Source organism: Streptomyces sp. (assembly GCF_019510245.1).
Lineage (GTDB): Bacteria > Actinomycetota > Actinomycetes > Streptomycetales > Streptomycetaceae > Streptomyces.
Map to the genome: position 1 here is coordinate 1 of NZ_JAEKKT010000120.1, position 57,671 is coordinate 57,671.

Annotated in this window: 45 protein-coding genes, 1 tRNA gene and 2 pseudogenes; 20 read left to right on the forward strand and 28 right to left on the reverse strand. The window is 70.6% G+C overall.

Going from position 1 to position 57,671, the window contains the following annotated elements; translation table 11 throughout:
- Positions 1-235: 235 nt before the first annotated feature.
- Genes JF597_RS10745 through JF597_RS10755 form a run of 3 tightly spaced genes read right to left on the reverse strand, consistent with a single transcriptional unit; the run spans position 236 to position 3,854 of the window.
- Positions 236-2,554 (reverse strand): FtsX-like permease family protein, encoded by a 2,319-nt coding sequence (locus JF597_RS10745; protein WP_293992266.1) that lies wholly within the window; start codon positions 2,552-2,554, stop codon positions 236-238.
- Positions 2,555-2,592: 38 nt separating this feature from the next.
- Positions 2,593-3,342, reverse strand: a complete 750-nt coding sequence (locus JF597_RS10750) for an ABC transporter ATP-binding protein (RefSeq protein ID WP_293992268.1) — start codon at positions 3,340-3,342, stop codon at positions 2,593-2,595.
- Positions 3,339-3,854, reverse strand: a complete 516-nt coding sequence (locus JF597_RS10755; protein WP_293992270.1) for a PadR family transcriptional regulator — start codon at positions 3,852-3,854, stop codon at positions 3,339-3,341. The genes JF597_RS10750 and JF597_RS10755 overlap by 4 nt, the downstream gene beginning before the upstream one ends.
- 127 nt (positions 3,855-3,981) lie before the next feature.
- Between JF597_RS10755 and JF597_RS10760 the strand changes: the two genes are divergently transcribed.
- From JF597_RS10760 to JF597_RS10785, 6 genes are all read left to right on the forward strand, one after another.
- On the forward strand, positions 3,982-5,247 hold the full coding sequence (locus JF597_RS10760; protein WP_293992272.1) for an ABC transporter substrate-binding protein: 1,266 nt from the start codon (positions 3,982-3,984) through the stop codon (positions 5,245-5,247).
- 175 nt (positions 5,248-5,422) lie between these two features.
- Positions 5,423-7,039, forward strand: a complete 1,617-nt coding sequence (locus tag JF597_RS10765; RefSeq protein WP_293992274.1) for a glycoside hydrolase family 13 protein — start codon at positions 5,423-5,425, stop codon at positions 7,037-7,039.
- Positions 7,040-7,078: 39 nt separating this feature from the next.
- Positions 7,079-8,407: an ABC transporter substrate-binding protein gene (locus JF597_RS10770; RefSeq protein WP_293992277.1), complete on the forward strand. Its 1,329-nt coding sequence runs from the start codon at positions 7,079-7,081 to the stop codon at positions 8,405-8,407.
- A gap of 6 nt (positions 8,408-8,413) precedes the next feature.
- Entirely contained in the window at positions 8,414-9,778 is a 1,365-nt protein-coding gene (locus tag JF597_RS10775) for an ABC transporter permease subunit (RefSeq protein ID WP_293992279.1), read from the forward strand.
- Entirely contained in the window at positions 9,775-10,614 is an 840-nt protein-coding gene (locus JF597_RS10780; protein ID WP_293992282.1) for a carbohydrate ABC transporter permease, read from the forward strand. The genes JF597_RS10775 and JF597_RS10780 overlap by 4 nt, the downstream gene beginning before the upstream one ends.
- Before the next feature lie 316 nt (positions 10,615-10,930).
- A complete protein-coding gene (locus tag JF597_RS10785) occupies positions 10,931-12,145 on the forward strand; it encodes a hypothetical protein (protein ID WP_293992284.1) in 1,215 nt (404 codons plus the stop codon).
- 22 nt (positions 12,146-12,167) lie between these two features.
- Here the strand turns inward: JF597_RS10785 and JF597_RS10790 are convergent, their stop codons facing one another.
- A complete protein-coding gene (locus tag JF597_RS10790) occupies positions 12,168-12,710 on the reverse strand; it encodes an RNA polymerase sigma factor (protein WP_293992286.1) in 543 nt (180 codons plus the stop codon).
- A 445-nt stretch (positions 12,711-13,155) separates the two neighbouring features.
- Here JF597_RS10790 and JF597_RS10795 point away from each other — a divergent pair, with 445 nt between their 5' ends.
- On the forward strand, positions 13,156-14,619 hold the full coding sequence (locus JF597_RS10795; protein ID WP_293992289.1) for a protein kinase: 1,464 nt from the start codon (positions 13,156-13,158) through the stop codon (positions 14,617-14,619).
- A gap of 12 nt (positions 14,620-14,631) precedes the next feature.
- On the opposite strand, the gene JF597_RS10800 is transcribed toward JF597_RS10795, so the two are convergent.
- Positions 14,632-15,474: a type VII secretion system-associated protein gene (locus tag JF597_RS10800; RefSeq protein ID WP_293992292.1), complete on the reverse strand. Its 843-nt coding sequence runs from the start codon at positions 15,472-15,474 to the stop codon at positions 14,632-14,634.
- Positions 15,475-16,629: 1,155 nt separating this feature from the next.
- Positions 16,630-16,702: transfer RNA gene (locus JF597_RS10805), tRNA-Arg, on the reverse strand.
- Between the two features lie 321 nt (positions 16,703-17,023).
- On the opposite strand from JF597_RS10805, the gene JF597_RS10810 reads away from it, so the two are divergent.
- The 5 genes from JF597_RS10810 to JF597_RS10830 all read left to right on the forward strand — a co-directional run bounded on the left by JF597_RS10810 (position 17,024) and on the right by JF597_RS10830 (position 23,962).
- The gene (locus tag JF597_RS10810) at positions 17,024-18,631 is read left to right on the forward strand and encodes a dynamin family protein (RefSeq protein ID WP_293992294.1); all 1,608 of its coding nucleotides are present in this window, start codon (positions 17,024-17,026) and stop codon (positions 18,629-18,631) included.
- A 48-nt stretch (positions 18,632-18,679) separates the two neighbouring features.
- A complete protein-coding gene (locus JF597_RS10815; protein WP_293992297.1) occupies positions 18,680-20,830 on the forward strand; it encodes a GTPase in 2,151 nt (716 codons plus the stop codon).
- Between the two features lie 337 nt (positions 20,831-21,167).
- Positions 21,168-21,650 carry a single-stranded DNA-binding protein gene (locus JF597_RS10820; protein WP_293992299.1) on the forward strand — a complete coding sequence of 161 codons (483 nt, stop codon included), beginning with the start codon at positions 21,168-21,170 and terminating at the stop codon, positions 21,648-21,650.
- Positions 21,651-22,186: 536 nt separating this feature from the next.
- Complete coding sequence (locus tag JF597_RS10825; RefSeq protein WP_293992553.1) at positions 22,187-23,584, forward strand: Cys-Gln thioester bond-forming surface protein; 1,398 nt, start codon at positions 22,187-22,189, stop codon at positions 23,582-23,584.
- 24 nt (positions 23,585-23,608) lie between these two features.
- Positions 23,609-23,962: a hypothetical protein gene (locus JF597_RS10830; RefSeq protein ID WP_293992301.1), complete on the forward strand. Its 354-nt coding sequence runs from the start codon at positions 23,609-23,611 to the stop codon at positions 23,960-23,962.
- On the opposite strand, the gene JF597_RS10835 is transcribed toward JF597_RS10830, so the two are convergent.
- A complete protein-coding gene (locus JF597_RS10835) occupies positions 23,959-25,017 on the reverse strand; it encodes a zinc-dependent alcohol dehydrogenase family protein (RefSeq protein WP_293992303.1) in 1,059 nt (352 codons plus the stop codon). The two genes, JF597_RS10830 and JF597_RS10835, sit on opposite strands and share 4 nt — an antisense overlap.
- A 122-nt stretch (positions 25,018-25,139) precedes the next feature.
- Positions 25,140-26,804, reverse strand: coding sequence for a murein biosynthesis integral membrane protein MurJ (murJ, locus tag JF597_RS10840; RefSeq protein WP_293992305.1), 1,665 nt, complete (start codon positions 26,802-26,804; stop codon positions 25,140-25,142).
- Positions 26,805-26,946: 142 nt separating this feature from the next.
- Between murJ and JF597_RS10845 the strand changes: the two genes are divergently transcribed.
- On the forward strand, positions 26,947-27,150 hold the full coding sequence (locus JF597_RS10845) for a hypothetical protein (RefSeq protein ID WP_293992307.1): 204 nt from the start codon (positions 26,947-26,949) through the stop codon (positions 27,148-27,150).
- A gap of 426 nt (positions 27,151-27,576) precedes the next feature.
- Here the strand turns inward: JF597_RS10845 and JF597_RS10850 are convergent, their stop codons facing one another.
- A complete protein-coding gene (locus JF597_RS10850) occupies positions 27,577-27,786 on the reverse strand; it encodes a hypothetical protein (RefSeq protein WP_293992310.1) in 210 nt (69 codons plus the stop codon).
- 26 nt (positions 27,787-27,812) lie between these two features.
- The gene (locus JF597_RS10855; RefSeq protein WP_293992313.1) at positions 27,813-28,088 is read right to left on the reverse strand and encodes a hypothetical protein; all 276 of its coding nucleotides are present in this window, start codon (positions 28,086-28,088) and stop codon (positions 27,813-27,815) included.
- 994 nt (positions 28,089-29,082) lie between these two features.
- Here JF597_RS10855 and JF597_RS10860 point away from each other — a divergent pair.
- Positions 29,083-29,856, forward strand: a complete 774-nt coding sequence (locus JF597_RS10860) for a DUF5707 domain-containing protein (RefSeq protein ID WP_293992315.1) — start codon at positions 29,083-29,085, stop codon at positions 29,854-29,856.
- A gap of 127 nt (positions 29,857-29,983) precedes the next feature.
- Here the strand turns inward: JF597_RS10860 and JF597_RS10865 are convergent.
- Positions 29,984-31,082 (reverse strand): annotated as a pseudogene (locus JF597_RS10865) (barstar family protein).
- Positions 31,083-31,444: 362 nt separating this feature from the next.
- On the opposite strand from JF597_RS10865, the pseudogene JF597_RS55510 reads away from it, so the two are divergent.
- A pseudogene (locus tag JF597_RS55510) lies at positions 31,445-31,684 on the forward strand (Pycsar system effector family protein); the annotation flags it as partial.
- A 201-nt stretch (positions 31,685-31,885) separates the two neighbouring features.
- Here the strand turns inward: JF597_RS55510 and JF597_RS10870 are convergent.
- Positions 31,886-32,404, reverse strand: a complete 519-nt coding sequence (locus tag JF597_RS10870) for an HAD domain-containing protein (RefSeq protein ID WP_293992318.1) — start codon at positions 32,402-32,404, stop codon at positions 31,886-31,888.
- A 239-nt stretch (positions 32,405-32,643) separates the two neighbouring features.
- Here JF597_RS10870 and ettA point away from each other — a divergent pair, with 239 nt between their 5' ends.
- From ettA to JF597_RS10885, 3 genes are read left to right on the forward strand one after another with little or no spacing between them, the layout of a single operon-like run.
- Complete coding sequence (gene ettA, locus JF597_RS10875) at positions 32,644-34,308, forward strand: energy-dependent translational throttle protein EttA (RefSeq protein ID WP_293992320.1); 1,665 nt, start codon at positions 32,644-32,646, stop codon at positions 34,306-34,308.
- Between the two features lie 6 nt (positions 34,309-34,314).
- Positions 34,315-34,725, forward strand: coding sequence for a thioesterase family protein (locus JF597_RS10880; protein ID WP_293992323.1), 411 nt, complete (start codon positions 34,315-34,317; stop codon positions 34,723-34,725).
- On the forward strand, positions 34,722-35,390 hold the full coding sequence (locus JF597_RS10885) for a hypothetical protein (protein ID WP_293992325.1): 669 nt from the start codon (positions 34,722-34,724) through the stop codon (positions 35,388-35,390). Before JF597_RS10880 ends, JF597_RS10885 begins: the two co-directional genes overlap by 4 nt.
- A 12-nt stretch (positions 35,391-35,402) precedes the next feature.
- On the opposite strand, the gene JF597_RS10890 is transcribed toward JF597_RS10885, so the two are convergent.
- Positions 35,403-35,807, reverse strand: coding sequence for a globin (locus tag JF597_RS10890; RefSeq protein WP_293992327.1), 405 nt, complete (start codon positions 35,805-35,807; stop codon positions 35,403-35,405).
- A 94-nt stretch (positions 35,808-35,901) separates the two neighbouring features.
- Here JF597_RS10890 and JF597_RS10895 point away from each other — a divergent pair, with 94 nt between their 5' ends.
- Complete coding sequence (locus JF597_RS10895) at positions 35,902-36,876, forward strand: methyltransferase domain-containing protein (protein ID WP_293992328.1); 975 nt, start codon at positions 35,902-35,904, stop codon at positions 36,874-36,876.
- 21 nt (positions 36,877-36,897) lie between these two features.
- On the opposite strand, the gene JF597_RS10900 is transcribed toward JF597_RS10895, so the two are convergent.
- From JF597_RS10900 to JF597_RS10965, 14 genes are all read right to left on the reverse strand, one after another.
- Positions 36,898-38,589, reverse strand: a complete 1,692-nt coding sequence (locus tag JF597_RS10900; RefSeq protein WP_293992330.1) for an FHA domain-containing protein — start codon at positions 38,587-38,589, stop codon at positions 36,898-36,900.
- Between the two features lie 68 nt (positions 38,590-38,657).
- Entirely contained in the window at positions 38,658-40,034 is a 1,377-nt protein-coding gene (locus JF597_RS10905) for a VWA domain-containing protein (RefSeq protein ID WP_293992331.1), read from the reverse strand.
- Positions 40,035-40,188: 154 nt separating this feature from the next.
- Positions 40,189-41,595: a PP2C family serine/threonine-protein phosphatase gene (locus JF597_RS10910; protein ID WP_293992332.1), complete on the reverse strand. Its 1,407-nt coding sequence runs from the start codon at positions 41,593-41,595 to the stop codon at positions 40,189-40,191.
- 3 nt (positions 41,596-41,598) lie between these two features.
- Positions 41,599-44,115 (reverse strand): serine/threonine-protein kinase, encoded by a 2,517-nt coding sequence (locus JF597_RS10915; RefSeq protein WP_293992334.1) that lies wholly within the window; start codon positions 44,113-44,115, stop codon positions 41,599-41,601.
- A 2-nt stretch (positions 44,116-44,117) separates the two neighbouring features.
- Complete coding sequence (locus JF597_RS10920; protein ID WP_293992336.1) at positions 44,118-45,443, reverse strand: hypothetical protein; 1,326 nt, start codon at positions 45,441-45,443, stop codon at positions 44,118-44,120.
- 47 nt (positions 45,444-45,490) lie between these two features.
- A complete protein-coding gene (locus tag JF597_RS10925; RefSeq protein WP_293992339.1) occupies positions 45,491-46,531 on the reverse strand; it encodes a glutamate ABC transporter substrate-binding protein in 1,041 nt (346 codons plus the stop codon).
- 14 nt (positions 46,532-46,545) lie between these two features.
- Positions 46,546-47,901, reverse strand: coding sequence for a hypothetical protein (locus JF597_RS10930; RefSeq protein WP_293992555.1), 1,356 nt, complete (start codon positions 47,899-47,901; stop codon positions 46,546-46,548).
- A gap of 406 nt (positions 47,902-48,307) precedes the next feature.
- On the reverse strand, positions 48,308-49,279 hold the full coding sequence (locus JF597_RS10935; RefSeq protein ID WP_293992341.1) for a BadF/BadG/BcrA/BcrD ATPase family protein: 972 nt from the start codon (positions 49,277-49,279) through the stop codon (positions 48,308-48,310).
- Positions 49,270-50,538 (reverse strand): 6-phospho-beta-glucosidase, encoded by a 1,269-nt coding sequence (locus JF597_RS10940; RefSeq protein ID WP_293992344.1) that lies wholly within the window; start codon positions 50,536-50,538, stop codon positions 49,270-49,272. The genes JF597_RS10935 and JF597_RS10940 overlap by 10 nt, the downstream gene beginning before the upstream one ends.
- Before the next feature lie 6 nt (positions 50,539-50,544).
- Positions 50,545-51,438 (reverse strand): carbohydrate ABC transporter permease, encoded by an 894-nt coding sequence (locus JF597_RS10945; RefSeq protein WP_293992346.1) that lies wholly within the window; start codon positions 51,436-51,438, stop codon positions 50,545-50,547.
- 2 nt (positions 51,439-51,440) lie between these two features.
- The gene (locus tag JF597_RS10950) at positions 51,441-52,382 is read right to left on the reverse strand and encodes a carbohydrate ABC transporter permease (RefSeq protein ID WP_293992349.1); all 942 of its coding nucleotides are present in this window, start codon (positions 52,380-52,382) and stop codon (positions 51,441-51,443) included.
- A gap of 2 nt (positions 52,383-52,384) precedes the next feature.
- A complete protein-coding gene (locus JF597_RS10955; RefSeq protein WP_293992351.1) occupies positions 52,385-53,728 on the reverse strand; it encodes an ABC transporter substrate-binding protein in 1,344 nt (447 codons plus the stop codon).
- A gap of 65 nt (positions 53,729-53,793) precedes the next feature.
- Positions 53,794-55,005 (reverse strand): ROK family transcriptional regulator, encoded by a 1,212-nt coding sequence (locus JF597_RS10960; protein WP_293992354.1) that lies wholly within the window; start codon positions 55,003-55,005, stop codon positions 53,794-53,796.
- Positions 55,006-55,328: 323 nt separating this feature from the next.
- The gene (locus tag JF597_RS10965) at positions 55,329-56,156 is read right to left on the reverse strand and encodes a hypothetical protein (protein WP_293992356.1); all 828 of its coding nucleotides are present in this window, start codon (positions 56,154-56,156) and stop codon (positions 55,329-55,331) included.
- A gap of 258 nt (positions 56,157-56,414) precedes the next feature.
- On the opposite strand from JF597_RS10965, the gene JF597_RS10970 reads away from it, so the two are divergent.
- A complete protein-coding gene (locus tag JF597_RS10970; RefSeq protein WP_293992359.1) occupies positions 56,415-56,945 on the forward strand; it encodes a hypothetical protein in 531 nt (176 codons plus the stop codon).
- A 12-nt stretch (positions 56,946-56,957) separates the two neighbouring features.
- Here the strand turns inward: JF597_RS10970 and JF597_RS10975 are convergent, their stop codons facing one another.
- On the reverse strand, positions 56,958-57,578 hold the full coding sequence (locus tag JF597_RS10975) for a Uma2 family endonuclease (RefSeq protein WP_293992361.1): 621 nt from the start codon (positions 57,576-57,578) through the stop codon (positions 56,958-56,960).
- Positions 57,579-57,671: the final 93 nt, after the last annotated feature.

Consider the following 57,671-nt stretch of genomic DNA (forward strand, 5'->3'; position numbering starts at 1 on the left):
TCGGCGGTCCGGTACATCCGAACCGCACGCTCACGCAACTCCAGCGGGTACTTCCTCGGGGCAGGCATCGTCTGGGCTCCTCTCGTGAGACCCATCTGACCCCCTGTCACCCATCCCCGCATCTCGGGGGAACCTCACTGGGCGAGTCCGGGTAAATCCTGCGCCGGACGGAGAGCGGGAGTCGCCCGACCGCCGAGGGGACTGCGGACCGGGCAGCGGCCGGCGCCCGCCGCTCTCAGGCCACCGCCGACAGTGTGTCGGCCAGTCGGCGCCGGGCCGCACGTGACGCCGGCAGCGCCGCGAGGCCTACCGCGCCCAGCATGGTGGCCGCCCCGAAGAGTGCCAGGAGCACCACCGGTGGGTCCTGCGCGATGCCCGCCCCGATACCGCTGGACCGGCCCTGCGCGTCGATCAGCCAGTGCGCGAGAGGAGCGCCGAGCGTCGTGGCGGCGACGAAGGCGGCCAGGGCGGTGCAGCCCATGGCCGTCATGGTTACCGCGGTGATCTGGCGCGGAGACAGGCCGATGGCCTTCCACGCCAAGAGATCGCGTTCGCTCTCACGAACGATGCCGCCGATCGCCGTGAGCACTTCGACGAGTCCGATGAGGGCCAGTACGAGGATGAGGCCCGCCACGACGCCGCGCAGCGGGGAGAGTTCGTCGGCGGGGTTGGTCGCCGCTTGCACGTCCAGTCGGTCGTGTCCGGCGATGACCAGCCTACGGGCGACCGTGCCCGGGTCGGCGCCGGGGCGCAGGCGGACCTCGTACAGGGTCGGCGTGAGACGCGGGTCGTTCTCACGGAGTGTGTCGAGCGAGGTGGAGATGACGCGGCCGGCATTCTCCGGTTCGATGCTGCGCCCCACGATGTGCAGGAGCTGCGGCTGGTCGCCGACGGTCATGCGGACCCAGTCGCCGACGCGCACGTGCAGCAGGTCCAGGAGGCCCTGGCCGGCGACGGCTTCGTCGCTCTGGCGCACTGTACGGCCCTCGGCGAGAGTGTAGGGGTAGGGGGAGTGGCGGGTGCCCAGGCCCCGGAGGGCGATCGTGGCCGTCTGCCCCGGGACGAGTGCGGCCATTTCGACGCCCGGGTAGGCGGCGGCCACCTGCGGATCGTGCTCCAGTAAGGCGCGGACATCCTGGTAGCCGAGTTCGCTGCGGGTATGGACGGTCAGAGCGGTCGGTACACCGATCCGCTCGGGGTGGTTGTGGAAGCTGTCGAGGGTCGTCCAGGCGCTCATGGCCACGACGATCAGTACCAACGGCAGTGTGAGACGGACGACGGTGGCCAGGGAACGCGCCGGGCGGGTGAGGGTGGCGTGCAGACCCAGCACCAAGGGGGCCGGCACTCTGATCTCGAGGGCTCGCCGCATCGGTGCCGGGAGACGTCTTCCCGGTTGGACGCGGGCCGCTCGCGGTTCGTGCACGGCGTGTGTGAAGGCCGGCCGTGCGCCGGGTGCGGGGGGGACGCGACCCGCACGCCAGGCCGCGAGCCCTGTGGTCGCGGCGATGAACAGCACCGCGCCTGCCGGGATGACGAATTGCGTCACCGTGTGGCCGGGCAGCACCCGCCACAGGCGGACGGCGTCTCCCAGCCGGCCCGGGACCTGGTCGCCCAGCGCATCTGTCACCGAGACCGCCGCCGCGGCGCCGAAAAGGGCGTACGCGATGTGCTGCGAGAGGAAGACGCGTACGACCTGGCTGGGAGTGAAACCGACGGCCTTCAGGACGGATATGTCACGCAGGTGACCGCGGATCCGGGTGGTGATCGCCCCGTGCACGGCGAACCCGGCGGCGATGAGCGCGCCGAAGCCGAACAGGCCCAGCACCTGGCCCAAAAGCCGGTTGTCGTCCTGGGCCTCGGCGCGCGCCTGCTGCCAGGTGGAGACTTCACCGATGGCGCCGGCGCCCAGAGCGGTGACGGCTCGCTGGACGGCGTAGTCCGTATCGGCGGGGTCGAGCAGGCGCAGACCGATGACCTGGCCGGTGGGATGGTGTACGGCGGAGGGGAGGGCCCAGACGAGACCTGGCTGCTCCCCCGGGCGGTAGCCGGCTTCGGCGGTGTCGGCCACGCCCACGACCGTGACCTTTCCGGTGCCGTCCGGCAGAGAGAGGGTGTCGCCGGGACCGGCGAGCAGAGCGCGGGCGAGGCTGCTCTCCAGGACCACACCGTCGGGCGCCGTGGGGTCCAGCCAGTGACCGGCGGTGAGGAGGGGGCGGCCCACGGAGGGCAGCGAGGGGGTGGCTCGCAGTTCCACGCCGGCGTGGGTTCCGCGTGAGGTGAGAGTGGTGGCAGACGTTGCGTAGGGGCCGGCGACGGCTTCGATCCCGGTTACGGCTGTGAGCTTCCCGAGGTCGGTGGAAGTGCCGGTGTGGATCCAGACGTGCGCGCCGTGGGTCTGGGAAAAGGTGCGCTGCCAGGGGTTGGTGGCGTAGCCGAACAGCCCGGCGGCCAGCAGCAGCGACATGACGATACCGGCGGTGGCGAGCACGAGGAAGAGTGCCTCTCCGCGGTGCGTGCGCAGGTCGGATTGTGCCCAGCGCAAGGTGGCACGCATGAGATCCAGCCCCTTCGGGGTCGTCGTACGTCCGCGGGTCAGTCCTTGAGCCTCAGCACTTCGGATGCCCCCGGCCGGCGCGATGGAGTGGTGTCGAGTTCCGCGTCGTCGGCGATCCGGCCGTCGAAAAAGCTGATCACCCTGTCCGCGGCACTCGCCAGCCGAGCGTCATGGGTGACCAGCACGATCGTTTGTCCCCGCTGATGGAACCGGGCCAGCAGGCGCATGACCTCACGGGTGCCTTTGCTGTCCAGGCTGCCGGCCGGTTCGTCGGCCAGCAGCAGGCGCGGATGGTTGACCAGTGCCCGGGCGAGGGCCACCCGCTGCTGCTCGCCGCCGGACAGCTCGCCCGGCATGCCGCGTTCCTTGCCTGTCATGCCGAGCTCGGCCAGGAGGACCTCGCGCTCGGCACGGGCCCGCTTGGGCGGGACACCGGCGAGGAGGGCCGGCAGTTCCACGTTGTCGGCGACCGACAGGTTGGAGACGAGGTTGAAGAACTGGAAGACGATGCCGATCCGTCTGCGGCGCTCCACCGCCCAGCGGGCCTCCCGCCATGTGTCCGTGCATTCCCCGTCCAGCCAGATGCTGCCGCTGTTCGGCTGCTGCAGTCCGCTGAGCAGATGCAGCAGAGTGGATTTACCCGCCCCGGAGGGGCCGGTTATGGCCACGAACTCGCCCCGTCGGACGCACAGATCGACCCCGCGGACGGCGTGCGCCGGCCCGCTCTCACCGTGGTATGTCCTGATCAGGCCCTCGGCGCGCAACACCGGAGCGGGGCCATCGCTCACTCCAGTTCCTCCAGTTCTTCCTGGCACCGTTCCAGCCAGTCGAGGTCGGCCTGGAGGTGCAGCATCGCACCCTCGATCAGGAGGTGTGCGATTCGGTTGTCCCGGTCTTCCGCGGCAGCCAGCTTCGACAGGTTACGCATGGAGTTGAGGTACTGGCGTCGCTGCCTGTTGATCAGGGCGATCTGATCGGTGATGCCGGTCTGCGGGGCGAGGGCCAGCTTCATGAAGAAGTCGTCCCGCACCCGCGGTTCGTCCTCAGGTCTGTCGAACCATGCGCGGAGCTCTGCCTGGCCGGACGCGGTCAGGTGGTAGACCTTCTTGTTGGGCCGGCTGGACTGTTCGATGTCCTCGCCCTCGATGAGTCCCTGCTTCTCGAGGCGGCCGAGGGTCACGTAGATTTGGCCGACGTTCGGCTGAGGGTACGCGGAGCCCAGCAGTTGCTCAAGGCCTTGTTTGAGCTCATAGCCGTGTGCGGGTCCCTGGGCCAGGAGCGCCAGGAGGGGCAGGCGCACTACCGTGGTCCTCCTGTCCTCACCATGTGCTTCGTGGCTCTAGTATCGCCCATACCTAACGGGTATACATGGCCTCGAGTGGCCGTGGCGACGATGCCGGTGGTCATCGGTCTGCAGGGAGGAACCTATGCGGTGGATCAAAGCCGCGGGTAGGTTCCTTTTCGTTCTCGGACTCGTACTGACCGGGTGCGTCTCGTCGACCGGCCCGGTCGACGAGGACGGCGGCGGCCGGGGGCCGCTCACGCTGGCCACCGCCGGAGATCTCACCGGATATCTGGGCACCGTGCTGGCTGGGTGGAACCGCACACATCCGGGAGAGCGGGTGACTCTTGTGCAGCTGCCCGACTCCGCCGACGAGACGCACGCGCAGATGGTCACGGACCTGCGCGGAGGAGACCGCAGCCGGTTCGATGTCCTCAACATCGACGTCACCTGGACCGCGGAGTTCGCGGCCGCGGGATGGATACGACCGCTCGATTGCAGCCGCTTCCCGCTCCGGTCCTTCCTGCGGCCGGTCGTCGACACCGCGACCTATGACGGACGGTTGTACGCCGTCCCGTACGTGACCAACGCCGGACTGCTGCTGTATCGCAAGGACATCCTCGACAAGGAGGGCGTCTCGCCGCCGCGGACCTGGGCGGAGCTGGAACGAGATGCGAAGACCATCGCGCCGAAGTACGGATTGGAGGGCTACGCGGGTCAGTTCCTTCCCTATGAGGGCCTGACGGTGAACGCCGCCGAGGCGGTCTACTCGGCGGGCGGCACCATCCTCGGGGACGAGGGTGACCGGGTCACGGTGAACTCTGCCGCGGCCCGCGAGGGGATCGGCTTCCTCGCGCGGGGTGTCCGGGAGGGCTGGATCCCGAAGTCGGCCTTGTCGTACAAGGAGGAGGAGTCCAAGCAGGCGTTCCAGGACGGCCGGCTGCTCTTCCTGCGCAACTGGTCGTACGCGTACGCCGTGGCGTCGGCTCCGGGCTCCCCGGTCGCCGGGAAGATCGGTGCCGTGCGGCTGCCGGGGCCCGACGGGCCGGGCACCAGCGTGCTCGGGGGTTCCGACCTGGCTGTCAACACACATGCTCGGCACCCTGATTCGGCTGCTCGACTCATCGCGTACCTGACCAGTGAGGCGGTTCAGCGGCAGGTGCTCACCCTGGGCGCGCTGCCGCCCGTGCGGGCGGATCTGTACGAGGATCCGGACTTGGTGAGGAAGTTCCCCTACCTGCCCACGCTGCGCGCCAGCGTCCTCACTGCCGTGCCGCGACCGAAAAGCCCGCGCTACGACCAGGTCAGTCTGGTGGTACAGGCACTGGTACATGACGCGATGACCGGGAACGTGACGCCCGAGGCGGCGGTCGGGCGGCTGGCGCGGGAGCTTGCCGCAATCTCTCATTGATAGTTACCCGTTAGGTAAAACCAGGTCCTGCGCCCTGCCCTTTTTGGGGAACTTATCATCATATAAGGTGCACCTCTCCAGATGCTCTTGCTATTTTCGTTGACACCTCTACGACACTTCTACCTAACATGCATGTATAACTCCCGAGCACTCAAAGACGGGCGGTGGGTTGAACATGCACCGTTGGTGGCGCGACGCGGTCATCTACCAGGTCTACGTCCGCAGCTTCCTCGACAGCACCGGCGACGGCATCGGCGATCTGGCCGGAGTCAGGGCCGGACTGCCGTACCTGAAGAAGCTGGGCGTCGACGGGATCTGGCTGAGCCCCTTCTATCCCTCGCCGCAGCACGACCACGGCTACGACGTGGCCGACTACTGCGACGTCGACCCGACCTTCGGCGACCTCGCCGAGTTCGACCGGCTGACGGCGGCCGCCCGCCGGCTCGGCATCCGTGTCCTTCTCGACATCGTGCCCAACCACTGCTCCACCGAGCATCTGTGGTTCAAGGAGGCGCTCGCGGCGGAGCCCGGCAGCCCTGCCCGCGCCCGCTTCCACTTCGCCGACGGCCGCGGGACGGACGGTTCCGAGCCGCCCAACAACTGGCACGCCATGTTCGGCGGCCCGGCCTGGACCAGGATCACCGAGCCAGACGGACACCCCGGCCAGTGGTACCTGCACATGTTCACGCCCGAGCAGCCCGACTGGAACTGGCGCACCCCCGAGACCGGTGCCGAATTCGAGCGTGTACTCCGCTTCTGGCTGGACCGGGGAGTCGACGGCTTCCGTATCGACGTCGCCGCGGGCCTTTTCAAACACCCCGAGCTGCCAGACTCCCCGGACCCCGAGTCCGACGCCCGCACCCGAGACTCGGTCAATCCCCTCGCTTGGAACCAGCCCGAGGTCCACGACGTCTGGCGGCACTGGCGGTCAATCTGTGAGGAGTACGCGGCACACGACGGCCGCGAACGCCTCCTCGTCGGCGAGGTCTCCGTCCCCACCGCTCGCGAACACGCTCGGTACGTCCGCCCCAACGAACTCCACCAGGCCTTCTTCTTCGATCTCCTGAGTGCGCCGTGGGACGCGGACGCCTTCCGCAAAGTCATCGCCGAGGCCATGCAGGACATCGCAGGCACCGGCTCCACGGTCACTTGGGTCCTCAACAACCACGACCAGGTCCGCACCGTCACCCGCTATGGCGAACCCACCCCCGAGGGCAGTGGGCTCGGGCCGGCCCGAGCCCGCGCCGCCGCACTGTTGATGCTCGCGCTGCCCGGAGCCGCCTACATCTACCAGGGTGAGGAACTCGGCCTGCCCGAGGTCGTCGACCTGCCCGACGACGTCCTCACCGACCCGATCTTCCGGCGCACCGGTAGCCGTGCCCGCATCCGCGACGGCTGCAGGGTGCCGTTGCCCTGGTCCGGACAGGCCTCCCCGTTCGGCTTCACCTCCGGCGCCGAGAGCGCCAAGCCTTGGCTGCCGCAGCCGGAGTACTTCGCCGAGTACGCCACCGACCGCGCCCTCGCCGACACCCGCTCCTTCTGGCACCTGTACCGCGACGGGCTTCAACTGCGTGCATCTCTTGCTCAGTTGGGCGAGGGAACCCTGCACTGGCTGGACACCCCGCCCGGCGTGCTCGCCTTCGCCCGAGGCGATGGCCTCGTCTGCGCCGTCAATTTCGGTACGGCGCCCACCACCGCTCCGGTCTCCGGCACCCCTCTGCTCTCCAGCGGACCCTGCCCGGCCGGGGTGCTCCCCGGCTCGACGGCCGCGTGGTGGATCAACGAGCTCTGACATTTTCCGCAGCCGACAGCATCCGAAGGGACATCAACGATGATGCGACGACGTACCACCCTGATCATGAGCTGTACCGCCCTCACCCTCGCGCTTGGCACCACCGCCTGCGGCGGCAGTGGCCCCGACACCACCGGCGGCGGAGCCAAGACGCTCAGCGGCCAGACGGTCACCGTGGCCGGTGTCTGGTCCGGCACGGAGCAGAAGAACTTCCAAAAGGTGCTGGACGCGTTCAGCGCGAAGACCGGAGCGAAGACGCAGTTCGTCTCCACCGGCGACAACGTCTCCACGGTCATCGGCAGCAAGATCGAGGGCGGCAACGCACCCGATGTCGTCATGGTCCCGCAGGTGGGGGTGCTCCAGCAGTTCGCCAAGCAGGGCTGGCTCACCCCGCTGTCGGCCACCACCGAGAAGTCCGTCGATGCCGGCTACGCACCCGTCTGGAAGAAGTACGGCAGCGTCGGCGGAACCCTCTACGGCCTCTACTTCAAGGCCGCCCACAAGTCGACGGTCTGGTACAGCCCCGAGGCCTTCAGCCAGGCAGGCGTCAAGCCGCCCACCTCCTACGACGACATGCTCAAGGTCGGGCACACGATCTCCGACTCCGGCCTCGCGGCCTTCTCGGTCGGCGGCCAGGACGGCTGGACTCTGACCGACTGGTTCGAGAACATCTACCTCTCCCAGGCCGGTCCCGAGAAGTACGACGCTCTCGCGGCCCACAAGCTGAAGTGGACCGACCCATCGGTCGTCCAGGCTCTCACCACCCTCGGCAAGCTCTTCAAGGACAAGGAGCTGATCGCCGGTGGCCAGAAGGAGGCCCTCAATACCGATTTCCCGAGCTCGGTGGAGAAGGTGTTCGGGCCCAAGCCCGACGCGGCGATGGTCTACGAAGGCGACTTCGTCGCCGGCGTCGCCCACGACCAGTTCGGCAGGACCATCGGCAAGGACGCGAACTTCTTCCCTTTCCCGGCCGTCGATGGCGGCAAGGCCCCCGTGGTCAGCGGCGGCGACGCAGCAGTGGTCCTCAAGGCCGGAAAGAACGCCAAGGCCGGTATGAAGCTCCTCGAATACCTCGCCACCCCCGAGGCATCGGCCGTGTGGGCCAAGGCGGGCGGCTACCTCTCCCCGAATAAGAACCTCCCCCTCGACTCCTACAGCGACGACGTCACCCGTGCCACCGCGGAGTCACTCGTCGAGGCGGGCGACTCCGTCCGTTTCGACATGTCCGACCAGGCCCCCGCGGCCTTCGGCGGCACCAAGGGCGCCGGCGAGTGGAAGCTGCTCCAGGACTTCCTGCGCAACCCGTCCGACCCCAAGGGCACTGCGGCTGAGCTGGAAACCGCCGCGGCCAAGGCCTACAAGGACTGACCGATCGTGACATCCACCCTGGTCAAGGAGACGGCGGGCCCACCGTCCGCCGGAACCGTTCAACGTGCTCGCCGCTCACGGCGGCGGGCGTGGCTCGCCGCTGTGCTGTTCGTCTTCCCGGCGCTGCTCCTGCTCGGTGCGCTCGTCGTCTACCCCGTGCTGTTCTCCGTCGGCCGCAGCTTCTTCGACGCCTCCGGCACCCGCTTCGTGGGAACCGGCAACTACACAGAGATGTTCCGCGACCCGGCGACCCTCAAGGCCGTCCGTAACACGGCCATCTGGGTCGTCGTCGCGCCGACCCTGCTGACCGGCCTCGGTCTGGTCCTGGCCGTGCTGGTGGAGAAGGTCCGCTGGGCGACGGCATTCAAGCTGCTGCTGTTCATGCCGATGGCCGTGTCCTTCCTGGCCGCCGGCATCATCTTCCGCCTCGCCTACGACCAGGACCCCTCCAAGGGCGTACTCAACGCCGCCGCCGTCAGCGTGCACGACGCCTTCAAGGGCACCTCCGCGTACCCGACGGCCAGAGCCCGCGACGGGCACGGGATCATGTCGAGCCCGGACGGCTCGTACCGGACGAGCGAGCGCATACCGCCCGGCACCTCCGTGGACTTCGGGATGGTGGGCATCGCTCCCGGCGATGTGCCCGGCGACGCGCGGCTCGCATACCCGGCCGCCGGCCGAAAGCCCGCACTCGACGAGGTGAACGGGGTTGTCTACCTGGACTTCACCTCCGGCGGGGGAGGAGTCCAGGGCAAGGTCGACCGGAAGGAGATCGGACTGCCGAAGATGCGCGTCGAAGTGGTCGGCGCCGACGGCAGGACGGTCACGAGCACCATCACGGCCGCCGACGGTTCCTTCCGCTTCTCCGGCCTGAAGTCGGGCGCGTACACGCTCAAGCTGCCCGCCTCGAACTTCGCCCAGCCCTACCAGGGCGTGTCATGGCTCGGACCGACACTCGTGACGCCCGCCATCATTGGCGCGTACCTGTGGATCTGGACCGGGTTCGCCATGGTCCTGATCGGGGCCGGGCTCGCGGCCCTGCCGCGGGACGCGCTGGAGGCCGCGCGGATGGACGGCGCCAACGAATGGCAGATTTTCCGGCGGATCACGGTGCCCCTGCTGGCCCCCGTGCTGACCGTGGTCTTCGTGACTCTGGTCATCAACGTGATGAAGGTCTTCGACCTCGTCTATGTCATCGCCCCGGGGCCGGTGCAGGAGGACGCGACCGTTCTCGCCACCCAGATGTGGCTGGTGTCGTTCGGCGGCGGCAACAACCAGGGGCTGGGCAGCGCGCTGGGCGTGCTCCTGCTGCTGCTGGTCATCCCGGCCATGGTCTTCAACGTCCGTCGCTTCCGAAGGAGTCAGCGATGAACGCGATACGGCGCGGGCTGGGCAACGGCCTGGTACAGGCCTTCCTCGTGGTGACCGGGCTGGTGTGGCTCACCCCGCTGGCAGGGCTCCTGCTGTCCTCCCTGCGGTCGGCCCAGGACACCGCGAAGGGCGGCTGGTGGACGGTGTTCTCCAGCCCAGGCCAGCTCTCCTTCGACAACTACACGGCGTTGCTGAAGAACTCCGGTATCACGCACTCCCTTTGGAACACGGTGCTCATTTCGGTGCCGGCGACGTTCCTGGTCGTGATCATCGCGGCACTCGCCGGATACGCTTTCGCCTGGCTCGACTTCCCGGGCCGGGACGCCATCTTCCTGCTGGTCGTGGCCCTCCTGGTGGTGCCGGTGCAGATAGGTCTGCTGCCGGTCGCCAAACTCTTCGGAGAACTAGGGCTGTTCGGCACCATTCCCGGGGTCGTCCTGTTCCACGTGGCCTACGGCCTGCCCTTCGCGGTGTTCCTGCTGCGGAACTACTTCGCGGAGATGCCCAAGGAGATGCTGGAAGCGGCTCGCATGGATGGCGGCGGCGAGTGGCGGATCTTCGTCCAGCTGGTTTTGCCGGTGGGCAGGCCGGCCATCGCCAGCCTCGCCATCTTCCAGTTCCTGTGGGTGTGGAACGACATGCTGGTGGCCCTGCTGTTCGCCGACAGTTCCTCGCAGCCACTGACCGTCGAACTCCAGTCGCAGATCAGGCAGTTCGGTAGCAACATCGATGTGCTGGCGCCGGGCGCATTCCTGTCGCTGGTGGTGCCCGTGGTGGTGTTCTTCGCCTTCCAGCGGCACTTCGTCCAGGGTGTGATGGCGGGGTCGGTTAAGTAGACCCGCCCAAGGAGCGCGGACGCGACGGCCGGTGTGGCTGTCGCGTCCGCGCTCACTTTCCCCTGACCCCGAGCGCACATGGTGTGAGCCGACGGCGCCTACCCGGAAGACGAGAGTCACCGGACCGCCACGGGGGGTAAGGAAGTGCAGTGCGGGTGCCTTTCCTTACCCCGTGCGCACTGAAGGCAGCGCACGTCTTCCCGACTGCGTACGGTGGCTTGTGCCGACTGTGTGCGACAGGTGCGGGCGCCCCGCGTCGTACCGCACGGACATCTGACGAGAACAGGATTCGAATATGCCAGCAGCGCAGTCAGACGTGAGTTCCCGGTCCGACGCGCCGGACGCACCGGTCGAGCCGGGCGCCCCGGTCGAGCCGGCCGCCGTGTGGCACCAGCCGCTTCCTTGGTCACGCTCCCGGGCGGGCGGGGCCACCACGGCCGTCCGGGAACCTGCGACCGGGCGGCCCCCGGCGCACCAGGAGGACCAGAGCGAGGAGCTCGAACAGGGCGCGCGGGAGCCGGACGACACGCACCGTCGTACCGAGGCGGGAGGTTTGAGCCTGTGGTTCGGACGCCGTCGGCGCGAAGGACACGACTCCGACGCCCAGACTGAGGAGGAGACCGCATCCTCGGCCGCGGAGGGAGCCCTGACCGTGCCGGCCGAAGACTACGGCGCCCCGGTCGAGGAGGAGGCCGACGACTTGGACGGGGACCCGGATGACGGTATGTCGCCCCGCGGTGCGCGGCCGCGTGTCAGCGTGAAGGTCGCCGGGACCGCGGCCCTGCTGGGCGCCGCACTGCTCACGACCCCGTTCCTCCTGGCGCAGAGCGGCGACGCGGACCACGCCACACGGAACGCAGCAGGTGCCCGCCCGGACGCCTCGGTCGGACCGGACGGACTCGCGGCGCCCGGTGTGCCTACGACGCCGACTGCTCTCGGGCCTTCGCACGTGCCGTCCCACAAGGCCACCACCGGCCATCCGTCGAGGAAGTCTACAGAGGCCGGGGCGAAGAAGTCCGCCGAGCGCTCCACCAGGGAAACGGACAAGTCCGGCCACGAGGCAAAGGCAGCGCCCGCCAAGGCGGCCAAGTCCTCGAAGTCGACGAGCAAGTCGGCCACGAAGTCGTCCACGAAGTCGTCCACCAAGTCGTCCACCAAGTCGTCGAGCAAGTCGACGGCGACCGCCACAGCCGTGCCGACGTCGCTGAACATTCCGGCGGGCAAGTCCCTCGCCCAGGGGCAGTCCTGGCATACCGACCGCATCACCGTGACCATGCAGACGGACGGCAACTTCGTCGTCTACAACGCGGCGCACAAGGGCCTGTGGTCGACGCGGACAAACGGCTACGGCTACCGGGCGAAGATGAACAGTAACGGCAATTTCGTCATCTACAACAAGGCGGGGGACGACATCTGGGACACCGGCACGAGCGGCCATTCCGGCGCGTACTTCCGCCTCGGTCACGACGGCAACGTGATGGTCGTCTACCGGGGGCACGCAATCTGGAACGCCGGCACGAGGGTGGTATGAGCGACCGTGCCATGCGTCCTGTTCAAGCGAGCCACTGACGCACATGGCGGCGCGCGGCGCTGATACGGGATTTGACCGTGCCCAGAGGCAGTTCGGTGCGCTCGGCGATCTCCGCGTAGCTCATGCGGCAGATGTCCCGGTAGATCAGCGGTAGAGCCAGAGAAGGATAGTCACGCTCGAGACGATCCAGCGCCTCCAGCAGATCGACACGGTGACCGGCGATCACGCTGGTGGTGCGCGGTTCCGGCGGGTACAAGGCCTCGATGGACAACGGCAGTTCAGCCCACCGGCGTTTCAGCTCGCGGTACTTCTGACGAGCGCAGTTGGCGACCACGGTGTGCAGCCAAGTAGTGAAGAGGCTGCGCTGCTCGAACGAGGTGATGTTCTGGGCCACCTGCAGAAGTACATCTTGCGCCGCTTCCTCGGCATCGTGGCGATTGGGCAGGAACCGCCCGCAGCGACGAAGCACTTCGGGCCGGATCGCCTGCAGGAGAGTGTTCAGCGACGCGGGATCTCCACCTGCGGCCAGGGCAGCGAGGTCTTCGGCGTCGGGGGGGAGCGGCACGGAAGAACTCCCTTGCGTTCAGGGTGTCGGACGACTCAGGGCGGCAAAGTGCGTGTCCCCTGCACGCAGGCCCATGGCCGGTAATTGCACAGTACCGGCAAGTTCGTTGTGCCGGTGCCCAAAGAATGGAGATCGTGTTGGTCCTGTGCACGTTGCGCCCGGCTGTGTCACCAGCCGACACTGTTGCATAGGCATCTGCGGTCGCAGGGGGCCCGGCATGCCGTACGGGCACCCGGCAAGGTGCCCTCACCGTCTCGGCGGTGTGAGGCGAGGAAGGCACGGATGCCGCTCATGGGCGGCACAACGGGCAGAAGTCCGATCCGCCGCCTTCCTGGTCCGATCGAATGTCGAACGGCAACTGCGCTGGAGTTCCGTCTTCATGTCAACTCTCGTCACTGTCGGACGTCACCGCCTGCAACGCCTCTTGGGGTGCGGAGGTTTCGGCATGGTCTGGCTCGCCCACGACGATCTGCTCGAAGCTCCGGTGGCGGTGAAGGTCATGGCGGAGAAATGGGTCCACCGGTCCGACCTCCGGGAGCGATTCCTGGACGAGGCCCGGCTGCTGCGCCAGGCCGCGTCCGATCGCGTGGTGCAGGTCTACGACATCGGTGAACTGTCCGACGGGCGGCCGTATTTCGTCATGACCTACGCCGACGGTGGCACACTGGCCGACCGGCTGGCTTCGGGGCCTCTGACGGTCGACCAGGCGCTGCGGTTCGCGGTGCAGGCCGCACGGGGTGTGGCCGACCTGCACGCGGCCGGCATCGTGCACCGTGACATCAAGCCGTCCAATATCCTTCTTCAGACGGGATCGGGCGGCCGTGAGCGTCTGCTGGTGGCCGATCTCGGCCTGGCCAAGAGTCTGGCGCACGCCTCGGGACTGACGCAGGGAGTGGGGTCACCCGGCTACATGGCCCCCGAGCAGGTCCCGGAGGACGTATTGGTCGATGTCGACGAGCGGGCCGATGTCTACGGTCTGGGCGCACTCACCTACGAGTTGCTGACCGGGAGTCTGCCGGCTGCGGCGGAATCACTCGACTGGCCCGGACCACCGCACCCTCAGGTGCCGACGTCGGTCCGGCGCGTGACGCGACGCGCGCTCGATCCGGAGCGGGAGCGGCGCTGGGCCGATGCCGGCGAGTTCGCGAATGCCCTCGAGGCCGCCGCGACTGCGACGCTCCGCAGCCGCCTGTTTCGAACCGTCGCGACCGGCAAGGGCACCGGCAGGCGGAGAGTGTGGGCGATTCTCGCCGGGACCGCCGTCATCGCGACCGTGGGGTTGACCACGCGGTCGGTCTTCGAAGCGGACTCCGCAGTGGACACCAGGTCCCGCGCGGGAGCCGGCAGTACCGTGACCGCCGAGCCGTACGGGACCTCCTCGGCCACGACATCACCGTCTCCGCATCGAGCCCCCGCAGTGCCGGCTTCGTCGGCTTCGTCGGCTTCACCTGCACCGTCCGCTGCGCTGTCATCGAGCCCCTCGGCAGGGATCGGCGCCGAAGCGACGAAGAAGGCCGTCCCTTCCGGACAGGCGGCGGATCCGCACCCGAGCGAAGTGGTGTCGGCCTCGCCTGAATGGACGACGTTGACCGTGCGACATGACCAGCAACTGATGCCGGGCGAGTCCTGGCAGACCAACCGGACGACTATGACGATGCAGACCGACGGAAACCTCGTCATCTACGACGAGGACCACCATCGGCGCTGGTCCTCGGGCACTTCCGGCACCGGCTACCGCGCCATCATGCAGGCCGACGGCAACCTCGTCGTCTACAACAGAGATACCTTTGGTGTCTGGAGCTCCGTCACTTCCGGCCACGACGGTGCCTATCTCTACCTCGGTACCGATGGCGACGTCAGCGTGGTCTACAAGGGCGCCACCCTTTGGTCGGCTGGCACCCAGCACTGACCGGTCGGCGGCTCATGCCCCCGTGTCGACGGTGACGCCGGCCGTCCCGGCTCCGTCCGTGAGCGTGCGGGGTGACTCGTCCATCCCGGGTATCGACACGATCTCCGCGGGCTCTGTGCCCGCCTCGGCCGGGGCCGGGGCCTCCTCGGCCTCTGCGTCTGCTTCGGCCGGGGCCTCCTCGGCGTCTGCCTCGGCCGGCGTTTCGTCTTCTTCGGTCTGCGGGACGTCCGCGGGTTCGGTCTTGGCGGCATCCGAAACGGGTGCGTGTGTTGCGATCGCCTCCAGCAGCGGCTCGGTTTCCACGAGCATGCTGACGGCGCTGGCCGGATTGATGTAGAGCTGGTGTGCCTCGGGAAGCAGGGAAAGGAGCTCGACCACCGGCCGGACCTCGGCCAGCAGCCGTCCTGCGTGTCGGAGCTGGTCGGTTGAGGTGTAGACGGGGAGGACAGGGGTGCCGTCGGGGGAGACGCCGAACAGGGGCGTGCCGTCGGCGGTGACCCAGAAGGCCACCTCGGCGGCTACGAGGCTCCGGTAGACGTCGCCGGTCGGGCCGTATCCGGTACTCGCGAGCTGGACCGCGGCGTCGACAGGGTCAGTGGGCTCGGGCCAGCCGAGGGTCTGGGGTGATGGGCTGTAGTCCGGGTTGTCCTGCCACTCCTGGATGGTGCCGTCCGAGCCGGAACGCCATCTGCCGACCACGGCCCAGGGGGGCGGCGAGCCCTCGCCCTGCCAGGAGGGGTCCACCTTGCCGATCCAGTGGCCGGGAGAGTTCTCAGCGGCGATGCGGACCTCCTCCGGAGGCTCGGGAGCCTCGGGCTGATCCGGCCGGGCGGGCAGTTCCAGGGGGTTGTTCATCGCATTCTCGCTGTCAGTGGTGTCGGTGTTGTCGGTAGTGGGTGCTCGGTGCTCCGCATGGACGGTCGGGCCCCGGTGTATTCGGTCATCAGATGGGGTATGCCGCGGAGAAGTCCGGCAGTCACTGCGGTCATTGTGAGGGCGTACGGTGATCTCCACCGCCGATCACTGAGCGATAGGCCTTCATCTGACGGTTATTTCATGCATCTGGAAACGGCCACTCAAGTCACCGGCAGTGCCAGCGCCAGCGATACACGGATCTGTTCGCCAAGAATTGCGTGTACGGTTGCTGCACGCCGGTCGGATGCCGTGCACCCTACCGAAGACCCTGATGGCCGCCATTGCTGTAACGCTTCACTGATTTCTCCTTTCTGCCGGCCTCTTTCGAAGACTTTCTCGACTTCCTCGGTTCCAGGAACCGCTGCGCATCAGTCTGCTGCCCTTGCGGGCCTTGCAGCGCTCGGAGTCCCCCGAAGTGCACTCGTGAGCATCGGCAAGTGTGCGTACAGACATGAAGTGCCGAACAGGGTGTGGCTCTGTCGCGAAGTGGTGTAAGACCGGCACACGGCCGGACGGGCGGCGGCACTGTCAAAAGTCCCGTCACTACGGTGTGTTCACGCCGGTAAAGCATTTGGGTGCCGTCGTCATGCGGCATCGCAGCCCGCGAGTGCCCCTGGCGAGCTTGTTCTTCTCGTGCAGCCTGGCGTTCAGTTGGCGCCCACCGCTTCCGAATTCCTGAGGGCCGGCTCCAGAAAGGCTTCCCAGCTCGCCGCAGGGCGGCGGGCGGAACGCGCCGCGAGTGATTCAGCGTACCCATCGCACGGGCGGACACCGGCGCTTCTCCGGCGAGATCTGCGAAGTACCTCGCGGGTCGCTCCGCGGATGGTTCGACCTCTGCCGCCGAGTGTGACGAGCTCAATACCGCCGAACGTCGAGCGTGGCGCCTCCGAGTCGCGCCTGGGATCCGACGCCATCCGCTGCCAGATCGTCACGTGGATGACGCGCTCGCCGGGTGTTCGGCCCGGAGCGCCGCAAGCTGTTTGCGGCGGAGCCCGTCGCCTGCGCGGCCGAAGGAATTCGAGCCACCAGGCGCGTGACTGTCGGTGCGCAGGCCGCCTGGCCTGCTGCTCAGTGTGTGCGGACAGCTGCTGTGGGCGCCCCCGGCAGGACTCGAACCTGCGGCCAAGCGCTTAGAAGGCGCCTGCTCTATCCACTGAGCTACGGGGGCCGGGTGTGCTGGCCTCGTACGCACTGCCCTGGTGGGGGCGGGTCCGTGACGTTGCCGGGGACAAGGATAGAACTCCCCGATCCGTGTCCCTGTTGCTTCGCCTCCGTGGCTCAATGTGGAGGTTCGGTGAAGCGGTCCTGATAATCGCAGGCAGGTACGAATCGTGCACCGCTTTTGGCGCCCGACGCACCGGGTGTTGTGCACTCGTTATGCCTGGACTGTGCCTCCGTCCCAGTCGCCCCTTCCGCCCGTTGTGTCCTGTCGGCACGCAGACATGTCTATATGCTTCAGAATTCCCCTAAAATTGGGCATTCTTCGCATGTGGTGACCTTGGACGTACGGCCTCAGCTGCTCGACACACTTTCCGCCCTGCGCGACCGTGTCGCTGCCGCACGCTTCCCGCTGCCCCTGGCGGGGGCTCCACGCGCGCGTGCCAACCGCGACGAACTGCTCGCACAGCTGGACGACTATCTGGTGCCCCGCCTCAGAGAGCCCGATGCGCCGCTTCTGGCCGTGGTGGGCGGATCCACGGGCGCCGGAAAGTCGACCCTCGTCAACTCACTGGTGGGCCGCCGGGTCAGCGAGGCGGGCGTGCTGCGGCCGACCACCCGCACGCCGGTCCTGGTCTGTCATCCGGAGGACCATCACTGGTTCAGCGGCATGCGCGTGCTGCCCGACCTCACCCGAGAGTGGGTACCGCACCAGGAGCCCAGCGACGACCCCTTCCTCCCCGGCGACAACCCCGCGCGCGTGCTGCGCGTCGAGACCGCCGACAGCATCCCGCGCGGCCTCGCGCTGCTCGACGCCCCCGACATCGACTCCCTGGTCGTCGACAACCGCGTCCTCGCCGCAGAGCTCATCTGCGCCGCCGACGTCTGGGTGATGGTGACCACGGCCGCCCGCTACGCCGACGCCGTCCCCTGGCACCTGCTGCGCACCGCCAAGGAGTACGACGCCACCCTGGTGACCGTCCTCGACCGGGTCCCGCACACGGTCGTCTCCGAGGTCTCCCGGCAGTACGGCGCCCTCCTCACCAAGGCCGGACTCGGTGACGTACCCCGGTTCACCGTGCCCGAGCTGCCCGAGTCGGCCTGGGGCGGCGGCCTGCTCCCGGCCACCGCGGTCGCCCCGCTGCGCGCCTGGCTCCTCCACCAGGCCCAGGACCCCGGCGCCCGCAGCCACACCCTGGCCCGCACCGCCCACGGCCTCCTCGACTCCCTCAAGGCCCGCATGCCGGAACTGGCCGCCGCCGCTGCGGCCCAGTACGCCGCCGCGCTGCGCCTGACCTCCGCCGTCGACACCGCGTACGACAGCGAGCACACGCGTCTGCGGGGACGCCTGCAGAGCGGAGCCGTCCTCGCCGGCGACGCCCTCAAGCGCTGGCGCGCCTACCCCCTCGACTGCTCCGCCGGTGAACTCCTGGACGCCCTGGTGGAGAGCCTCGCCGCCCTGCTGCTCTGCTCCGTCACCGCCGCCGACGAACGCGTCGACGACGCCTGGCGCCGCGAGCCGGCCTCCGCCGCCCCCGGACTCACCGACCGCGACCCGTCCCTGGAGAGCGCCGAGCACCGCATCGGCCTCGCCGTCCGGCGCTGGCGGCGCGAGCTGGAGGAGTACGCCGAGGACGAGGTGCGCGAGCTCGACCGCAGCGTCGCCCCGGACCCCGAGGTCGTCGCCGCCCTGGTGGCCACCGCGCTGCTCGGCGGCCGGCGCACCAAGATCGCGGGGGAGCGGCTCGCCGAGCGCATCGGCGCCCATGGCGCGCTGCGGCTGCGCGACCGTGCGGGACGGCTGCTCACCGAGCACGTCGACCGCGTCCTGTACGCCGAACGCGAGCGCCGCCTCGCCCCGCTCGACGCCCTCGACGTGCACCCCGAACCCCAGGCCGAACTCATCGCCGCCCTGTCCGTCCTCCAGAAGGAGAGGTGACCGGTGACCGCCGTCACTGACCACGACCACACGGATCGTATGGAACGCATGGATCACACCAGTGACACCACCGGTGGCTACGCCAGCGACTTCGAGCCCGGACCCACCGCGGCGGACTCCACACCGGGCGCCGCACGGAAGCCGGCACGAGACCGCGCACCGGACGGCACCCGGCACCGGGACGAGGCCGGGAAGGAGCCCACAGACCCCACAGACCCCAGGGACCTCAAGGACTCCGATGAGCCCGAGGAGCCCAAGAAGCTGAAGCAGTCCAAGCAGTCCCAGGAGTCCCAGGAGCACGCGGACACCGCCGGTTCCGCCGGTACCGCCGGCACATCCGGCGCCAGGCCGCCCGCCCAGGCGGCCGGCGAAACCGAGAGCGTCCCGCACGCACGCGTACGGGAACAGCGGGAGCCGGCCGACGACCGCCCGCCCACCACCGCCACGACCACCAGCACCGACGACCGCCCGCCCGCCGCCGACGATCCGGCCGCCGCCGACGACGACGTCTGGGACGACGGTCTCATCGCCCGCCGGGTCACCGAGACCGCCAAGGCCGCCGTCCCCGTCGTCGAGACCCGCGGCCCCGGCGCCCCGGCCCCCGCCCCGCTCGCGTACGACGGCCCGCTGCGCTCCCGCCTCGACGCCCTGCGCGAGCTGGTCGGCCTCTCCCGCACCCGCCTCGACAGCAACACCCTCGCCGAGGCCGGCCGGGTCCTGGACGAGGCGGCCACCCGGCGCCGGCTCTCCGGCCAGCACACCGTCGTCGCCCTCGCCGGCGCCACCGGCAGCGGCAAGTCCCAGCTGTTCAACGCGCTGGCCGGAGTCGCCATCTCGGAGACCGGGGTACGCCGGCCCACCACCGCCGCGCCCATCGCGTGCACCTGGAGCGACGGCAGTGCCGCCCTCATCGACCGGCTCGGCATCCCGGGCCGGCTGCGCCGCCGCCCCGTGCACAACCCGGAGGCGGACGCCCAGCTGCGCGGGCTGGTCCTGATCGACCTGCCCGACCACGACTCGGCCGCCGTCCAGCACCGCGAACAGGTCGACCGGATCCTGAGACTCGTCGACGCGGTGATCTGGGTGGTCGATCCCGAGAAGTACGCCGACGCCGTCCTCCACGAGCGTTATCTGCGGCCCATGGCCGGCCACGCCGAGGTCATGTTCATCGTCCTCAACCAGACCGACCGGCTGCCCGGCGAGGCCACCGACCTGGTCCTGGACGATCTGCGCCGGCTGCTCGACGACGACGGCATCGCCCTCGGCGAGTACGGCGACCCGGGCGCGAGAGTGCTCGCGCTGTCCGCGCTCACCGGCGACGGCATCGGCGAACTGCGCGAGATGCTCGGCCAGTTCGTGTCCGAGCGGGGCGCGGCGGCCCGCCGGGTCGCCGCCGACGTGGACGCCGCCGCCGCCCGGCTGCGGCCCGTCTACGCCACCGGCAGGCTCGCCGGGCTCAGCGAGGAGGCGCGCGACGAGTTCGCCGGGCGGCTCGCGGACGCGGTCGGTGCCACCGCCGCCGGCGAGGCCGCCGAACGGGCCTGGCGGCGCAACGCCAACCGGGCCTGCGGCACGCCCTGGCTCCGGCTGTGGCGCTGGTACCAGAAGCGCGGCGAGCCGCCCACCGGACGTCTGCAGAAGGCCCAGCCGGAGGTGGAGGCCACCGCGCGGCAGCGCGTCGAGCAGGCGGTGCGGACGGTCTCCGAGCGGGCCTCGGCCGGGCTGCCCGCGCCCTGGGCGCAGGCGGTGCGCGAGGCGGCCGTACGCGGCTCGCAGGGCCTTCCGGAGGCGCTCGACGACCTCGCCGCCCGGGCCGGGCTGCCGCCGGGGCGGCCTCCGCGGCCGGGCTGGTGGCCGGTGGCGGTGCTCGCCCAGGCCGCCATGACGCTCCTGCAGGTGCTCGGCGGGCTGTGGCTGATGGGGCAGATCACCGGGTTGACGGCGCCCAACCTGGGCGTTCCGGTGCTGCTGATGCTCTCCGGGATCATCGGCGGCCCGCTGGTCGAGTGGGGCTGCCGGATGGCGGCCCGCGGTCCGGCCCGCCGGTACGGCCTGGAGGCGGAACGCCGGCTCCGCGAGGCGGCGGCCGGCTGCGGGCGGGCCCGGGTGCTGGATCCGGTGGCGGCGGAGCTGCTGCGGTACCAGGAGGTGCGGGAGCAGTACGCGCGGGTGAGGCGGACGGGCGCCGGGGTGGGGTGAGCCTCCGTCTGGGGTAACGGGGTCACCCGTGCGGGTGGTGGAGTTTTCCACCGGCCGGCGGTGGTCCACAGCGCTCGGCGGGCCCGGGCCGACGGCGGCAGTCTGGTCCCACGGCGATCGCGACCCGCAGGGACGCACTCGGGTGCAGACCGATGCACACCGACGCGCTCGGAGGCATCCGGACACATTTCGGATGCAGTCGGATGCACTCGACGAGCACGAGCACGAGCGCGCAGGCCTCCCACGCACGCGGTCGCCGCGGTGGACACAGCCGTACGGGACGGACCCGTACGCGGCTCCGCCCGGCCGCGGCGGCCGGGCGAGGGAGGGGTTCGTGATGAACGAGACGATGGTCTGCGCGGTGGGCAACGTGGCGACGCAGCCGGTGTTCCGGGAGCTGGCGGCAGGTCCGTCGGCCCGGTTCCGGCTGGCGGTGACCTCGCGCTACTGGGACCGCGAGAAGAACGCCTGGACGGACGGCCACACCAACTTCTTCACGGTGTGGGCCAACCGGCAGCTCGCCACCAACGCGGCGACCTCGCTGACGGTCGGCGACCCGGTCGTCGTACAGGGGCGGCTGAAGGTGCGCACCGAGACCCGGGAGGGCCAGCAGTGGGCCTCCGCCGACATCGACGCGGTGGCGATCGGCCACGACCTCGCCCGCGGCACGGCGGCCTTCAGGCGAACCGGCAGGCCGGACTCGGCCGCGCCGGCGCCACCGCGCCCGGAACCCGACTGGGAGACACCGGCGGAGTCCCCGGGCACGCCCGCCGAGGGGCAACCGGAACCGGCGGTGGCGGTGGCGTTGGCCGCGCCGTGACGGGACGTGAAGCGACCTGGCGTCGAGGCTGGTTGGCGCCGGGCCGTCCGAACGACGTTCTGCCGGCCACCCGTTGACGCCTGTCGATGGACATCGGCGGCCGTCGACGGCCGCCGACCGAGTTCGTCGGCCCGTGATGGCCATGGCCGTCCCTGGCGGACCTTGACGATTCCCGACGGCTCTCGTTGGCTCCTGGCTGCCCTTGACGTCTCTTGACGGCTTGTCGGCCGAGACGCTCCGAAGTGCCCGTCACCACGACCGGATGGATTTGTCGACAGGCCCAGCCCGTTCGTGCCTCCGCGATAACGATTACGGATCGGATCGCTCATCGGACCATCTCACCGGGAAAGGGTGGTCCGGCTGATCCATAGGATGCCGGGCATGGCCCCTGGGGCCGCTGATTCTGCTGGTGGGACCGCCCCCCCGCGTCCAACGGGTCCTGCTCGAAGGGGAATTCTGTGCTCGCTGCGTTCTCTGGCCTTTCGGCGCCCCGCGCGTCCACCAGGCACTACGGCACCGCCGTGGCCGCGAGAGGCATGGTCCGCCTCGCCGCCGCGGCCCTGGTGTCCGGGCTGGTGGCCGCCGCCGCGCTGACCGGCGCCGGCCGGGCCGCGGCCGACGACGGGACCGCCCGGAGCCAGAGCGGGGCCACGGCGACCATGAACGGCCTGAAGACCTACGGCGAGGCCGTGGTCCACGGGGACGGCGGCGACGAGCAGGTGGCCGCGGGCCTGTTCGAGATGTCCGTGGACGGCGGCGGCACGCTCCAGACGTACTGCGTCGACCTCCACAACCCCGCCCAGCGGGACGCCAAGTACCAGGAGACGGCCTGGAGCGGCACCTCGCTCGGCGCCAACAAGAACGCCGGCGACATCCGCTGGATCCTGCAGAACTCCTACCCGCAGGTCAACGACCTCGCCGCGCTGGCCCGCAAGGCCGGTGCCGGCAGCCTCACCGAGCAGGACGCGGCGGCCGGCACCCAGGTGGCGATCTGGCGTTTCTCGGACGGCGCGGACGTCGACGCGGTCGACCCGCAGGCCGAGAAGCTCGCCGACTACCTGGAGAAGAACGCCCGCGGCCAGAACGAGCCGCAGGCCTCGCTGGCCCTCTCCCCGCCGGCGGTGTCCGGCCGCCCGGGCGGCCTGCTCGGCCCGGTGACGGTCCACACCAACGCGCGCACGGTCACGGTGGTCCCGCCGTCCGACGCGGCCCTCAGTGGCGTGCGGATCACCGACAAGGCCGGCAGGCCGCTCACCACCGCGCAGGACGGCAGCGAGCTGTACTTCAAGGTCCCCGACGACGCGGCGGGGGACACCGCCCACGCGTCCGGCGGCGGGGGAGCCTCCGCCGAACTGACCGTCCAGGCGTCGACGACCGTCCCCGTCGGCCGGGCCTTCACCTCCGAGAGCCGCAGCCAGACGCAGATCCTGGCAGGCTCCAGCGAGTCCACGGTCGCCGCGACCGCGAACGCCACCTGGGCGGAGCGGGGCGCGATACCGGCGCTGTCGGCCGAGAAGAACTGCGCCCGGAGCGGCGTGGACATCACCGCGTCCAACACCGGGGACAAGCCGTTCACCTTCGAGCTGGTGAGCACGGAGTACACCATCCCCGCCGCCGCCTCCCGGACGGTGACCGTCCCGCTCCAGGAGGACCAGGTCTACGACTTCACCATCACCGGCGCGAACGGCCTCGAACGCCGCTTCACCGGTGTCCTCGACTGCAAGACCCAGGGCGCCGACGCCGGCCTCGCCACCCAGACCCTCAGCGAGCCCAGCCCGGCCTCGGTCGGCGGCACCGCCTCCGACGTCAACCTGGCCGCGACCGGCGGTGACTCCGCGACCGGCGTGATCACGGGCGTGGCCATCGGCCTGGTGGTGATCGGCGGCGCGGTCCTGGTGATCCTCCGCCAGCGGGAGAACCAGCAGACCGACTGACCCCCGGACGGGCACCATGACGTCATGACCAACTCACCCGCACCCGGCAGGTCGTCGTCCTCCGACTCCATCCTGTCCCTGTGGTCCCACGACTCGGTGCTGTCGATCGGCTCGGTGGGCTCCGTGCTCTCCATCGGGTCGGTCGGCTCGGCCCTGTCCGTCGGCTCGATCGGCAGTGCCCTCTCGGCGGGCTCGATCGCCTCGGCCCTGTCCCTCGTCTCGGCCGGCTCCTGGCTGAGCACCGGCTCCGTCCTCTCGGCCAACTCCCGCTGGTCCACCCTGTCCTGGCGCTCCACCCGGGCCTTCCGCTCGGCCGGAGCCGCGGGAGCGGTCGCCGTCACCGCCCTCCTCCTGCACAAGGCCCTGCAGTCTCGCTAGGCAGCCCGTCCGGGCCGGCCGTCCTCGAGGACGAGAAGCGGTTTGGCGCCGTGCGCGGGCGCTTCGGCGGACGAGACGGCCTCGGCGAAGCGTTCGAGGGGGAACGGCCGGCCCTCGGGGATGGCCAGCACGCCACCGACGACCAGGCTGCGCACCTCGCACAGCGCGTCCAGGACGTCCGCGGGTGAGGCGGCACCGAACCAGCGGTTCAGCCAGAACCCGCGGACCACCTTGGTCTCGTAGATGACCGAGCGCGCCGACACCGGGATCGTCAGCGCCGCCGGGTCGGTCTGCCGGTGGGTGGAGAGCGCGCCGTAGACCACGACCTCTCCGCCCGGCGCCAGTGCCTGCGACACCTGGGCACCCAGCTGCCCGGCGACACAGTCGACGGCCTTGCGCACGCCGGCCGGTCCGGCGATGTCGGCCACCCGCCGCACCAGGTCCTCGTCCTCGGTGCAGACGACCTCGTCGCCGCCCAGCGCCCTGATCTCCGCGACGGCATCGCGCCGCCGCACCACGTTGATCGTGCGAATCCGCAGATGCCGGGCCAGCTGCACGACTAGCCGGCCGACGGTGGAGCCCGCCGCCGTCTGCACCAGCCACTCACCCGGCTGCACGTCGAGTTCGCGCGTCACCAGGAGCAGCGCGGTCAGCGGGTTGACGGCGAGTTGGCAGGCGTCGGAGTCGCTCAGCCGGTCGGGGACCGGCAGCAGCCGCTGCGCGTCGGCGACGACGTATTCCTGCCAGGTCCCGTCGACCTGCGGCCCGGGTACCGCCGGGATCGCGGCGTTCACCACGCGCTCGCCGATCCGCAGCCCCTCGGTGCCCGGACCGAGGGCCTCGATACGGCCCACGCACTCCATGTACCCGCCGACCGCGGGGAACTCGGGGGAGAAACCGTAGCGGCCACGCAGCACGTGCAGATCGCTGGCGTGCACCGGAGTCGCCGTCACACGGAGCAACGCCTGGCCCGCCTCCGGCCTGGGAACGGGCCGGGTCTCCAGCCGCAGCACATCGTCCGGCTCGCCGACCTCGCCGGCCACGAGCGCACGCATGCTTGGCACCATGAGGGACCTTTCGTCCCTCCCAGCTTGCGCGCCCTCGCGAATGCTGTCATGTCGTAGGCAACCGTGGCCCCGGACGAGCGGCCGTCGCCGGGGAGACGGCCGCCGGTACGTCAACGGAGCCGCAGGTCCCCGACCCGCAGGAGCCGCGCCATGAGAACGAACAGCAGGACCATCGTGACGCCGCCCGCGGCCAGCGAGAGCGCCGGTGTCCAGGAGGCCGGTGCCAGATCCCGACCGCAGGCTCGGGCGATGAGCCACCCCACGGCCCCGGCGGCGGTGGCGGCGGCCGTCAGCCGGGCGTAGGTGCGGCAGATGCGCCGGCCGTCCAGCAGACCGTCGACGCGCCGCCGCAGCCGCACGGCCGTCAGCAGCAGGCCGATCGCGTAGGCCATGGCATAGGCGGCGGCCATCCCGGTGACCGCCCAGCGCGGGGACAGCAGGAGGTGACAGGCCACCGCGAGAGCCATGTCGATGCCGCTGATCCACACCGCCATCCGGAACGGCGTGCGGGTGTCCTCGAAGGCGTAGAAGCCGCGCAGCAGGAGGTACTGGGCGGAGAACGGGACCAGCCCCAGACCGAAGGCCTGCAGCATGTGGCCGAGGGGACGGGTGGCCGCGGCGTCCGCCGCACCGTGGGCGAACAGCAGCTGCGCGATCTGCGGTCCGAAGACGAGGAAGAAGAAGGCGGCCGGGACGACGACAACGCCGCTCGTCCGCAGGGCGCGGGACAGGTCCGTGCGCAGATCGTCGACACGGCGTTCGGCCACGGCCCGGCTCATGCGCGGCAGCAGGGCCGTCACGAGGGAGACGGTGACGATCGACTGGGGCAGCATCCAGATCTGCTGGGCGTAGCTGTAGGCGGTGTAGCCGACGCCGTCGTGCGGCAGCGCGGCGTCCGCGGAGGAGGCCAGGCGGGTGACGACCGTGCTCGCCACGAGGTTGGCCAGCACGAACAGCAAAGTCCACCGGGCCGCGTTCACGCTCCGGCGCAGGCCGGTGCCACGCCAGTCGAAGCGCGGGCGGAAGCGGAAACCGGCCGCCAGGGCGTAGGGGACCAGGGCGAGCGCCTGGAGGGCCAGGGCGAGCGTGGTCCCGGTCCCGAGCAGCCTGACCTGCGCACCGGTGATGTCCGAGACCTGTTCGGGGGCGGTCATCAGACCGAGGTACAGGCCGAACATGGTGATCAGGACGAGATTGTTGAGGACCGGGGTCCACATCATCGCCCCGAACCGGTCCCGGGCGTTGAGGACCTGACCGAAGATGCTGAACACGCCGTAGAAGAAGATCTGCGGGAGCAGGAAACGGGCGAAGATCACGGTCAGCTCGAACGCGCCGTGCGTGGCGGGCGTGTCCTGCTGGTAGACGCCGATGATCTCAGGGGCGGCCCAGGTGGCCAGCGCGGTCCCCGCGCCGAGGACGCACAGCACCAGGGTGACCAGGCGCTGTTCGAAGGCGGCGCCGCCGTCGGGGTCCTCCGCGCGGGCCCGTACCAGCTGCGGGACCAGGACGGAGTTCAGCGCGCCACCGATCAGCAGGAAGTACAGGCTGGTCGGCACCGTGTTGGCCTGGTTGTAGGTGGTGGCCAGCAGCCCGGTGCCCAGTGCGGCGGCCTGCAGCACCTGCCGTATCAACCCGGTGGCGCGCGAGACCACCGTTCCCGCCGCCATCAACGCCGACGAACGCAGCAGGCCACCGCCCCTGGCCTGCTTCGGCGCGGCATGCCTCCGTCTCGTGGCCGACCGGTCTAACCGGTCCGGCGATGCGTCCTCGCTCATGGGCACAATCTACGGTCCGGCTGTGCCACGGCGGTCCCGGGCCGGCTGTCACCCGAATGGCGCAACATCGTGTGCCACCCGCATGGGTGAAGATCAAACTGTCTAGTGCCCCAGACGAGGCAATCCGTGAAAGGGGAACCACATGCGCATTCGACGAATCCTCGCCGCCGTCATCGCGACGGCAGCCCTCGCCGGACTCGGCCTCACAGGCGCCGCAACCGCCACCGCCGCACAGGGCGCCCGGTCCTACGTCACCCCCTCCGAGTGCAGGCAGGGCGGCGGAACGCCCGATCTGACGGCCAACGTCTGCAAGGGCGGCACGCACGACGGGCAGCAGGTCGACTGAACCCCACATGACCCCCACGGGCGCCCCGCGGCCACGCGCCGCGGGGCGTTCCCGCACGAGCGCAGCGAGGTGGCCGAGGTTCCGGCGGACGCCGAGACTGCCGGAGTACACGTCCGTGCGGCCTGGGGCACGGAGGCGTACCGGGACGCGAGGGTGGGGCGACTCCGCTTGCTCGTCCTTTCCGGCGTGGCAGCCGGTGCTCTTGATGGGCCGAACGGCGGAGTCGTCCCCGGGGCCGTCGAGGAGCACGGCGGAGCCGACCGGCGGGCGCACCGTGCCGGTCGGCTCCTTGGCGGGACCGCTCGTTCTTCCGTGCCTGTTCAGGACCTGCCGGGTGTCGGCGACGAGCACGCTGTTCACGACGGTGGACCGGGTGCCGTCACTGCGTACCCACCGCACCGGGGTGCTCAGCCGCGCGCCGACCGGTCAGGTGATCGCCTGCGTGGTCCCGTCGGGCAGCGTGCAGACGTAGCCGGCGTAGGGGCGTGCGACGATCTGCCCGCCGGCGGCCGTGCAGTCGTCCCTGGAGATGTTCGGGGAGATGTTCGGGGACGAGGCGGCCCCGGCACCGACAGCACTCACGCCGACCAGGGTTGCCGCGGCCAGGGCGAGGCCCAGGATCCTTCGCATGCGCATGGCTTCCTCCTCGTGGACGCTGCGGGCTAACGCGGTTCGTGGGCCGCCGCCCGGCAGGCCCCGGTCGCGGCGCCGCCCGCCACGCCGGCCCCGGTCAGGCCGGTCACACAACTCTGCAGGTCTCCGGACACACCACGGCTGCAGGCCGCCGTGACGGCGTCGGAGGCGGTGGCACCGGCCAGCTCGGCCATCCGCGTGCAGGCGGGGATGTCCGCCCGGGCCGCGGGAGCGGCGAGGACCGCACCACCGAGAGCGAGAGTCAGGCCGGTGAGGGCACCGGCGATACGGGTCGACGTGCGCATGGGACGCACCTGCCTTCCGGATCGGTCACGCGGTCCCGCTCCCGGCGGCCCGAACGAGCCGCCCACGGACCGCCACCCGCAAACCCCTCACTCCAGCGTCGCATCATCTCCCCCACCCGTCCTCCGCACACCACCGGTCACGGCCCGCCCGGCCCTACGCACAACCGCCGCCAGCGAATCCCCAGGTCAGAGCCCCGCGCTCCAACGAGTTTCCGCACAGGGCTGGCCGTACGGCAAGATGGGGTGGCGGTGGGACAGTGCCATTCGCGTTCCCAGATCCTTCCGGGAACCAGGGCGAACAGCGGGAACTTGCCCTGGGTGGGACCAGAACTCCGACGCCATTGCGCCGCGGTCAGTACAGCAACCGCGGCTCATGAGCCCAAGCTTCCCAAGCTCAGAACTTCAGTCGGATGCCCGATGCGGGTGTCACTTCTCGCCGTTCAAGGCGTTGCTAATCTCCCTCAGGCGCCCCTCGACCAGAACCGCCACAACGCGTTTCACAGTCGTCTGAAGGAGCTACGGGCCCAAGCACGCCATCGAGCCCGAGAGTTGCCCATCGGCGCGTAGGCCGCCGAACGGGCCGTCGCGCCGTTTGGCTGGGCCGCCCTGGGCCGTCCGAGGCCGCTCGACAGTAGCCAAGGACGACCAACGACGACCACTCGCCACACGAGACCACCGCCCCTGACCAGCAAAAACCCAGCTCGCCAAGATCGCCGACAAGACCCTGGGCGAGAAGAAGTAGTCGTGGGAGGCGTGATCGTGTATCGGGACCTGCCTCCCTGGATGCCTGGCCCTTGTGAGTTCGCGGTCCGCGGTGTGCCCCGGGGCGTCGTGTGGGTCGTCCAGTGCTCCGCGATGTTGTTCGCACTGGGTGTGATGACTGACGTCCAGGTGGACAATCAGCCAAGTTGGCGTGAACGCAGTACGCTCCCGCTATCTATCGTGGTGCCTGCGGCGGGGGCTCGACCGCAGGCCTGATGTTCCTGGGGACCACATGCGCTCAATCGCCATAGGTGCCGCTCTGTCCGGCGCCCTGGCACTCGCCGTCGCAAGCACTCCAACGGCTCAGGCCGACGAGTCATGGGGCGGCGACACAACGATCACCAGCGTCACGGTCAACGGCGGCAAGCCCATCGTGGTCGGCATCTCCAACAAGGTCACCTTCTCGGCTGCGGTGACCGCCACCGATCCAGACGGCATCGAAACGGCCCGCGTGTTCGTGTGGCACGGCGGCCCCAAGGAAGAAGACACGGACATGACGGTGCCGTTCGGCCGTCCCACGTGCACAGCCGTCGACGCCACGACGAAGACCTGCACTGTCCCCTTCACCCTCAGCCCCCGCGACCTGCAGAAGAACTCTTGGGCCGGGCAGTGGAGGGTCGGCGTCGACGCCTACGACAAGGGCAACGGCGGCATCTCCCTAGATACCTACAAGTACACGAACATCCAGCGCTACTCGAAGCTCAGCGTCAACGCTTCACCGGAGCCGGTCGCCAAGGGCAAGACCATCACCGTCACCGGCAAACTGACCCGCGCCGACTGGGAAACCCACGACTACCGTGCCTACACCAATCAGTCGGTCAAGCTGCAGTTCCGCAAAGCGGGAACAGGCACCTACACGACGGTCAAGACCGTGTACACCAACAGCACCGGCAACCTGAAGACCACCACAACAGCTGCCAGCGACGGCTACTGGCGCTACTACTTCTCCGGCACCAGCACGACGGCGACGGTCAAGACCGCCGGGGACTACGTAGACGTGCGGTAGACGGAGGCAGCTGTTCCGCTGACATCAACGCAGCCACGCAAGCGCGGGATCGAACTCCTGAAGCGGGGGTCGCAGTTCGAATCCTGCCGGGGACGCCATCAGGACTGGGTGGATGTTCGGGCGGGGATCACGCCAGGGTGACGTGCATGCCGCCCTCGGCCAGGACACCGAGGACCTCGGCGAGCAGGTCGTAGGGCTGGCCGTCTGGGGTCAGGGTCCGGGACAGGTACGTGCGTGCGGTCCCGGCGTTCCGCCAGAGCAGGGTTGCGGGGGCGGTGTAACCGAAGGTGCCGCGCAGGCAGTCGTCGAGGGCGGCCAGACAGCCGCCGAAGTAGCCCCCCCGGCCCGTTCACCGCCTCTCCAAGCGCCAGATAGAGGCCCGGTTCGTCGGTGATGTGCCGGCCGTCGAGTTCGTAGGCATGACCAGCCGGCCGGTCGTGGTGAGGGCGCCGGCATGCCCGCTCGCGGACGAGATCGAGCCAGGCCCCGCGGCGCCGGGTGTCGAGGCCCGCCCAGGTACTCAGGGTGTCCGGCGGCCCGACGAGCCACCGCTCCCAGATGGGCCGGGCGAACTCGGGAACGGGGGTGAAGAGCTGCCCGTCAAGTTCCAGGTCGATCAGATCTGTCCCGTAGGAGGATGGGCGCCAGGAGCGGACTCTGGTCCACAGCAGCCGATCGGTGAGCGGCTCGCCCTGGGCGTCCTGTATCTCCAGGGCGGCCTCCTCCAGGTCCAGTGCCCACCGGGTGCCCTTCGTCAATGCGGCTCGCAGCTGATCACCCTGGGCAAGTCCCCGCAGGACGATCGTGGGCGCGGCTTGCTCGGCCGGCAGGACGCGGGTGAATTCCCGGCAGGAGCCCAGCCACCGATACCCGTCGTGCACTCGGACACGACCTGTGTGTCCCTCAGGCGGACCTTCGTAGTCGTCCAGGCCGGTGAGCACAAGACTGCCGGTCCCCAAGAGCTGTCCTGGGGCCTCCGCGTCCTCCAGCAACCAGGGCTCAAGTGCATCATCGTCCGGCACCAGCCACACCCGGCTGCCGAGCCAGCCCCCGACCCGGGCACCTTCCGGCACCCAGCCGAACAGTTCATACGTCCCGCGTCGGGGCTCTCCGAAGAGTCCGTCCACTGCGGCGCACACGCCCCAGACGTCGCCGCGCTCCGTCTCCGTCAGCCTGTACCGCCCATGCCTGCGATGGTCCGAGTCCTCACGCACGGTGGTAATCATGCCCAGACCAGGCTTTCACGACGAAGCTGTTTTCCCAGTCGGTCAAGGTGCCTCAAACAGCCTCCGACCTCGGCGCAGGCAGCCTGGGTGAGTGTCTGACTGCGTGACAACGCAGGCGAACAGCGGCGAACAAAGCCCGGACGCCTGCGAACCGTCAGCGCAGGGAGAGCCACACCAGCCCAAGGCAGCGCCCCCACCCAAGTTGCTTCGGGACGAAGCGGTCTGCGGGCGAGGATCCTCGCGCTCAGGACGCTCACCAGCGAACTCGCACGGGCTGATGCCGAAGCAAGCATCGTGCCGGCGATGACAGGCGTAGGCCTTGGTTTCGCGGCAACAAGAGCTCCGAACACCAGGGGGCGACGGTGCTGGCTGTCGGTGCGGCCGGCGCGGTGTGCCTCGTGATCGCCATTGTGGTTCTGCTCATCACTGTCCGACCAGTCCACATCGACACTGTGACGGCCGAAGGCTGGTCTCGTTGGGCGACTCTGGAACCCGATTCGCTACGCGACCACATGCGCGCGGATCTGCGAGGCGAGCGGGTCTGGTTCCTCTCCCGGACTGTCATGATCAAGTTCCGTCGGCTTCGTCTCGGAATCAACCTCATCCTGGTTGGGGTCAGCCTGCTGTTAGCCGCAACTGTGCTGTGGCGAGGAACGCTCTCCCGACCGGTCTGGCCCGCTAGCAGTTCCGCCGCTGGTCGTCGCAGGAATCGCCGGTGGGAGACCCTAGCTACCCAAGTTGATGTCCGGCTGGGCAACCGATGCGACCGACCCCAATCCACGGCAAGCTTCGTGAGGCAACCGTTAGTCGGCGCCCTCAGCGTCGAGCCAAGCGGCGAGCGCGGAGAAGTCGGCGTCCACGAGTCCTCTGGCCGGGTCGACACGGTGAAGCAGCGACGCCCCGGGGTGTTGCGCAGAGACCCAGACACGGTCCATGGCGCTGATCTCGTCGTCGACCCAGATGAACGGCCGGCCGTCGGCCCACTCGACCAGAGGACGGGTCTTCCAGTGCAGGCCACGGGGCCCGTCGTCGGCGCCGTAGTCCGGCCACTCCACCACGCGGAGCTTCGGCAGCCCGAGGCGCGGCGCGACCGCCTCGTTCGCATCCTCCATCCATGTTGTGGCCCACACGAGATGGCAGCCCAGGGCCAGGAGGCGCGGTCCGATTTCGGGATCAAGCCGATCGAGCAGCGGGTTCCCCTGATCGAGAGACGCTGAGGGGCCGGAAACAGCGGCTCGCAGCGGCCCACCCGACGAACCGAACGGGATCAGCGGACCGTCGACGTCGAGGAAGAGGATGGGGCGGTCCGCTGCGCTTGTCACAGCGGCACGGTAGCTCCGGAGCGGTGGGAGGACTCTGCTTCCCGGGCCGTCCCTGGGCCGCCCGAGGCTCCCCGAGGGCACGCGACAGCGACCGACAGTGACAGGTGGGTCAGTGTGGCCAGCGGCGAAACCCCAGGTCACAGCCCCCGAACCAAACGGGTTAACACCCGAGGCTGGACGTCAGGCAAGATGGGGTGTATCTGCCCACTGCCAGATTTCAAGCTGCCGGACGGTTTCTCTTGGCTGAGTTCATTTACACCATGCGCAAGACGCGCAAGGCGCACGGCGACAAGGTGATTCTCGATGATGTCACCCTGAACTTCCTGCCGGGGGCCAAGATCGGCGTCGTCGGTCCGAACGGTGCCGGTAAGTCGACCGTGCTGAAGATCATGGCGGGGATCGAGCAGCCGTCCAACGGCGACGCCTTCATCTCGCCCGGGTACAGCGTCGGCATCCTCCTGCAGGAGCCCGAGCTCAACGAGGAGAAGACCGTCCTGGAGAACGTCCAGGAGGGTGTCGCCGGGATCAAGGGCAAGCTCGACCGGTTCAACGAGATCGCCGAGCTCATGGCGACCGACTACTCCGACGCGCTGCTCGACGAGATGGGCAAGCTGCAGGAGGAGCTGGACCACGCCAACGCCTGGGACCTCGACGCCCAGCTGGAGCAGGCCATGGACGCGCTCGGGTGCCCCCCCGGCGACTGGCCCGTCACCACCCTCTCCGGTGGTGAGAAGCGACGCGTGGCGCTGTGCAAGCTGCTGCTCGAAGCGCCCGACCTGCTGCTCCTCGACGAGCCCACCAACCACCTCGACGCCGAGTCGGTGAACTGGCTGGAGCAGCACCTCGCCAAGTACGCCGGCACCGTGGTGGCCATCACCCACGACCGGTACTTCCTGGACAACGTCGCCGAGTGGATCCTGGAGCTCGACCGCGGGCGCGCCTACCCGTACGAGGGCAACTACTCCACGTACCTGGAGACCAAGGCCACCCGTCTCAAGGTCGAGGGCCAGAAGGACGCCAAGCGGCAGAAGCGGCTCAAGGAAGAGCTGGAGTGGGTACGGTCGAACGCCAAGGGGCGCCAGGCCAAGTCCAAGGCCCGTCTCGCGCGGTACGAGGAGATGGCCGCCGAGGCCGACAAGATGCGGAAGCTGGACTTCGAGGAGATCCAGATCCCGCCGGGCCCGCGGCTGGGCAGCATCGTCGTTGAGGTCGACAAGCTGAACAAGGCCTTCGGGGAGAAGGTCCTCGTCGACGGGCTGTCGTTCACGCTGCCGCGCAACGGCATCGTCGGCGTCATCGGCCCGAACGGCGCCGGCAAGACCACCCTCTTCAAGATGATCCAGGGCCTGGAGACGCCGGACTCCGGCAACATCAAGGTCGGCGAGACCGTCAAGATCTCGTACGTCGACCAGGGCCGCGCCAACCTCGACCCGAAGAAGACGCTGTGGGAGGTCGTGTCCGACGGGCTCGACTACATCAACGTCGGGCAGGTGGAGATGCCGTCGCGGGCCTACGTCTCCGCCTTCGGGTTCAAGGGACCGGACCAGCAGAAGCCGACCGGTGTCCTCTCCGGCGGTGAGCGCAACCGTCTCAACCTCGCACTCACCCTCAAGCAGGGCGGCAACCTGCTGCTCCTCGACGAGCCGACCAACGACCTCGACGTGGAGACGCTCTCCAGCCTGGAGAACGCGCTGCTCGAGTTCCCCGGCTGTGCCGTCGTCGTCTCCCACGACCGCTGGTTCCTCGACCGGGTCGCGACCCACATCCTGGCCTACGAGGGCGACTCCAAGTGGTTCTGGTTCGAGGGCAACTTCGAGTCGTACGAGAAGAACAAGATCGAGCGGCTGGGTCCGGACGCCGCGCGTCCGCACCGTGCCACCTACAAGAAGCTGACCCGGGGCTGATCGAACTTGCGCCATCTCTACCGCTGCCCCCTGCGCTGGTCCGACATGGACGCGTACGGCCATGTCAACAACGCGGTCTTCATCCGCTACCTGGAGGAGGCCCGGATCGACTTCCTGTTCCGCCCGGACAAGGAGTTCAAGCAGGGGTCGGTGGTGGCGCGCCACGAGATCGACTACAAGCGGCAGCTCGTCCACCGGCACCACCCGGTCGACATCGAGCTGTGGATCACCGAGATCAGGGCCGCGTCCTTCACCATCACCTACGAGGTGAAGGACGACGACCTGGTCTACGTACGGGCCTCGACGGTCGTCGTGCCGTTCGACTTCGACGCCGGACGGCCGCGCCGGATCACCGCCGAGGAGCGGGACTTCCTGGAGGAGTACCGCGACGACAAGGAGGAGGCCGTCGCGGCATGACGGTGCTCCACCTCGCCGACGAGGGGGAGGCGGCGGACCTCGCGGCCTTCCTCTCCCGGCTGCTCCGCTACGACCGCTCGGCCGCGGTGCGGCTCCAGGCGGCCGGTACCGCGCTCGCCGTCTTCGGGCGGCCGCCCTCCTTCGAGGTGCTGGCGATCCGCGCGGTGCGGCTCGCCAAACCGTACGAGGACGGCCTGGACGTCACCCTCGACGTCACCGTGTCGGCGGGGGAGCTGCTGGAGTCGGTGGACGAGCGGGCCGCCACGGCGGCCGTGCCGAAGGCGGTGACCGGGCCGCCGTGGGCCGGCGTGTTGCCGCCCCGGGGCGGCTGGCGGGCCGAGCCGGGGCTGCCCGCGCCGCGGGCGCTGCGCGCCACGGTCACCGCCGCGGTCGGTGAGTTCCGGTCCCGTACCGAGGAGCTGGCCCCGGACGCCCGTACCCGGGCCGAACTCGACCGGATCGGACGGGAGATCTGGTCCCGGACGGTCGGCGGCACCCGGCTGCCGGTGCGGGCCGTCCACGCGGCGCAGTCGCTGGGTTTCCTGCGGCCGGACGACGAGGCCGTGCTGCTCTCCGCGGGGGCGTGGCTGCGGCTGCGGACCCCGTTCGGGTCGATCGCCGTACGCCGGGCGGGACTCGGGGCGCTGGACGTCAGCGTCCGCTGACCGCGGCGGCGGTCAGTCGGGGGTGTTGATCATCGAGGCGGCCGCGTAGGTGAGGTAGTTCCAGAGCTGTTCGCGGTGCTCCTCGGAGAGGCCCAGCTCGTCCACGGCCACCTGCATGTGCCGCAGCCAGGCGTCGTGCGCCGCCCGGTCCACGGTGAACGGCGCGTGCCGCATCCGCAGCCGGGGGTGGCCGCGGTTGTCGCTGTACGTCGTGGGACCGCCCCAGTACTGGATGAGGAACAGGGTGAGCCGCTCCTCGGCCGGCCCCAGGTCCTCCTCCGGGTACATCGCCCGCAGGACCGGGTCCTCGGCGACGCCCTCGTAGAAACGGTGGACGAGCCGACGGAAGGTCTCCTCCCCGCCGACCTGCTCGTAGAAGGTCTTCTCCTGCAGCGTGCCGCGCCGAATCTCTCTCACCCGTACATGGTCTCAGACGGGGTGGCCCAGGACTCAAGGCTTAGGACCCCGGGAGGACACCGGGCAGGGCGGGGCACGCGCCTAGGGTGGGGACATGGGCGCCTACGACAGCGGGACCGAGGGGCTCGCCGCCGTGGCGCGGGCCGCGCTGGTGCGGGAGATCGACGCCGAGGGCGTCTGGGCGGCGGAGCCGGTGTGGCGGGAGGCGTTCACCGCGGTGCCCCGGCATCTGTTCGTGCCGTACTACTACGTCGCGGGACCGCGCGGCTACGAGCGCCGGTGGGGCGAGAGCCCGGATCCGGCGGCCCGGGAACGGTGGGTGCGCGGCGCCTACGAGGACGCACCGCTGGCCACCCGGCTGCGCGACGGCGAGCTGCTCTCCTCCAGCAGTCAGCCCTCGCTGATGGCGCGGATGCTGGTCGCGCTGGGGGTCGCGGACGGCGACCGGGTCCTCGAGATCGGCGCCGGGACCGGCTACAACGCGGCGCTGCTGGCGCATCGGCTGGGCGACGACGACCTGGTCACCACCGTCGACGTGGAGCCGGAGATCACCGAGTCCGCACGGCGGCACCTGGCCGCGGCGGGGTACCGGCCGGCCGTGGTCACGGGGGACGGGGCGCGAGGCGTGCCGGAACGGGCGCCCTACGACCGGATCATCGCGACGTGTGCGCTGCCGAGCGTGCCGCGGGCGTGGATCGCGCAGTGCGGGGAAGGGGCGCGGATCCTGACGCCGGTGGCGACGGGGCTGCTGGCGCTGACCGTTCTGGGCGGGGGGCGCGCCGAGGGGAGGTTCCTGCCGTCGGCGGCGTTCTTCGTGCCGTTGCGGGGCGTGCCGAGGGTGGGGGTGGGAGATACGGCCGGGGTGCCGTCCCAGGCCCTTGAGGACGAGCTGTTCCAGTTCCTGGTCGAGCTGACCCAGGGGGTGCTCGGTCCGCGGGAGGCGTACGAGGTGTGGGCGGGGGAGGGGCGGCCCGGGCGTGAGCGGTACGGGGTGAGCGTCGAGAAGGACAGGGAGTGGGTGTGGCTGGACGACCGGGAGGGGCCGTTGGTGTGGCCACTCCCGGCCTGAGCGGTGCGTACGCGCTAAGCCTCAGCCCCGCCGGACAGTGATCGTCGTCCAGGCGCCCACGTGCACCCGGTCCCCGTCCTGCAGCGGTACCGGCACGAACGGCTGGATCGGTTCCTCGCCGCCGTTCACCGTGGTGCCGTTCGTCGAGTTCTGGTCGACGACCGCCCAGCTGCCGTCCGGCTGCTGGACCAGGACCGCGTGCTGGTGCGAGACGCCCGGGTCCTCCGGCGGCACCGACAGGTCGATGTCGGGGGTGTCGCCGGTCGAGTGCCGGCGGCGGCCGATGGTGACCTGGTTACCGGTGAGCGTGCGCTGCTGCTCGGGGGAGTACGCGGGCAGGTTGAGGCCGGCCGCCTCCGGGCCCGAGCGCTGCATCATCGCCATGAAGTACTCGCGGTCCGGACCGATCGTCGCCGTCCAGGCCGCCGGAGCCTGCGGGGCCTGCGGGAAGGCGGGGCCGGGCGGGGCCTGGGTGGCGCCGGGCTGCGGGTAGCCGTAGCCGCCCGGGCGGCCGGGCGCGCCGGGGCCCGCCGGGCCTCCGGCCGGTCCGGGCGGGGAGATCACCCAGTCGTCGTCACCGCCGCCGAAGGACGGGTTGCCGGCCGGCTGCCTGGTCTCCTGCGGGAAACCGCGCGGCGCGGGCGGGGCCGACTGCTGGAAGGCGCCGGGAGCGCCGCCGGTGGTCGCACCGGGGCCGCCGGGCGGCGGCGGGACGGGCGGCCGGGACGGGTCCGAGCCGCCGAAGGGACCGCCGAAGGGACCGGCGGCGGGGCCGCCGGAAGGGTCGCGGGTGTAGGGCCCGGAGGCCTGGCCGGCGCCGGGAGGGGCACCGAAGGCGGACGGGCCGGCCGCGTTCTGGCCCGGGGCGCCGCCGAACGGCGAGGGCGGAGAAGAGGGACCGCGCTCGCCGCCGTAGGGCGGGGGAGCGGACTGTCCGCGGTCGCCGCCGCCGAAGGCGGGCGGGCCGGACTGTCCGCGGTCGCCGCCGAACGCCGGGGGACCGGACTGTCCGCGGTCGCCGCCACCGTAGCCCGACGGGCCGGACTGTCCGCGGTCGCCGCCGCCGAACGCGGGCGGGCCGGACTGTCCGCGGTCGCCGCCGCCGAACGCCGGAGGACCCGACGGACCCGACGGCGGTGCCGAGGGGCCGCGGTCGGCGCCGAAGGCGGACTGGCCGCCGCGCTCGCCCGCGAACGGCGTCGGGCCCGAGGGCTCGCTGCCGAAGGACGGGATCGGCTCGGCCGGACGGTTCACCTGCGAGGGGCGCGAGCCCTGGTACTCGTACGAGTCGCCGCCGCCGAACGACGGCGGGGCCGGCGGCCGGAAGGTCGGCGAGGCCGGGCCGCCGCCCGCGGGCGGGCGCGGGGCGGCCGGGGTGTACGAGGTGGCCGTGTTGGTCAGGAAGTTCCAGCGGCACTCCTCGCAGAACGGCGCACCGCCCTCACGGGGCGTACGGCACTGCGGGCACAGCTCCGGCTCGGGCGAGTTCGGCACGGCGGACAGATGGCGGCCGCCGCCCGCCGGACCCCCGGCCGTCGGGCCACTGCCCATCGGGCCGCCGGCCGGGGCGCCGGGCGCGGGCGGCGGGAAGCCGTAGCCGCCGGCGGTCGGCGGAGGCGGGGGCGGCGGGGGTACGGCACCGGCCATGCGGTGACCGCACACCTCGCACCAGTCGTCGGAACCCGACTGGTGTCCGTTCGGGCAGGTCGGCATGGCGGGCTTCCCTCTCTGTCAGGATCGTCCTGAACCTGTCTGGGTGGTCCTGCGTGTGGACTGTCAGGTCACTTCTTTACACGAACAGTCTTTGTGGACCGTGTCTCGAGAGTCATCTCGTCGGCCTCCTCGACCTTCGCCTTCAGTCGCACAGTACCTGTCGTGGCATCGACCACGTCCACCACCTTCGCAAGCAGTTTCGCAGTATCCGCGTTCCCGGAAGCGCTTGCCAACTGAACGGCCCGACCCAGTTTGGCCGTTGCCCCGTCCATATCGCCCGCTTTGCGGAGGTCCAGACCCTGTTGGATGGCTTGTGCCAGTTCGGCCTGGCCGGTGTAGTGGGCGACTTGGGGGTTGAGGGAGGTCGAGGCGGCCATGTCGTCCGTCCACACCGCCCTGATCAGGCCCTGTGCACCCAGGTTCTGGACACTCCCTCCCCCACTCTCGGCTGCGCTCGAGCGGGAGGTGCCCCCAGGCTGCGGGACGACCAACGACACGCGCGCGGCGAGCATTTCCTGGCCGAGGCCGGCCGTGGGGACCTCCACGCAGACGTGGTAGTCACGGGACTCGTCGCCCCAGGAGCCGGTGGGGTAGTCCCCGGCCCGCGGCCCGGCCTCGGTGCGGCGGCCGGTCAACTCCTCGACGGTGGGCGCCACTTGCTTGACGAATCTGATGGTGGTGCCGACCGGGGTCCACAGCCGCAGCGCGACGTCCGCGACCTCCTTGCCCATCGCCGTCTCCATCATCTGCGTGAAGTCGGCGGCCAGGCCCGTGGGGTCGGCGACTATGTCGGCGGTGCCGAGGAGCGCGGAGGCGATCCCTGTGACTTCTTTCACTTCCCAGTCGGTGCCGACACCGCGCGCGTCACAGGTGAACCGCCCGGCACAGGAGTCCAGGGCGGCCTTGAGGTCCTCCGGCGACTCGTGCTCGTTGCGGCCGTCGGTGAGCAGGATGCCGTGCCGGATGGTGACGTCCGCGGAGGACAGGAGCCGGTCCGCCAGCCGCAGCCAGGTGCCGATCGCCGTGCCGCCGCCCGCGCTGAGCCGGCGCAGCGCCTGCTTGGCCTGGTCCCGGGTGGAGCGGTCGGCCACCGCGAGCCGTCCGCCGCCCGGATAGACCTCCTTGGCCACGTGCGTGCCGCCGATCACCGCGAAATGGGTGCCGTCGCGCAGGGTGTCGATCGCGGCCGCGGTGGCGTCCCGGGCGTTGCGCATCTTGGTGGGCGGGTAGTCCATCGACCCCGAGCAGTCGACCATGATCGCGACCCCGGCGGCGGGCCCCTGCCCGGGGGCGTACGACGCCCCGACCGCGGTCCCGACGGTGCCGCCGCCGGTCGCCGTCACCGTGACGATCGCGTTGACCTCGCGGCCGCCCTCCGGCAGGTACTCGTTCTGGTACACGTCCACCGAGAACTGCGGCACGCTCGATTTCGAGAAATTGGCCATGACTGCTCTGGTCCCCCTCCACCCCACGCGTGGTGGGTGCTGACGGTGTGCGGACCGGTCCCCTCCGGTCCGCCGGTGCTTCCCCGTACGTCGTGCGCCGTACGCCTCTTTCCCCGTGCGTCTGTCTCCCGTTTGCGGCCGTTTTGCGGTGGCCTCAGGCGGATCCTGCCCCCTGCGGCGGTTCCGGGAACGGGAGCAGCGCCACTGTTACGTTGTCGTGGCCCCCGCCGTCCAGGGCGTGGCCGACGAGCACCCGGGCCGCGTGCAGCGGCCGAACGTCCGCGTCCGCGGGGACGACCTCGGCCATCTCCTCGGCCGTCTCCGCGTAGTTCCACAGGCCGTCGGTGCAGACCACCACCACGCCGGGCCGGTCCGGTTTGAAGGAAGCGGTGTGCGGCTCCAGCTCGTAGGCGTCCGCGCCGAGCCAGCCGGTGATCGCGTGGGCGCGCTCGTCGGCGTACGCCTCCGCCTCGCTCATCAGGCCCGCGGCGACCATCTGCGCGGCCCAGGAGTCGTCCTCGGTGAGCCGGGCCGCCGGGGCGCTCCGGTCCACCGGCACCCAGTAGACACGGCTGTCGCCGACCCAGCCGACCACCAGCAGGTCCGAGGCCACGATCGAGGCGACGATCGTGCACGCCGGAGCGTTCTGGTGCGGGGTGTGCTCACGGGCGGACGGGGGCTCCTCCGCGAGGGCGTTGACGGCCTGGGAGGCCGCGACGATCGCGTCGTGCAGCGCGGCCTGCGGATGGGTGCCCTGCGGCAGCGCGGCCAGCAGCGCCTCGACGGCGGCCCGGGAGGCGGCCATCGAGGCCTCGTCGGGACGGGTCGCCGAGGAGACCCCGTCGCAGACGACCGCCAGTGCGGCCGGGGTGCCGTCGGGCAGCGCGGTGTGGCCGACGGCGAACGCGTCCTCGTTGCGATGGTGGCGCAGCCCGCGGTCGCTGACGGCGGCCACCGGGCCCGCCTCCTGCTCCATGTGGTCGCGCTCGCCCGGCTGGGCGTGCCCGCAGTTCTCGCAGTAGCCGTCGTCGTCGACCCGGCCCGCGCGGCAGGCCACGCAGACCTTCGGCAGCTCGGTGGTGTCGGCTGTCCCGGCGGACTCGGCGGACTCGGCCGTTTCGGCGGCGGACGCGGCCACCCGCGGGTCCGGCGCCTGCAGCGGGTACTCGTCCGGCTCCGGCGGCCGGTCGAACCGCACCCCGGAGGCCGGCGACACCGGCGAACCGTGCGGGGGCGAGGCGTGCGGCGGCGGGGAGGCCGGCGAGCCGTGCGAGGGCGCCGACACCGGCAGCGGCTTGCCGCCCGAATCGGTGCCGGGCAGGTCGGTCGGCAGATGTGGTGCAGGGGGCGTACCGGAGCTCTCCGGCTCGGGCGGGGGCCAGTCCACGCCCGAGGATCCCACACCGGCGGCGCCCATGGTGAGGGTCGGGTGGTCCAGCGGCGCGGCGGGCACGGCCGACAGGTCGTACCCGCACGCGCCGCAGAACAGGTCACCCGATTCGAGCGGCTCCGCGCAGCTCGGGCACTTCGCCGGTGCGGCCTGCTGGGGCATCTGCGACATCAACTACACCCACGTCCGGGGGCGGTAACGGTTGGCCCGTTCCACCAGGTCGATCCTCTCCTCACCGCCGGTCGCCAGTCTGGCCAGCGTGCGGTACGAGCGTTCCAGGCCGAAGCGGAGGCCCCGCTCGTCCAGACCGCTGCCCAGCAGCACCCGGCCGCCGACAGTGGGCTGGGAGTCCTGGCCCCCGGAGAGTATCCAGTCCAGCGCGCAGCCGAGGACTTCCGCCGACAACTGTTCGCGCCGGGCCGGATCCAGACCGTACGCGTCCAGCGCCTCGATCTGCCCGGCGGCGGCCGTCAGGTCGTCCAGGAACGGCGTGTCGCCGACGGTCGCGGTCCGGTGCCGCAGCCGCGCCCGTACGGCCGCCACCCGGGCCGCCGTGTAGTGGATCGAGGCCTCCGGCACCGACTCCAGCGTCCGTACGGCACCCTGCCGGTCGCCGGCCGCCAGCTGCACCCGGCCCAGGCCGAACGCGGCGCTGACGAAGCCCGGGTCGGTCGCCCACACCAGCCGGTAGTACTCGGCCGCGTTGTCCAGCTGGCCGAGCACCTCCGCGCACAGGCCGAGCGCCAGCTTCGGCGCGCTCTCGCCGGGGAAGGCGTCGTAGATCGCGTCGAAGGCGAGCGCCGCGCCCTCGAAGTCGCCGGTGACCAGGCCGGCCACGCCCCGGCACCAGACCACCCGCCAGTCGTCGGGCCGCTCGTCCTCGAGCCGGCCGAGGCTCACCAGGGCGGCCTCGAAGTCGCCGTTCTCCAGCCGCGCGCGGACCTGCCGCAGCTCGGTCTCGACCGTCTGCGCCGGCGCCGCGGCCAGCGCGCTCAGCAGGCTGACCTCGCCCACCAGCGAGGTCGACAGGCCGGCCAGGAAACCGGCGTTCGGGTCGCTCTGGTCGACCAGCGGCACCGGCAGCGCGAGCGCGGCGGCCGGGGTGTCGATGGGCCTGACCAGGGCAGGGTCGGCCGGGGCCGCGGCCGGACCCGACGGCTCCAGCGCGAGCGTCCGGGAGGCCACCGCCCGCGCGCCCAGCCGGGACACGTCCCCGTCCAGCTTCGGGAAGAGCTCGGTGTCCGTGACCTTCACCTCGGGCCCGAACAGCGTCGACAGCGCGGGCCGTGCGGTGCCGGTCTGCACCGAGACGACCTCCCGCAGCACACCGGTCAGTTGCTCCGCCATCTCCTGCGCGGAGGCGAACCGGCGCGCCGGGTCGGGGTCGGTGGCCCGGACCAGCAGCCGGTAGAACGACTCGTACTGCCGGAACACCTCGATGTTGTCCGGGTCGGGCAGCGAGTCCACGAACACGGTCGTGTAGCCCTGGAAGTCGAAGGTGAGGACCGCGAGGGTCCGGCCGACCGTGTACAGGTCGGAGGCGACGGACGGGCCGACCTCGGCGACCTCCGGGGCCTGGTAGCCGACCGTGCCGTAGATGGCCGACTCCTCGTCGTCCATCCGGCGCACCGCGCCCATGTCGATCAGCTTGAGCTGGTCCTCCGTCTGGATGGCGTTGTCGACCTTGAAGTCGCAGTACAGCAGGTTGCGGCTGTGCAGGTGGCCGAGGGCCTCGAGGGCCTCGATGCCGTAGGCGCACGCCTGCTCCACCGGGAGCGGGTCGCGGCGGCCCTCCGGGGTACGGCGGCCGTTGGCGATCTCCTTGAGGGACTTGCCGCCGACGTACTCCATGACGATGTAGCCGTCGAGGGAGCCGGTGCGCTGGTCCAGGTGCTCGACGAAGTTGTAGATCCGCACGATGTTGGCGTGCTCGATCTCCGCGAGGAACCGCCGCTCGGAGATCGCCGCGGCCATCGCGTCCTGGTCGCCCGTGTCCAGCAGGCCCTTGAGGACCACCCAGCGGTCGGAGACGGCCCGGTCCACCGCGAGGTAGATCCAGCCCAGGCCGCCGTGCGCGAGGCAGCCCACGACCTCGTACTGGCCGTGCACCACGTCGCCGCCCTTGAGCTTGGGCACGAACGAATACGGGTTGCCGCACTTGGTGCAGAAACCCTCGGTCCGGCCCGGCCGCTCGCCGCGGGCCCGCCCGACCGGCGCCCCGCAGTCCGCCCGCGAGCAGAACCGCTTGCGCTCCGGCACCTCGGGGTTCTCCAGGACCATCTCGCGCGGGTCCGGCTTCGGCACCTGCGGCACCGTGACCAGACCGGCGCCCAGCCGGCTGCGCCCGGACGTGCTCGCCGAGGAACCGGAGCTGCGCACCGACACCGAGCGGCCCGTCGACTTACCCGACAGAGACCGCGACAGCCGCCCGGAGACCGAGCGCCGCGACTTCGAGGACTGCGACGACGTACGCGAACTGCTCCGGCTGCTGCGGCCGCTGGACCCCGAACTCCCGCTGCCCGCCGAACTCTTGCCGCCGGCCGTGATCCCGGTGGGCGGCGATTCCAGCGTCCCCTTCGCCGAGACGACCGGCGCCAGCCCGCAGGTGTCGCAGTACAGCTCACCGCCGCCGACGTCCTCGTACGACCCCTCGCAGCCCGGCCGCTGGCAGCTCTCTCCCGCCTGACTCACGACTACTCCCCCCTCCGGTCCTCGGGCCCGCTCTGCTGCGGCACCCGCGGCGCCCCCAGCGCCTCGGCCACCGACCGCTGGTAGCGCAGCACCGCCTGCTCCGCGACCCTCAGATCGCAGGGCGCACTCCACAGCATCCGCCGGGCCGCGTCGTACCGCTCGATCAGGAACGGGTCCTCCGCCAGCCCGTGCCGGGCCACCTTCGCCTTGTACGCGTCCAGCCGGCCGCGCAGCTCCGCACGGACCGCGAGCGGCGCGGTGACCGCCGTCAACGACTCACGGGCCCGCAGCAGTTCGTCCTCCGCCTTCTGCTCCAGGGACTCCAGCAGCGGCGACAGGCGATGCCACTGGGCCCCTCTGCGGTACTCGGCCGCCGTCGCCAGCTGCTCCTGCAGTGCGGTCGGCGGGCCGCTGACCACCGGTACCTCGGTCGCCGCGATCTTCGCCAGCACCTCACCGCGTGCCGTGCGCGCCTCGGCGAGGGTGCGGTCCGCGCGGGACAGCACGTCCCGCAGCCTGATCAGCCGGGCCTCGGCGTCCTGCCGTACCGTCAGCACGGCGTCGATCTCCCGCCGCACCTCCTCCAGCGCCTGCGCCTCCCGGTCGTACACCGTGGTGTCGGGCCGGCCGCCGCCGGGCGCCGAACTCCCCGGCGCCGGGACCCAGAACGCCAGCGGGTCCGACACGACGTCCTCGCGGAGCTTCGTCAGCGTGCGGGTGATCCGCTCCAGGTCGTCGCCCGCCGGGTGCTCGCCGGGGCGCACGCCGACGGAGTGCGCCAGCTTGCGGGTGCGCTGGAGCTCGGCGGCGAGTAAGTCGATCCGCGCGGGCAGCGCCGACCACACCGCGTCGGCGGTGACGACCATGTCCAGCGAGGTCGCGTACAGCTCGTTCATCCGGTCGACCAGGGTGGTCAGCGAGAAACGCTCGCTGAGCCGGCCGGCCGCGGACAGCAGGGTGGGCGCGTTCGCCGTCGCGGTCGCGCTGCCCGCCACCGTCACGGACTCGCCGCGCAGCAGCTCGGTCAGCTCCACCAGGTCCTCACGGCTGGACCAGCGGCGCCGGGCCCTGATCTCCCGGGCGGAGCGCAACGCGTCCGTGTAGGCGTCGAAATAGGCCCACAGCAGGGTGATCGAGGCGTCGGCGGCCGTCCACCGCTCCCGGGTCGTCCCGGTCAGCTCGGCGCCTTCGAGGAGCCTGCGGCCCGCGTGGTCCTGGAGGGCGAGCAGTGAGGTCTCGATCGCCTCGTGCTCCGCGCCGAGCCGCGCCAGCGCACGGTCCACCTCGTCCCGGTCCATCACCGGCCCGGCGGGGTCCGTGACGCCCATCGATCACCTCTCGCTTGCTCGTCGGGGCTGGGCCTCGCGGATGCGGGTCAGCTGGTGCGCAGGTACTGCGGCGCGGAAGGTTTCGACGCCGTCGAGTCCGCTCCCAGTGTCGCCGACAACCACTTGTCGTACGACGCCTGCCAGCCGTCGGACCGGTACTCCACCAGGATCTGGTTGACCCGGCGGACCAGATCCTTCGCGTCCTTCTTCATCGCCACCCCGTAGTACTCGGTCGTGAAGGCGGCGCCCTTGAGCTCCACCGTCGGGTCCTGGGCGGCCTGGCTCGCGGCCAGCGCGCCGTCGGTGACCACCGCGTCGACCTCGCCGAGCTGCAGCCGCACCAGGCAGTCGAGTTGGTTGGGGACGGTGGTGGAGATGTCCGCCGAGGCGGTCAGCTTCCCGGACTTCTTGTCGGCGGCGAGCTTGGTGTACGCCGTCGAACCGGCCGCCGTGCAGATCCTCTTGTGCGCCAGCGTGCCGTTGTAGCCCGTGATCGACGACGACTTGGGGGCGAGGACCTGCTGCCCGGTCTTGAAGTACGGCGCGGAGAACGCGACGTCGTTCAGCCGGTCGCAGTTGATGGTCATCGTGCGCACCACCATGTCGACGCGGCCGTCCTGGATCGCCGGTATCCGCTGGCTCGTCGGAATCGCCTTGAACTGCACCGCGTTCGGGTCGCCGAGGATGTCCTGGGCGATCCGGTGCACCAGGTCGATGTCGAAGCCCTCCAGCTCCGCGTCCGAGGTGTTCGGGTTGCGGTAGCCCCAGCGGTAGCTGTTCTGGTCGACACCGACGATCAGCTTCCGCTTGGCGCCGGTCCGGGCCTTGATGGCGTCGATGGTGGACCCGTCCGCGCCCGACGGCGACCAGGTCTCGTCCTGCGCCCGGGAGTCCACGCACTGGTCGGCCTTGGCCGGGGTGCCGGTGGCCAGCCCCGGGCCGCCGAGCCCCTCGCCCTGCCCGCCCGCACCGCGGGACTGGGTGAGCGGCAGCAGCAGGACGAACGCCAGCGCCAGGACGCAGCCCACCGCCATGGCGCCCACCCCGCCCCAGCCGCGCAGGGAGACCCGCATCCTCCGCACGAACATCGCCACGCCCCCTCTCACCGGTACTCCGAAAGCCTGCGCCCGATGCCGAACAGCGCGCCGGCCGCCGCCGCGACTCCCAGCATGGCGGCACCGATCGGCAGCCCGGACATGGCGTCCCGCCCGTCGGTGGCCTGCTCCTGGAACTCGGCCTCTTCGTGGGCCAGCGCGTTCTTCAGGTTCGTGTCGACGCTGTCGAAGCACTCGGCGGTCGCGCCCTTCGCGCCTATCACCGCGTCCAGCGCCGCCTGGTAGTCGCCGTTCTCGTCCTCGGCGCGGGCGGCCGCGTGCCGCTCCTTCCACGCCTTCATGTTCCCCTCGGCCGACACGACGGGCTTGCTGCCGGCCGTGTCGTCCGCGAGCGCCGCCGCCTCGGTGAGGCCCTTGCCGAGCGCGGTCATGTCCTTGTCGAAGTCGTAGTAGTACGCGTCGTACGTCTGCCCGCCGACCGTGACCGTCTCGGCGCCGCGCGCCACCAGGCTCAGGTTCTCGTTCCCGCGCGCCTTCAGGGAGGCGATCCGGGCGTCGTGCAGCACGTTCAGCGACCGGACGCCGTGGTCGTAGGAGCCGTCCAGGCCGGAGCGGGCGAGGGTGTGGCCGACGACCAGCCACAGCAGCGTGACGAACGTGGCCGCCGAGGCCGCGACCAGGCCGTGGTTCAGCAGGCGGTTGGTCCGGCGGTAGTGGCGCAGCTGGGCCCAGGCGAGAGCGGCGAGCGCGAGGAGGCCGAGGACGATCGCCGCCCAGGGGTAGGGGGTCGCGTCCGAGTAGTCGGAGGCGAGGCGCGCGTTCTCCTTCGTGTAGAGGTCCTCCGCCGCCGGGAGCATCTCCTGCTGCATCTTCTCGTTCGCGTACCGCAGGTACGCGCCGCCGACCGGGTAGCCCTGCCGGTTGTACACCCGGGCCCGCTCCACCAGACCCTTGTACTCCGGCAGCAGCGTGTTCAGCTTCGCGACGGCCGCCTCGGAGGGCGAGCCGGGCTCGGAGTTGGCGGCGGCGGTGACTAGCTTGGCGGCGGCGGTCCGGATGTCCTTCTCGTACCGCGCGCGGGAGGCGGGCGTCTCCTGACCGCCCGCCAGGAAGCCGCTGGAGGCGGTGGTGTTGGCGTCCGCCAGCGAACGGTAGATGTCGGCCGCGCCCGAACTCAGCGGCTGGCTGCGGTGCAGCACGTCGTCCGCGGCGGCCGCGCGGTCGGTCATCTGCCAGGCGGTGACGGCGCCGAAGGCGACGATCAGCACGGCGAGGACGGCGCCGATGGCGCGGAGCCGGCCGGGTTCGGTGGTGGCGGCGGAACGGAGCCGGTCGACGCCCTCGGCGAACGCGGTGCGGCGGGCCGGCGTGGGGGCGCCGGGGCGGGTCCGCTGTGCGGGCAGGGCGGTGCCTGCGCCTGGCGGTGCCGCGCTCTTCGTCGGCGGGTGTGTCACTTGACCTCCCCCATGGTCATCCGGTCGCCGCCCAGTATCGCCGCCGCGACGGACATTCGGCACCGGCCTTCACTGGATCTTGATCGGATCGCAGCGGAACCCCTGCCCATGAATACGCCGCGGGCATCGGTTCGGTTCCGGAGGGGTGGTGACGGTGCGTTCCGGGGCGCGGGTGCGTGGGGGGCTGGTCGCGCAGTTCCCCGCGCCCCTAAAGGGGCGCTTCAGCCGCGGGCGTCATGTCAGCTGACCCAGCCTGCGGGCAGTGGTGCTGCTTGGGGCGGCACGGGTGGGCGCTGGGGGAGGCACCCTGCAAGCGCCGGTAAGCCTCCCCACCCCCGCCGAGCCCCACCCCCCGTCACCCCTCGAAGTACGCCCGCACCCTCTCCTGCACAGCCACCCCCGCCCCCACCGCGTCCAGCCCCAGCAGCGCGGCGCCCAGCACCGGCCGGGCCGTCACCACCCTCGGTACCGCCTTCGGTGCCCGCGCTGCCAGCAACTCCCGCACCCCGTCGTCGAGTTGCGGATGCCCACCCGCGAGCACGCCGCCTCCCAGCAGCACCGGCGTCTCCTCGTCCAGCAGATCGAGGCGCGTCAGCGCGACCACCGCCATGGCCACCACCTCCTGCGCCAGCCGGTCCACGACCGCCCGCGCCACCGGGTCGCCGTCGGCCGCCGTCGCGAACAGCACCGGCGTCAACTCGTGCCGCCGGGCGGGCTCGACCTCCTCCCGGTGCAGCGCCTCGATCAGCGCGAGCATGCTGCCGTACCCGAAGTACGCCGGGAGCGCGCGGGCCAGGGCCGTGTCCTCACCGCGGCCGTCCTCCGCGCGTGCCGCGTGCCACAGGGCCTCCTCCGCCAGTCCCCAGCCGCCGCCCCAGTCACCGGAGATGCGGCCGAGGGCGGGGAAGCGGGCGGTACGGCCGTCGGGGCGCATGCCGACGCAGTTGATGCCGGCGCCGCACACGACGGCGACCCCGCGCGGCTCGGTGACACCGGCCCGCAGGATCGCGAAGGTGTCGTTGCGGACCTCCACCGCCGCCCCCCACCCGCGCGTGGCCAGCGCGGCGGCCAGCTGCTCCTCCTCGAAGGGGAAGTCGGCGTTGGCCAGGCACGCCGAGACGTGGGCGGCCGAGGTGACCCCGGCGGCGCCGTACGCCCCGGCGACCGCCGTGGCCACCTCGTCCACGGCCTGCTCCACGCCCACCACCGGCGGCCGGAAGCCACCGGCCCGGGCCGTGGCGAGGATCTCGCCGTCCGCCGCCACCACCACGACGTCGGTCTTGCTGTTGCCCGCGTCGATGGCGAGGACACTTGCGGTCAGGCCCACGCGAGGTGCTCCCGGTTGTGCGCGATCAGTCGGTCGGTCAGGGCGTCGGCGTACTCGTACTGGCCGACGAGGGGGTGGGCGAGCAGCGCGCGGAAGACGCGGTCCCGGCCGCCGCGCAGGGCCGCCTCCAGGGCCAGCTCCTCGTACGCCGTCACGTTCGCGACGAGCCCGGCGAAGAGCGGGTCGACGTCCGGGACGGGCAGCGGCCTCGGGCCGGCCGGGCCCACCGCCGCCTGGACCTCGATCACCGCGTCGTCGGGGAGGAAGGGCAGCGTGCCGCCGTTGTAGGTGTTGACCACCTGGTAGGGGTTCCCGGCGCTGCCCAGCAGTGCCGCGGCCAGGTCGACGGCCGCCTCCGAGTAGTAGGCGCCGCCCCGCTTGGCGAGCAGCTCCGGTTTCTCGTCCAGGGCCGGGTCGCCGTACATCGCCAGCAACTGCCGCTCCATGGCGGCGACTTCCTCCGCCCGGGACGGCTTGGTGCGCAGCTCCCGCACCACCTCGTCGTGCGCGTAGTAGTAGCGCAGGTAGTAGGAGGGGATGACGCCGCCGAGGCGGTCGAGGAGCGCGGGGGGCAGCTTCAGGTCGGCGGCGATGGTGTCGCCGTGCTCCGCGAGCAGCTTGGGCAGGACGTTCTCGCCCTCGGGGCCGCCGAGGCGGACCGCCGTCTCCCAGGTGAGGTGGTTGAGGCCGAGGTGGTCCAGGTGGATCTCGGAGGGCGTGACACCCAGCAGGTCCGCGAACTTCCGCTGGAAGCCGATCGCCACGTTGCACAGCCCGACCGCCTTGTGGCCGGCCTGAAGCAGCGCGCGGGTCATGATCCCCACCGGGTTGGTGAAGTCGATGATCCAGGCGTTCGGGTTGGCGCGGCGGACCCGCTCGGCGATGTCCAGGACGACGGGCACCGTGCGCAGCGCCTTCGCGAGGCCGCCGGCGCCGGTGGTCTCCTGGCCGATGCAGCCGCACTCCAGCGGCCAGGTCTCGTCCTGCTGCCTGGCCGCCTGGCCGCCGATGCGCAACTGGAGCAGCACCGCGTCGGCGCCCTCGACGCCCGCGTCCAGGTCCGGGGTGGTGACGATGCGGCCGTCGTGGCCCTGCCTGGCGAAGATCCGGCGGGCCAGTCCGCCCACCAGTTCCAGGCGTTCGGCCGCCGGGTCCACGAGGACCAGTTCCTCGATCGGCAGGGTGTCCCGCAGGCGTGCGAAGCCGTCGATGAGTTCGGGGGTGTAGGTCGAGCCTCCGCCGACCACAGTGAGTTTCATGCTTGGTTAACCCTTCACTCCGGTGAGCGTGACGCCCTCGACGAACGCCTTCTGGGCGAAGAAGAAGACGAGGATCACGGGGGCCATGACCAGCACGGTCGCGGCCATGGTCAGGTTCCAGTCGGTGTGGTGCATGCCCTTGAACGACTCCAGGCCGTAGGAGAGGGTCCAGGCGCCCGGGTTCTCCGAGGCGTAGATCTGGGGGCCGAAGTAGTCGTTCCAGGCGTAGAAGAACTGGAAGAGGGCGACGGCGGCGATGCCCGGCTTGGCCATCGGGATCACCACCCTGAGCAGCGTCCGAAGGTCGCCACAGCCGTCCACCTTCGCCGCGTCCAGGTACTCGTTGGGGATCGTCATCAGGAACTGGCGCAGCAGGAAGATGGAGAACGCGTCGCCGAACGCCATCGGCACGATCAGCGGCCACAGGGTGCCGGAGAGGTCCAGCTGCTTCGCCCAGAAGAGGTACATCGGGATGATGACGACCTGCGGCGGCAGCATCATCATCGAGATCACCAGCATCAAGGACAGGTTGCGGCCGCGGAAGCGGAACTTGGCGAGCGCGTACGCCACCGGGAGCGAGGACACGACGGTCAGGACGGTGCCCAGGCCCGCGTAGATCAGGGTGTTCTTCCACCACGTCAGGAAGTCCGGGGTGTCGAACACCTTCCGGTAGTTGCCCCACTCCCAGGTGTGCGGGATCAGGTCCCGGCTCAGCGCCTGGCTGTCGCTCATCAGCGAGGTCAGGAACACGAACACGAAGGGGAGGGTGAAGAACAGGGCGGCGGCGACGCCGAGGGAGTGGACCGCCACCCAGTTCAGCAACGCCTTGCGGCGGGCGGTGCGTTCGGCTTCCGACACCGGGGCCTTCAGCTCCGCCGGCCGGTCCAGTACTTGGGTCATCGTCAGTCACCTGCCTGGATGAGACCGCCCCGGCGCCGCATCAGGAACGCGGTGAACACCATGGACAGGACGAAGAGCACGAGGGCGACGACACACGCGGAGCCGTAGTCGAAGCGCTGGAAGCCGAGATTGTAGACGAGCTGGGGGAGCGTGAGCGTCGACTTCTCGGGATAGCCGGGCTCGAACTGGGTGCCCGCGCCCTGGATCACGCCCGAGGCGACCTTTCCGGCGATGAGCGGCTGCGTGTAGTACTGCATCGTCTGGATGACACCGGTGACGACCGCGAACATCACGATCGGCGAGATGTTCGGGAGCGTGACGTACCGGAACCGCTGCCAGGCCGACGCGCCGTCCAGTTCCGCCGCCTCGTACTGCTCCGTCGGCACGTCGAGCAGCGCGGCCATGAAGATGACCATCAGGTCGCCGACGCCCCACAGGGCCAGCAGGGTCAGGGCCGGCTTGGACCAGGTCGGGTCGTTGAACCAGCCGGGTGCCGGGATGCCGATCTTCTCCAGGATTGAGTTGACCGGCCCGGTCCCGGGGTTGAGCAGGAACGCGAACGCCATGGTCGCCGCGACCGGCGGGGCCAGGTAGGGCAGGTAGAAGAGGGTGCGGAAGACCCCCGTACCCGTCTTGATCTTCGTGATGAGCATGCCGACGCCGAGCCCGAAGACGACCCGGAGCGACACCATCACGACCACCAGCCACAGGGTGTTGCGCAGCGCGGGCCAGAAGTACGGGTAGTGCTCGAAGACGTACGTCCAGTTCTTCGTGCCGGTCCACGTCGGCGCCTTGAAGCCGTCGTAGTGCATGAAGGAGAAGTAGACCGTGGAGATCAGCGGGTACGCGAAGAACACCGCGAACCCGATCAGCCAGGGCGACATGAAAGCGACCGTGCGAAGCGCCGACCGGCGGCGCTTCGACGCCAACGTGATGGTGCTCATCGCTACTTGGCCTGCGCGATGTCCGTGTCGATCTGCTTGGCCGTGGCCTCCAGACCGGACTTGAGGTCCTTGACCTTGCCGCTCTCGTAGTCGTACCCGAAGTTCTGGATCGTCGCCAGGTACACACCGCCGTTGATGGAGGCGGGTGACGTCGTCGAGTTCGGGTTCGCGGCGATGTCCAGGAAGGTCTTGAAGCGCGGGTCGTACTTCAGCTTCGGCGACTTCAGGGCGGCCAGCGTGGACGGCACGTTGTGGATGGCGTTGGAGAAGTTCACCACCGCGTCCGTGTCGGTGGTGATGTACTTGACGAACTCCCAGGCCGCGTTCTGCTTCTTGCTGGTCGCGGCGATACCGGCGATGGTGCCGGTGATGTAGCCCTTGCCGTACTGGGCGACCTGGTCGTCCGGGACCGGCAGCGGGGCGACGCCGATGTCGAACTTCGGCTTGGTCGCGAGCGCCATGCCGAGCCGCCACTCGCCGTCGAGCTGCATGGCGACCTGGCCGGTCTGGAAGGGGTGCTTGTCGCCCCACTCGTCGCCGAGCGTCGCCCGGTACTTCTCCAGCTTCTGGAATCCGCCGAGTTCGTCGACCAGGTCCTTCTGCAGCGTGAACGCCTCGGTGAAGGCGGGGTCCTTGGCGATGTCCGACTTGCCGTCGGAGGTGAAGTACGTCGGCGAGAACTGCGCCGCGTAGTGCTCGGTCGTGGTCTCCCAGCCGTGGTAGTCCGGCATGAAACCGAGCTGCTTGTAGCTGTCGCCCTGGTTGATCGTCAGCTTCTTGGCGTCCGCCTTGAACTCGGTCCACGTCTTCGGCGGGCTGGTGATGCCGGCCTTCTGGAACGCCGTCTTGTTGTAGTAGAGGCCGTACGCGTCCCCGAGCAGCGGCGCCGTGCAGCGGTTGCCGTCGTACTGGGTGTACTCGTTCATCGCCTTCGGGAACGTCGTCTCCGGGTCGATGCCGGACTTCTTGAAGAACGGGTTCAGGTCGACCAGCGCGCCCGAGGAGCAGAACTTGCCCACGTTGTTGGTGGTGAACGACGAGATGACGTCCGGGGCCTTGTCGCCGCCGCTGCGCAGCGCCTGGTTGATCTTGTCGTCGGTCATGTTGCTGACGACGTTGACGTGGATGTTGGGGTGCGCCTTCTCGAAGCCGGCGATCAGCGCGTTGACCGCCTTCACCTCGTTCGGGGCGCTCCAGGCGTGCCAGAAGTTGATGGTGGTGTTCGCGGAGGCGTCGTCGTCGGCTCCGGAGGAGGACTGACCGGTACAGGCGGTGAGCAGGGCCAGCGAACTGGCCGCCGCGGTCAGGGCAAAAGCCGTCTTTCGGGCAGTAGAGGGTATGGGCATGGCGAGATCTCCCGGGGCGGGCGGTGAGCGTGGGAAGGACTGGCTGTGCGGGGGTCTGAGGGTTCTCAGCGCGAGGTGTCGAAGACCTCGTCGCGGGTGGTGGCGAGCGCACTCTCCAGCGCGCCACGCAGCACGGGGTGTTCACGGACGTCGCCGACGACGAGCCGTGGCCGGGCGGCCGCCAGCTCCTCCAGTTCGGCCTGGACGAGGGCGCGCAGCACCTCGCCGCCGGCCGTCAGGGCGGTGCCGCTGAGGACGACGAGTTCGGGGTCGAGGACGGAGACGAGGGAGGCGAGACCGGTGGCGAGCCGGGTCGCGTAGGTGCGCAGCAACTGGTGGTAGGGCCCGGAGGCGTGGTCGGCGGCGCGCGCGACGAGCTCGGCGGCCACCTCGTCGTACGGCCCGGCCGGCAGGTCCTCGATGCCCAGCTCCCGCGCCAGCCGGGGCACGGCCTGCGAACCGGCGAGTTCCTGGTAGCCACCGCTGTTGGCCTTGGTGACCTGGCGGACCAGCGGGGTGCCCGGCACCGGCAGGAAGCCGACCTCGCCCGCACCGCCGGTCCAGCCGCGGTGCAGCCGGCCGCCGAGGACCAGGGCGGCGCCGAGGCCCTCCTGGCTCCACAGCAGCACGAAGTCGCCGTGGCCGCGGGCCGCGCCGAGCTGCTGCTCGGCGATGGCGGCGAGGTTGACGTCGTTCTCGTACTCGACCGGCATCGGCAGCGCGGCGGCGAGGTCGTCGAGCAGCGCGGGGGAGTGCCAGCCGGGCAGGTGCGAGGCGTACCGCAGCCGGCCGGTGTTGGGGTCGAAGGCGCCGGGCGTGCCGATGACGACCCGGTGGACGTCGTCCCGGGCCAGTCCGGCCGCCTTCACGGCGCCGTCGAGGGCGTCGGTGACCTGCCGGACGACGGACTGCGCGGAGCGCCGGCCGGGGGTCGGCAGCTCGTACTCGCCGACGGTGCGGCCGGTGACGTCGGCGACGGCGGCCCGGATCCGGCCCGGGTTGACGTCGAGGCCGGCGGCGTGGGCCGCACCGGGGTTCACCGAGTACAGCTGGGCGTTGGGGCCCGGCCGGCCCTCGCTGGTGCCGGTCGCCAGCACCAGCCCGGCCGCCTCCAGGCGGGCCAGCAGCTGGGAGGCGGTCGGCTTGGAGAGGCCGGTGAGCTTGCCGATCCGGGTGCGCGAGAGCGGGCCGTGCTCCAGCAGCAGGTCCAGTGCGGCGCGGTCGTTCATGGCGCGCAGGACGCGCGGGGTGCCCGGCGTACCGGCGGTTCCTGCCATGGGTGTCGACACCTGCCTTTCCAGCCGCTCAGTTTCCCAGTGACCTGGGCCTTCGGTCCAGCCGGGTGACCGGCTCCGGCCGGCCATCCGTTGATCACTGTTAGGAAAGTTTCCTGTTGGCTGGAAAACGTAGGCCGCCGGAAGGGGGCCGTCAATAGCCCGCAGGGGCGGCAACCCAGTCGTTACCTGGGCTTGGGCATGCGAAGGGTGCACAAGAGACGCACGGGAGGCGCGCGAAGGGGCATGCGAAGGGGCATGCGAAGGGCCCGCCCGGAAGATCCGGACGGGCCCTGCGGTGTGTGGACGGCTGCTGAGCAGGAACGTCACTTCACCTTGACGTAGTCCCCGGTGGCCTTCGCCGCCGCGGTGGTCGCGGTACCCGCGAAGACGTACCGGTAGTAGCCGCTCTTCGACGCCTTCACCGTGGTGGTCAGGGCGCCGCCGGTGCCGGAGGTGATGCCCTTGACGTTCGTGTACGTGGTGCTGCCCGCGGCGCGGAACTGCAGGACGGCCTTCTGCCCCGAGTAGCCCTTGTACGACGTGGAGTCCCAGTCCGCCCGGGTCAGCTTGCCCCGCACGGTGATCGTCTTCCCCTTGGCCACCGGCTCCGGCGAGGCGTCGGCGGTCAGCCTGGCCGCACGCTGCACCTTCGCGGTGGCGAGGTTGCCCCAGATGGCCACGTCGGACTCGGCGCTGAGGAAGTCGTCCGAGGCGGTGCCGTCGGCGTGGGCGTACAGGCCCCCGGCCTTCCAGGTGGTGGCGTCCGCGGCCTCGAACAGGTCCAGGCCCGGCTCGACCTGGATGGTCTCGGAGCAGCTCTCGGTGACCGTGGTGTCCGTGGTGGCGGTCGTCGTGCAGGCGGGCATGGTGCCCGGGTCCAGCTCGTTGTCGAGCGCCCTCAGCGTGCCGCGGTAGAGGATCACCGCGGCGAACGTCTTCTCGTTGTCGATGACCAGGTCGGCGGGCCGGGTCATGGTGTACGTCACCGGCACGCTCACCGTCTTGCCGGTGCCGACGACGATCGCCTTGCCCTTGTTCACGGTCACGTCGGAGAAGACCAGGTTCGGCGTGGCAGCGGAGGCGGCGGGGGCCGCGATGCCGGCCAGGGCCAGGGCGCCGGACAGGGCGGTGCCTATGGCGAGCTTTCTCATGTTTCCCCACATTCGAGGCGGGCCCCCGGGGCGACGTCGCGCTCCCGAGCAAGGGCCCGTAGTGGGGCGACCATAGATCATCACGGAGACGGGGAGAATGCGGGGGGCCTGTGAAGACCGTCTGAATCCGGCCACCGGCCGATTCGTGATCACGGCTGCGTCACGATCTTCGTCCGCTCTGGTGGAGACGGCCCCTCTCACCGTTTCCTGCTTGTGGTCCGGCTACCGGCCAGGAGAACCAGAAGAACGGGGACGCGCGTGGCCCACCGAAGACGGCTGTTCGCCCGGCTGCTGCGGCGCGGCTTCGTCGACTTCGTGCCCTTGGTGCTGGGGATGTACGTCATCGCCGTCATCGACGACGGCCTCACCTGGCCGGCGCTGCGCGAGGCGACCGCGCTCCCGGCGGTCGTGGCACTGACCTGCCCGCTGTGGGCGGCCTGGCGGACCCGTTCCCTGGTGCGCCGCGCGCGCGAACTGGGGGTCGAGGCCACCGGGAGGCTGCTGGACGGCACCCAGACCCACACGGTCACGGGTATCCCGTTCGACCGCGTCCGCGCCCGGCTGGAGGCGGCCAGGCGCGCCTCGGACCTCACCGCCGGCAACCCGCTCCGCTTCCGCTGGCACCCGTACCGCACCCGGGCGTCGGTACAGGGTGAGGTCGCCTACGACACCGTCGCGGGCGAGGCCCATGTGGAGGTCCGCACCTCCGGAAACCTGGAGCACGGCCTCTTCCGGGGGGCCGCGTTCACGGCGCTCTGCGAGATAGTGCGCACGGTGGAAGGCCGTTGAGCCGAGGGCCGCTCAGTCGCTGAGGAAGGGAGCCGTGTCCAGCCTGGGGTAGGGGGCCGGGAGGGGGAGCGGGTCGCCGAGGCTCACCTTCTCGTCGGTCCTGTAGTACGCCTCGGTGGGGTCGTCGCCGGGGAGGACGGGGTGGGTGTAGCAGTGGGCGATCTTGGCGTGGCGGTCGATCAGGACGTAGATCGGGATGCCGACGGCGGCGTAGGTGCGGAACTTGGGGCCGGTGTCGGTCTCGTGGTTGGTCGAGGTGACCTCCCCGACCAGGGTGATCATGTCGGCCGGATACCAGCCTTTGTGTGCTTTGCGGTACGACTCGTCGAGTTCGGTCGCCTGGCGGCGGCGGACGTAGAAGTCAGGGATGAACAACGCCATGGTCTTGCCGTCCTTATGGCAGGCACGGTAGCCGTTGCCCATGCCCACGAGTCGGACACCGGCGGCGCGGAACTGGAAGCCCAGCTCGAATGCGCCGTGGTTGTGATTGTCGTTCGGTGTCGGCGGCACGATGGCCATCCCCTCGACGTACTCGGGTCGAATCGGCGCTACCGACGCCTCCTCGATCGCGATCAACAGATCGATGGGGTCCTGCTCCGTCATGACCTTCTCCATGATCGGTTCGGCGCTCATCCCTGGTCCTCCTCGCACTGATGCCAGGCTAAGCCCGCACTGGGCGCCCCGGCAGAACGATGGGGCACCCCCGCGCGCCCGACGCCGGAATGC

Bases quoted from the DNA above. Each gene is read 5' to 3' on its own strand.
- JF597_RS10910 (WP_293992332.1), bottom strand. From the start codon at position 41,595: ATGTCGCAGATGCCCCAGCAGGCCGCACCGGCGAAGTGCCCGAGCTGC.
- JF597_RS10800 (WP_293992292.1), bottom strand. From the start codon at position 15,474: ATGAACAACCCCCTGGAACTGCCCGCCCGGCCGGATCAGCCCGAGGCT.
- JF597_RS10830 (WP_293992301.1), top strand. From the start codon at position 23,609: ATGACCAACTCACCCGCACCCGGCAGGTCGTCGTCCTCCGACTCCATC.
- JF597_RS10780 (WP_293992282.1), top strand. From the start codon at position 9,775: ATGAACGCGATACGGCGCGGGCTGGGCAACGGCCTGGTACAGGCCTTC.
- JF597_RS10955 (WP_293992351.1), bottom strand. From the start codon at position 53,728: ATGCCCATACCCTCTACTGCCCGAAAGACGGCTTTTGCCCTGACCGCG.
- JF597_RS10770 (WP_293992277.1), top strand. From the start codon at position 7,079: ATGATGCGACGACGTACCACCCTGATCATGAGCTGTACCGCCCTCACC.
- JF597_RS10925 (WP_293992339.1), bottom strand. From the start codon at position 46,531: ATGTTCGTGCGGAGGATGCGGGTCTCCCTGCGCGGCTGGGGCGGGGTG.
- JF597_RS10850 (WP_293992310.1), bottom strand. From the start codon at position 27,786: ATGCGCATGCGAAGGATCCTGGGCCTCGCCCTGGCCGCGGCAACCCTG.
- JF597_RS10815 (WP_293992297.1), top strand. From the start codon at position 18,680: ATGGATCACACCAGTGACACCACCGGTGGCTACGCCAGCGACTTCGAG.
- JF597_RS10825 (WP_293992553.1), top strand. From the start codon at position 22,187: ATGGTCCGCCTCGCCGCCGCGGCCCTGGTGTCCGGGCTGGTGGCCGCC.
- JF597_RS10860 (WP_293992315.1), top strand. From the start codon at position 29,083: ATGCGCTCAATCGCCATAGGTGCCGCTCTGTCCGGCGCCCTGGCACTC.
- JF597_RS10855 (WP_293992313.1), bottom strand. From the start codon at position 28,088: ATGCGCACGTCGACCCGTATCGCCGGTGCCCTCACCGGCCTGACTCTC.
- JF597_RS10905 (WP_293992331.1), bottom strand. From the start codon at position 40,034: ATGGCCAATTTCTCGAAATCGAGCGTGCCGCAGTTCTCGGTGGACGTG.
- JF597_RS10845 (WP_293992307.1), top strand. From the start codon at position 26,947: ATGCGCATTCGACGAATCCTCGCCGCCGTCATCGCGACGGCAGCCCTC.
- JF597_RS10820 (WP_293992299.1), top strand. From the start codon at position 21,168: ATGAACGAGACGATGGTCTGCGCGGTGGGCAACGTGGCGACGCAGCCG.
- JF597_RS10945 (WP_293992346.1), bottom strand. From the start codon at position 51,438: ATGACCCAAGTACTGGACCGGCCGGCGGAGCTGAAGGCCCCGGTGTCG.
- murJ (WP_293992305.1), bottom strand. From the start codon at position 26,804: ATGAGCGAGGACGCATCGCCGGACCGGTTAGACCGGTCGGCCACGAGA.
- JF597_RS10975 (WP_293992361.1), bottom strand. From the start codon at position 57,578: ATGAGCGCCGAACCGATCATGGAGAAGGTCATGACGGAGCAGGACCCC.
- JF597_RS10940 (WP_293992344.1), bottom strand. From the start codon at position 50,538: ATGAAACTCACTGTGGTCGGCGGAGGCTCGACCTACACCCCCGAACTC.
- JF597_RS10745 (WP_293992266.1), bottom strand. From the start codon at position 2,554: ATGCGTGCCACCTTGCGCTGGGCACAATCCGACCTGCGCACGCACCGC.
- JF597_RS10900 (WP_293992330.1), bottom strand. From the start codon at position 38,589: ATGCCGACCTGCCCGAACGGACACCAGTCGGGTTCCGACGACTGGTGC.
- JF597_RS10960 (WP_293992354.1), bottom strand. From the start codon at position 55,005: ATGGCAGGAACCGCCGGTACGCCGGGCACCCCGCGCGTCCTGCGCGCC.
- JF597_RS10760 (WP_293992272.1), top strand. From the start codon at position 3,982: ATGCGGTGGATCAAAGCCGCGGGTAGGTTCCTTTTCGTTCTCGGACTC.
- JF597_RS10950 (WP_293992349.1), bottom strand. From the start codon at position 52,382: ATGAGCACCATCACGTTGGCGTCGAAGCGCCGCCGGTCGGCGCTTCGC.
- JF597_RS10835 (WP_293992303.1), bottom strand. From the start codon at position 25,017: ATGCGTGCGCTCGTGGCCGGCGAGGTCGGCGAGCCGGACGATGTGCTG.
- JF597_RS10895 (WP_293992328.1), top strand. From the start codon at position 35,902: ATGGGCGCCTACGACAGCGGGACCGAGGGGCTCGCCGCCGTGGCGCGG.
- JF597_RS10920 (WP_293992336.1), bottom strand. From the start codon at position 45,443: ATGGGCGTCACGGACCCCGCCGGGCCGGTGATGGACCGGGACGAGGTG.
- JF597_RS10965 (WP_293992356.1), bottom strand. From the start codon at position 56,156: ATGAGAAAGCTCGCCATAGGCACCGCCCTGTCCGGCGCCCTGGCCCTG.
- JF597_RS10765 (WP_293992274.1), top strand. From the start codon at position 5,423: ATGCACCGTTGGTGGCGCGACGCGGTCATCTACCAGGTCTACGTCCGC.
- JF597_RS10885 (WP_293992325.1), top strand. From the start codon at position 34,722: ATGACGGTGCTCCACCTCGCCGACGAGGGGGAGGCGGCGGACCTCGCG.
- JF597_RS10795 (WP_293992289.1), top strand. From the start codon at position 13,156: ATGGTCTGGCTCGCCCACGACGATCTGCTCGAAGCTCCGGTGGCGGTG.